The sequence below is a fragment of the Paenarthrobacter sp. YIM B13468 genome (genome assembly GCF_042788025.1).
Classification (GTDB): Bacteria; Actinomycetota; Actinomycetes; order Actinomycetales; family Micrococcaceae; genus Arthrobacter; species Arthrobacter aromaticivorans.
This window is the reverse complement of the sequence record NZ_JBHZPI010000030.1, coordinates 1-57671: the sequence shown is the minus strand read 5'-3', so window position 1 is coordinate 57671 and position 57671 is coordinate 1. Positions and strand designations below refer to the sequence as shown.

Here is a 57671-nt window from a genome sequence, read left to right as displayed (position 1 = left end):
ATTCGGCACCCGCGGCCACGTGGACATTGTGGCAGCGATCCCGAGCCCCGGCACGCTGCTGGTCCACTCCCAGCAGAACCCGGAACACCCGGACTACAACGTCTCCCGGGAAATCATCGACTTCCTGCGCACTACCCATGACGCAGCAGGCCGGGACTGGCACATCATCGAAGTTCCCGCCCCGGAAACCCTTACCGACGACGAAGGGTATGTGGACTACAGCTACATCAACCACCTCGTGGTCAACGGAGGGGTCATCGCGTGCAGTTTCAATGACCCCATGGACGAGAAAGCACTCCGCATCCTCGCCGACGCCTACCCCGGACGCCGCGTAGTCAGTGTTGACGCGCGCGAACTCTTTGCCCGGGGCGGCGGTATCCACTGCATTACGCAGCAGCAGCCTACGGCCATCTAGAAAGGGCCTTTCATGAGCCAGACAATCCGTAGCACGGCCGATGGCACCAGCCCGGCCGGCAAGTCGCACGACATAAGCGGCAAGGGACTGAAGACGGGGCAGTTGGGGCTCCTCGCCGTCGTCGTTCTTGGCATTTCAACCATCGCCCCGGCGTATACGCTTACCAGCGCGCTCGGTCCAACCGTCAACGAAGCCGGGCTGCAACTGCCCGTGATCTTCCTTATCGGGTTCATTCCAATGATCCTGGTGTCACTGGCATACCGGGAACTCAACGCCGATTCCCCGGACAGCGGCACAACCTTCACGTGGGTCACCAAAGCTTTCGGTCCTTGGGTGGGCTGGATGGGTGGCTGGGGCCTGCTCGCGGCCAACATCATCGTCCTGTCCAACCTGGCAGGCGTCGCAGTGGACTTCTTCTACCTCTTCCTGGCACAGGTTACTGGCTCCCCCGAGCTCGCGGACCTCGCCTCGGACAAGGTGCTGAACGTTGCCACCTGCTTCGTCTTCGTTGCCTTGGCCGTGTGGGTGAGCTACCGCGGCCTGCACACCACAAAGATCGTCCAGTACGGGCTGGTGGGCTTCCAACTGCTGGTCCTGGGCCTCTTCGTAGCCATGGCGTTCGCCAACTGGTCCACCTCCGAGACCGCCATTCCGTTCAGCTGGGACTGGTTCGATGTCACCAAGATCGAGACGTTCGGCCAGATCGCGGCCGGCATCTCCCTGTCGATCTTCGTTTACTGGGGTTGGGATGTGTGCCTCACGGTGAACGAGGAAACCGCCAATGGAAAGAAGACCGCCGGCCTCGCAGGCACCCTGACCGCCGTCATCGTGCTGGGCATCTACCTCCTGGTCACCATCGCCACCATGATGTTCGCAGGCGTCGGAGACACGGGAATCGGCCTGAACAACGAGGAAAACCACGCCAACGTCTTCACGGCCCTCGCTTCACCGGTCATGGGTCCATTCGCGATCCTCATGTCCCTCGCGGTCCTGTCCAGCTCGGCCGCATCGCTGCAGTCAACGTTCACCTCGCCGTCACGCAGCCTGCTGGCCATGGCGCACTACGGCGCCCTGCCTGAGCGCTTCAGCCACATGAGCAAGAAGTTCTCGACGCCGGGCTTCGCCACCATCGCGGCCGGCGTCCTGTCCGCGGGCTTCTACGCCGTGATGCACGTGATCAGTGAGAACGTGCTCAACGACACCATCCTGGCCCTTGGCTTGATGATCTGCTTCTACTACGGGCTCACGGCCATCGCCTGTGTCTGGTACTTCCGGAACAGTGTGTTCTCCAGTGCCCGGAACTTCTTCCTGCGTCTCTTCTGCCCGCTGCTGGGTGGAGTCGGCCTGTTCGTTGTCTTCCTGCAGACCGCGGTGGACAGCTGGGCCCCGGAGTTTGGAAGTGGCTCGGAAATCTTCGGAGTGGGGCTTGTGTTCGTGCTCGGCATCGGAATCCTTGCCCTGGGTGCGGTGTTCATGCTGATCATGTCCCGCGTCCGTCCCGGCTTCTTCCGCGGAGAGACCATCCGCAAGGACACCCCTGCTCTGGTGGTCCCTGAGTAGCTCCTCAACGCGACGACGCGGGAAAGCGGTCAGTTCGCCGGAAATCTCCGGACGAGCTGGCCGCTTTCCCACGTTCTCGCGGTTAGCCGGCTAAGCAATCACCAATGGTGGGCGACGTCCACCACAAGGCGCGAACCGCCGTCGGGCCCGTCCAAAGTGAAGACACGGAACGGAAGCCGGGCACGGACACCCAAACCGATGCTCGTGGTGCCTTCGAAGCTGCCCGCGTAAACCACCTGCCGGAACGTCTCATACCCGGAAACGTTGGACAACTCCGCCTTGGCTGCGGGAGCGTACGTGAGTTGGCCGTTCTGGTCGTAGGACGGAGCCGTCACCACAACCTGCAGGTCAGCATCACCGAGCACGGGGATTGGATAGCCGGTTGCATCCTGAATCACTACCGGGACGTACTGCACTGAATAGCCGGCCACCTTGCCGGTCATGTCGATCACCAAACGGTCGTAACAGGACTGCTGGCCCGTACGGACGTTGGTGACGTTGGCGGAGCTCATGTCGGGGTCGGCCTTGGCCAGCGAGCCCCACATGATCCCGCAATATGGCGATGCCGAGGCTGGTCCCGGTGCCACCAGACCGAGTCCGGCAGCTGCAAGGACTGCTGCCAAACCCGCTCCAAATTTCCTCATTTTTTGTGCCCCCTTCAGGCGAAGTTGATACTTCAACAGTAGGAGCGACTTGGGTGGTTTGGATGGGTTGTGGCCGCTTCGGCGCACAACCGTTAAAACGACTACGGGGTGGTCACGGGAGAGTCATGGAAGCGGGGTTTTACGCCTTTTCACGGACCAGATTGTGGGTGTTCGTGCACGGGTTCGTAATCGAAGATAACGACACCTGGGCGTTACAAAGAGTTGCGGACACGCAAAAGCCCCATCCGGCCATTCATTGGCCTGACGGGGCTTGAACGTTTTGCAGTACCCGGGATTAGCCCTCGCAGTCCTTGCAGAACTTAAGGCCGTTCTTTTCCAGGGCAACCTGAGACCTATGGCGGACCAGGAAGCAGGAAGAACACGTGAATTCGTCAGACTGTTCAGGTACCACCACAACGGTCAGTTCTTCACCGGAAAGATCGGCGCCCGGGAGGTCGATGCCTTCCGCTGTGTCGTTTTCGTCGATGTCGATGACTGCAGTCTGGGCACCGGTGCCGCGGGACGCCTGAAGAGCCTCAAGCGAGTCCGCGGGAGTCTCTTCTTCTGTCTTGCGGGGCGCGTCGTAATCAGTAGCCATTGGGTTCGCTTTCGTTGCTGCATAGTGCCATTTCAGGCACCTCAGTGAAGCAGTTTAGGGCATAGCATCCGCATTGGACGAAAAGTGTGCCCAAAACAACATTCAGCAGCTTTCAAGCCAACCTTTAGGGGTTACGGCGGGCCACCGGTTCCACACAATCCAGGACGTATGCGGCCTCAATCCATTGGCTGTGCTTAGTCCTGAAGTGCCTGCTGCACGACGTACTCCGCAATCGCCATCGACGACGTAGCCCCCGGCGACGGTGCATTCCGCACCAAAACCGTGTTCCGGCGTCGTGAAATCACAAAATCATCCACCAAGGAACCGTCAGCGTTCATGGCCTGTGCGCGGACGCCTCGCGTGCCAGGAAGAATAGTTGCACCCTCCAACGACGGGACAAAGCGTACGGCCTCCTGAATGAACTTCTTCCTACTGACCACGGTCTGGAATTCGCGGACAGCCGAGGGCACATTCTGACGGGCAAAATTCCAGAAGCCTGGAAACAGGGTGTAATTCAGGACGTCGCGCACATCGATGTCCTTCCAGGAATAGGCCTCGCGTCCGAACGAGATGAATGCGTTGGGGCCCAGCATCATTTCGCCGTCGATCCTTTTGGTCAGGTGCACTCCAAGGAACGGATGCTTGGGGTCGGGCACCGGATAAATCAAGCCCCTGACTTTTGCGCGGGTTTCCTTGCCGAGGAGGAAGTACTGCCCAAAGAACGGGACGATGCGCGGCGTTGCAGGTTCTCCAGTGGCTTTCGCCAACCGGTCCGATTGAAGGCCGGCGCAGGCCACCACAAGATCGTAGTGTTCGCCCCCGGCCTTCGTGTGGACCACGACGCCGCTCCCCTGCTGTTCCAGTGAGGTGACTTCCTGCCCAAGCCGGATCTGCCCGCCCGCTTGACGGACGTCGTCGGCGAGCGCATTGGTGACGGCCGTGTAGTTCACGATCGCCGTTTCCGGCGAGTGCAAGGCAGAAAGCCCGACGGCGTTCGGCTCCACCTCGCGTATTTGGTCACCCCGCAGCATGCGTGCGCCCGGCACCCCATTGGCCGTTGCCCGCGCGAAGATGTTCTCCAGTCGCTTCGATTCTTCGGGGGTCTGGGCGATCACCAACTTGCCACAGGCCTCGTACGGCAGATCTTTGGCGGCGCAGAATTCCTGAAGCAGGGCAACTCCCCGGCGGCAGAGCGTTGCCTTCAACCCGCCGGGCTCGTAGTACAGGCCAGCGTGGACTACGCCGGAGTTGTGGCCGGTCTGGTGCTTGGCGAGCTGGTCCTCCTTCTCGTAGACGGTGACCTGGACGCCGTCGAGTTTGTTGGCCAATTCCCGGGCCACAGCCACGCCGATGATCCCGCCGCCAATGACGGCGCAGCGCTTGATGCTTTTCGGTTTGGTATCACCGGTCATGGGAACTCCTCGTCGTTGGGGATTGGTCCGCATCACTCCACAGCATTCCATGGAGTGGTTCGCGGGGCACGTAAAAAGGGGCGGCACTTGGCGTGCCGCCCCTTTTACGTGGTGCGTGGATTGCTAGACAGCGCTGGGCTGGTCGAAGCGCTGGCCGGCCGGGTTGGACGGCAGGAGCGCGAGAACCAGAATTGCAAGTCCGCCAACGAACGGAATGAGGCCGAGCAAGGCGAGCCAGCCGCTGAAGTTGCCATCGTGCAGACGACGGACCAGCAACGAAATGGACGGAATGAGTACGGCCAGGTAGAACGCAAAGATCAAAATAAGCCCGACAACTGCGCCCGGGCCGGGAACTGCCGTTCCGTTTGCCGAGACCGTAGAACCTGCAGCACCGAGGATGCCAGTAAGGAGCTGCAGTACAAAGCCGATGACACCCAACGCGAGGGCCACCCACCAGTACTCGCTGCGGCTCGCACGGCCGGTGAAGGCGGTGTACTTCTTGAAGAAACGCTTTACGGCGGCGCCGATTGGTGCGCCATAGTAAGGGGCCCACAGCGGCGGTTCGCCTGTCTGTGCGCCATACGGCTGGGTGTGCTGTGGCTGTTGCTGGTAACTCAAGGTGTTCCCCCGGGGTTTGGTGTGAATAATGCAATGAGACCTAAACTCTGTGAAGAGTCGTTGCTCATCGTAGTGGTCTCCGCGGTATTTATGCAGGTCGATGGACAAAATTAACCGGGATTTAGCCCGTTGACGGATTATTTCGGCCCAATCCCTCTCTCACATACCAACCCTTTTGCGGCGACGTTCTCTCACATACGCCCCCGATTTTGAGGCATGCTCTCTCACATAAAACCCCTCGAGGTTCGACGGCGGCACTATCCAACCGTCGCCGTCGAACCTTATGTAGGAGAACGCCCGAACGGGTCAGGACGCGAACTGTTTCCTCAGCTCCGCCTTGCGGATCTTCCCGCTGGCAGTCCTTGGCATTTCCTCAACGAAAACCACGGACTTGGGGATCTTGTAGCGGGCAAGCCGGCCTTCCAAATACGAGCGCAGCTGTTCCTCTGTCAGGGAAGCACCTTCGAGCAGTGTCACGATGGCTCGCGGAACCTCCCCCCACTTGTCATCGGCCACGCCAATGACGGCAACACTCCGCACCTCCGGAAGTTCAGCGATCAGAGCTTCCACTTCGGCTGGATAGATGTTCTCTCCACCGGAAATGATCATGTCCTTGATGCGGTCCGAGACGAACAAGAAACCTTCGTCGTCCTGGAAACCCATATCGCCGGACCGGAACCAGGACGAACCCGCATAGCTGTCAGCCGTAGCCTCAGGCCTGTTCCAGTACTCCTTGATGACGTTGGGCCCCGAAATCTGGATCTCTCCCACGGCCCCAGCCGGAGCGAGCCCACCGATCGGATCCGCAATCCGCACATCGGTGAAGAAGTGCGGCAGGCCTGCGGAACCGGCCTTCTCCTGCGATCTGGAGACTGGCAGCATCGTGGCGCCGGGAGCTGTCTCGGTCATGCCGTAGCAACTCGTGAAGCCAATGCCCCGCTCTTCATAGGCGTCCAGTACCCTCTGCGGAACCGCGGAACCACCACAGGTGAGCTTGTCAAGGGAGCTGAGATCCGCCGTCGACCATTCCGGATGGTCGCAGAGCATCTGGAAGGTGGTGGGAACCCCATTGAGGGTAGTGACTTTGTGCTGCCCGATCAGCTTGAGGACGCGACCGGCGTCGAACTTGGTCTCGAGTAGCACCGTGGCGCCCTTGAGGAGCATGGGCAGCAGGCCCATGTCCAGGGAAGCTACGTGGAAGAGAGGGGAAATCATGAGCGCGACGTCGTCCCGGTTGAGGTCCATGTCCACCACGGTGTTGATGCAGTTCCACGTGATATTGCCGTGCGTCAGCAGTGCACCTTTCGGCTTGCCCGTGGTGCCCGAGGTGTAGAGAATCATGGCGCCGTCGTCCAAATTCACGGCCACATCCAGCGGCGTCGCAGCTGCCGCGTCAATCACCTCGCCATAGTGCTCGACGCCGGATGGCAGCTTAACGGCGAAACCTTCCGAACCGCCGTCGGGCGCCACCACAAAGCGGTGTGTGACGGCAGTGTCCACCACGGACGCCGCGGCCACGACTTCCAGCGGCGCTGCGCTGATCAAAAGACGCGCCCCCGAATCCTGCAGTTGGAACTGCAACTCAGGGGCGGTGAGGCGTGTGTTCAAGGGAACGAAGATCGCACCGACCAGTCCGCAGGCAAAGAAAGTCTCCACAAAGGAGGGGTGGTTCTCGCCGAGGTAGGCCACGCGGTCCCCCTTGGCCACGCCCCTGGCAACAAGAGCGTTGGCCAAGCGGTCCGTACGGTTGGCGAGGTCGGCATAGCTCAGTGCCTGGCTGCCTGAGACCAGAGCCGCTTTGGGGCCCGACTTGGCACGGCGCCGGTGCAGCCAGGATCCAACTCCGTTGTTGTCCATGGTGCAGTACTCCTAACTGACCGAAGAAAGGTCGTTGTTCTTAGACTCTCGCGTGAGCAGGATGAAGACAATCGACACCACTGACATGGCAGACAGGAATACCACCACAGGGATGATGCTCTGGCCGGAATCCTTGTAGAGGCCCGCAACGATGCCGGGCGTGAAGCCAGCGCCGATCAGGGTGGCGAGCTGGTAACCGACGGCTGCACCGGTGTAGCGGTTGGTGGTACCGAACTGCTCGGACACAAACGCAGCAAGGGGTCCATAGAGGGATGAGTGCAGGATGAGTGCCACGGTGAATGCAAGGAAGATCAATGCGATGTTGCCGGAGCTGAGCATTCCGAACATCGGGAACAGGTACAGGATGAACAGGGCCAGTCCGGTGACCATGATCGGGCGGCGTCCGAAGCGATCGGACAATCTTCCGCCCAGTAGGACGAAAAGGATGGAGATGGCCGAGGCTCCCGCGAAGGCATAGAGCACGCCCTGCTGCGGTGCGCCCTTGGAGACCGCGTAGGTCACGGAGAATGTGGGCAGTACTACTTGCAAGCCGAATCCTGCGGCGCCGGCAAACATGATCATGATCAGCGCCTTGGGACGCCGCAGCACTTCCAGCAGAGGGATTTTACGCTTGGTGCCCTGAGCGCTTTCCTTGGCGACGGCTTCGGCGAAGATCGGGCTCTCGGAAACACGCAGCCTGACAAACATGCCAACGATCAGGAGCACGAAGGACAGGAGAAACGGCACACGCCAGCCCCACGCGAGGAACGCGTCCTGAGGAAGGGCGGAGAAGATGCCCATGACGACGGTGCCGAGGACGGCCCCTGTTGGCGCTCCTGCGTTCACGAACGATGCCGCGAAGCCGCGCCGCTTGGGGTCGGAATGTTCCAGCGCCATCAACGCGGCGCCACCCCATTCGCCTCCGACCGCAATGCCCTGGCAGACGCGCAGGACCACGAGGAGCACGGCGCCCCAGGGACCGATGACGTTGGCCCCGGGAATCAAACCGATCAAGGTGGACGCAATGCCCATCATCGCCATGGAAACGATCAGCATTCCCTTGCGGCCGATGCGGTCACCGAAGTGGCCGAAGATGATGCCGCCCAGGGGCCGTGCAACGTAACCTGCAGCGAAAGTGGCGTAGGCGGCTACGACGCCCACCCATTCGTCTGTACCGGCAAAGAACACTTTGGGGAAGGCGACCGCCGCGGCGGTGGCGTACAGCAGGAAGTCGTAGAACTCGATGGTGCTGCCCAGATAACTGGACAAGATGACCGTACGCGCTTCTTTGCGCTTCGCGGCCGTGCTCGCAGTTGCGAGTGCAGTGTGTCCTGACATGGCTGTTCCTTGGGAGAGGAGGGATTTGGTGTTGTGCGTTTGCTTATTTGTAGAAGCGTGCGAGGAATTCGGCCACGACGGCGGGGCGCTCCTGGCCTTCGATTTCGATGGTGGCGCGGACCTTAATCTGGGCGCCGCCTTTGACTTCGGTGACGTCGGCGATGGTGCCGCTCATACGGACCTTGGAACCGACCTTGACCGGCGACGTGAAGCGGACTTTGTCCAGCCCGTAGTTGACCTTGGTGGTGACACCGTCGACGTCGAACAGCTCACCCCAGAATGGGATGATGAGGGACAGGGTGAGGAAGCCGTGCGCGATGGGAGCACCGAAGGGGCCGTCCTTGGCGCGTTCGGGATCGGTGTGGATCCACTGCTGGTCGTCAGTGGCGTCAGCGAACAGATTGATCTGTTGCTGGGTGATTTCGCGGTAGTCGGTGGTGCCGAGGTCCTTGCCGGACATGGTGAGCAGGGTGTCGAAATCGACGACGAGATTGGGCATCGGTTGCCTCCTGATAGTTGTGTTTTGGTTTAGCGGGTGAAGGCACTGTCGCCGGTGAGGGCGCGGCCGATGATGAGGGCGTTGATTTCGTGGGTGCCCTCGTACGAGTAGACGGCTTCGGCGTCTGCGTGGAAACGCGCGACGTCGGCGGCGAGCGTGATGCCGTTGCCGCCCACCACTTCGCGTGCCAGGGCGACGGTTTCGCGCATCATCAGGCTGGTCTGCATCTTTGCCAGCGCGGAGTCCTGGTCCCGGTAGATGCCCCAGCCCTGCTGTTCGGTCAGCCTCACCACCAGCGAGAGAGACGCGGTGATGTTGCCGAGCATCCGGGCAAGTTTCTCCTGGATTAACTGGAACGAGCCCAGCGAACGGCCGAATTGTTGGCGTTCCTTGACGTAGGCAAGCGCGGCTTCGAAAGCACCGGCTTGGATGCCCGTGGCGATCCACGCAACGTCCGAGCGCATGGCCCGGAGCATCGCTGCAACGTCTTTGAACGAGTTCACGTTATGCAGGCGCATGGCCTCCGGGACGCGGACCCCTTCCATGGTGATGTGTGCGTTCTGCATCATCCGCAAAGAAGTCTTGCCGTGGATCTTCTCAAGCCTCACGCCGGCAGCCTGCCGGTCCACGAGAAACGCTTTGACCTGCCCGTCGGCGACGTCCCGGGCGAACACGCACAGCACATCGGCCGTTGAGGCGCCCCCGATCCACCGCTTGGCGCCCTCGAGGATCCAGGTTCCACCGTCGGCCCCTGTACCGCCGGCCTCTCCTGCAACGCCTGCTTCATAGCGTGCGGTGGTGGAGAGCCCGCCGGCGATGTCCGAGCCGTGTTCCGGTTCGGTCAACGAGAACACACCCTTGAGCGAGAAATCCACAACCCGGGGCATCCACTCGCGCTGCTGTTCCTCCGAGGCGCCCACCCGGATCGCGGTCCGGAACAGCCCGGCTTGGGCGGTGTACCAGGTAGCCAGCGAAGCGTCAGTGCGGGCGAGTTCGAAGATCCGGAACCCCTGGTAGATCCCCCGTGCGGCCTCGTCGAAAGGCTCCATCAGGTCAAGATCGATGAGCGGCTGCGCCAATTGCTCGGGGAACTCGCCCCGTTCCCAGTACTCGGCCAGCAACGGCTTCGCTTCGGCGTCCAGGAAGTTCCGGAGCTGGGCCAAGACGGCGCGCTCCTCGGCGGTGAGGAGGGCTTCGGCGTCATACCAATCCGCCGCAGAATACAGCCGTTGGTCCAAGACGGTCGTGCTCATGTCAACCACCCAATCCGAGCAGCCGAACCGCATTTCCCTTGAGGACCTTCGGGCGGACCTCGTCCTTCAAAGGCAGGTCAGCAAACGCGCCCAACCATTTCTGCGGGGTGATCAGCGGGAAGTCAGTGCCGAATAAAACCTTGTCCTGCAACACGGAATTCGACGCTTTCACGAGGGACTCCGGGAAGTACTTGGGCGACCAGCCGGAGAGGTCGATGAACACGTTCGCCTTGTGGGTGGCGATTGAGTTCGCTTCATCCTGCCAGGGCACCGAGGGGTGGGCCATGATGATCTGCAAGCCCGGAAAGTCCGCGGCGACAGCGTCCAGCAGCAACGGGTTGGAGTAGGCCAGCTTGATTCCGTACCCGCCGGGAAGTCCCGCGCCCATACCGTTCTGGCCGGTGTGGAAAATGGCCGGCAGCCCCAGCTCCTGCAACGTCTCCCACAACGGGTAGAACTGCTCGTTGGACGGATCGAAACCCTGCAACGACGGATGGAACTTGAACCCGCGGGCACCGAGCTCCACGGCTTGATGCTTCGCCCCCGCGATCGCGTCTTCCCCCGTTCGCGGATCCACGGACCCGAAGGGAATCAACACATCATTGTTCCGCGCCGCCCCGTCAATCAGTTCCGGGATGCTGTTCGGCTCGTGCTTGAGCTGTGTGCGCGCGTCCACAGTGAAGACGACGGCGGCCATGTTCAGCTCGCGATACACCTCCGCGATCCTGTCCAGTGACGGCGTCCTGTCCTCGGACTTGAAATACTTCGCCGAGGCCTCCGTCAGCGCTGCCGGGAGTGAACCGTGACCGCAACTGTCCACTTCCAAATGGACGTGCATGTCGATCGCGTCCAGCGCCGAAGCATCGACGCCCAGTTCGTAACGGGCCATGATCAGCGCGCCTGTGCAGGTTCTGGCTGCAGCTCCGCCGGCAGTGGCAGGAATTCCTCACCGTAGCCCTGAAGGTTTTCGTTGCTGAAAAGGTCCTCAGCGTTCTCGCGCAGTGCGTCATAGCTCCAGCCGCCGTCGCGGTATTCGGTGGTCGCCGCCGTCGGATGCGTCCACACCTGCAGCCGGTCACCGCCAGCTCCAATGGCCTGGCCGGTAATCCCCGAGGCCGCATCAGAGGCGAGGAAGGCAATAAGCCCCGCCACATCATCGGCGGTCCCAAAACCAAGATCATGGCGGAAGAAGGACGGCATGGCCTCACCACGCTCGTCGGCCTCAACGGCCTTCTGGAAATACGGGACGGTCTTGGTCATCGCCGTCGCCGCCACCGGGATAACCGAATTGACGGTAACGCCGGCCTTCTTCATCTCCAAAGCCCACGTGCGGACCATGCCCACGATCCCGGCCTTCGCAGCCGCGTAATTGGTCTGCCCGAAGTTGCCACGCTGGCCCGTCGGCGAACCAATCGTGATGATCCGGCCCGGAACGTTGTTTTCCTTGAAGTACGCAAAGGCCTCACGGACACAGGTGAACGTTCCGCGGAGGTGGACGTTGACAACCAGGTCGAAGTCCTCATCGGTCATCTTCAACAGGCTCTTGTCCCGCAGGATTCCGGCGTTGGTCACCAGGATATCCAGCCGCCCGAATGCATCAACGGCACCGGCCACCAACGCTTTCGCAGCCTCCGTGCTGCCCACCGGAACCACCACCGCGGTGGCCCGGCCGCCGTCGGCCTCAATCTGCGCAACAGCCTGCGCCGCGGTCTCCGCGTTCACATCGTTTATAACGACGGCGGCACCCTGACGGGCCAGCTCCCTCGCGTAAGCGAGTCCAAGACCCTGTCCACTCCCGGTGACGATTGCAACCTTGCCGTTCAAACTCATGGCGTGCTCCTTCGCATGCAGTAACCAGCCGGAGCCGGTGGGGCCGATCCCACTGCCACGTGAGATCCTTGTCATGATCAATGAGATTACGGATCATTGAAAAAGTCAACGATTGTTTTTATTTACTATTGGAGTTGCCATGGGCACGCAGAGCACCAAAGCCGAAACCCCCCGCCTCGCGGCAGCGAAGATTGGCAATGACGTGGGGCTCCTTCTGGCAAAGCTGCATGCCACAGGATCGCTGCTGAACAACAAAGCCCTGGCGGATTACGGTCTTCGCGAACGCTCCTTCTCCGTGCTGACCCTCGCCTGCAGTGGCCTGGAACCCACACAGCGTGAGCTGGCGGATTTCCTGAGCCTGGATCCGAGCCAGGTAGTCAGCCTGGTGGACGACCTCGAACACCGCGGCCTGGTCAAACGAGCTCAAGGCAAGCAGGACCGCCGCGCCAAGATCATCGTCTCCACAGCTGAGGGCCGCCGGATCCACAACAAGGCGCGGGCTGCCCTCGAGGTGTGCGAACGGAGCCAGCTCGAAGCTTTGAGTGAAGAGGAGAATGCCCAACTCAGGGAACTGTTGAAGAAGGCGCTGTGGGGATAGTTACGGCCCCGGTCCGAATGCGGTCCAAGCGATAATCGGGCCCGACGCTACGTCGCCAAGGCGCCCGGTGTTGGTGAAGAGCCCGGCTGCCAGAGCCGAACGGGCTTTCGCCAGAGAACTGGACGTTTGCACCGCTTCCTGGCGAGGTGATATGCAACCGTCCATATCGCGGATGTGGGACATATGTCAGGATCAGAGTTCGCACTCGGCCACATCGCTTTGAATCCCTTTCAAGCGGCTTGTTACCCCGGAATGGACCATGAATCTGCCACTCTTTCACGACCCCCTCAAGGGCCGCGTCACCGTCGACGCGCCCGTGCGTGATCCCAGGATTGGACGCGATGGCGCGTTCCGTCGCGACGCCCGGACACGGACTTCTCCCAGAGCCGCCCGACCCTCCACACACGCAGCGAAGTCGACACGGCAGCGCGAGGTGGCCAAGGTTGCCGAAGATCTCCAGGCGTTGATCGCCAGGACCACGCCTCGGCCATAAGCACGTTCTCGCGGACTACCATCCACAGCATGAGTATCCGCATAGGTACATCTGGCTGGAGCTACGACCACTGGGAAAATGTGCTCTATCCACCGGGCCTGCCCACGGTCAAGCGCCTGGCCCACTACGTGGCCCGGTTCGACACGGTTGAGCTCAACGCGAGTTTTTACCGTTGGCCGCGGGACACCGCATTCAAGAGCTGGCATGATCGCCTGCCTGCAGGATTTGCGATGTCGGTCAAGGCGCCCCGTGGTCTCACGCATGGGAAAAAGCTGTACAGCCCTGAAGTGTGGGTGGAACGCATTACCCGCTGCTGGCACGAACTGGGTGACAAAAGAGCTGTGCTGCTTGTCCAGCTTCCTCCTGATTTTGCCCGCGATGATGCCCGCCTCGATTACTTCCTTGCAGCCTTACCCCATTGGATTCGCGTGGCGGTGGAATTCCGGCACGATAGCTGGGACCACCCTGACGTCTACGCGTTGCTTGAACGCCACGAGGCAGCTTACTGCGTCATGAGCGGCGCCAACTTGCCGTGCATCCTTCGGGCCACGGCACCGTTCGTTTACATCCGGCTTCACGGACCGGATACTGAGCACCTCTACGGCGGCTCATATTCGGACGCGGATCTTCGCTGGTGGGCGGATCGGATTCGTGAGTGGAACAGCACGGGCAAGGACGTGTACGCCTATTTCAACAACGACGGCGGTGGCAACGCCGTGCGCAACGCCGATACTTTGCGATGGCTGCTTGGGAATGGCTGACCGCTAACGGCGAGCCATCCGGCGGGTCTTAGCTCAGGCGACCCCGCACGATTTCGCTGACGGTCTTGCCATCGAACCGTCCTGCAACCTTGGCAGTTACCGGCTTCATCACGGCGCCGATTGAACGCATTGAGAGTTCCTGCCCGTCGGCTTTAAGAGCGGCGATGGCTTCGTCGACGATGGCTTCCACTTCTTCGCGGCTTAGCGGCTTGGGGAGGTATTCCTCGATGATCTCAGCCTCCGCAACTTCGGCGGCTGCCCTGTCTGCTTCCCCGGCTTCGGTGTAGATGCGTGCGGTATCCCGGCGCTTGGCAGCTTCCTTTTGAAGCAGTGACGTAACCTGCGCATCGTCCAACTCGATGGGCGTTTTGCCCGACTTCTCGCGTGTGGTGATCTCACCCAGGACGTTCCGCACGGTGGTGAGCGCTGTTTTGTTGCCCGCCTTCATGTGGCCTACGACGTCTGCCTTGAGACGATCTTTCAGTGACATTGCGCTCCTTGATTGGGGTTCCTACTTGCCATGGTAGTCAGTTGCCAAGCTCGACGAGGGCCGGAAAATTTTCCTTGCGGAGCATTTAGTAAGCATGCTTAGCTTATTGTGCCGCTGGAATTCCTTGAAGGAACCGGTTGGCTCACCGATCGCACCGAGGAGCCTTAGCGCTACATGGGAGGGACAACCATGCATCTGAACGAACGGGAGCGCAGGGTGCTGCAGCAACTCGAACGGGAACTTTTCATCCAGGATCCGGACTTGGCCCGTCAACTGGAAACAGGGATCCCCGCGCGTCGCACCTATGAACCGCAGGCCCGCCACGTTCTTGCTGTAGCAGTTGGAGTGCTGATGATGCTGTTGGCCATACCAATCAATCCGTCCCCCTTGGGATATTGTGGCTTCCTTCTGATGGCGTGGGGATTAGTGGCACATCGCGTACAGAAGGCCCGTTCCGCTTCCGACTGAGCCTATTCCTTTTCCAGGCCCGCTTCGGTTGGTGGCGCCGGACGTACTTCGGGAAGAGTCAGCCCGGAGAGCTCCTTCTCGGTTGGGCCACTGACCACCACCTGCGCGGGACTGTGCAGGAGATATCCGTTGAGCCAGGAAAATAGTGCGCGGACTTTCTGCTGGACCCCGGACAATAGGGCCAAATGGACCAAGAGCCAGGACAAGAAGGCGAAAAGGCCCTGCAACTGGATTCGTTTGCGGCCCAGTTCTGCCACGGCAGCACCCCGGCCCACCATGGCCATATAGCCCTTGTCCACGTACCGGAAGGGAGTACGGCTCCCACCAGCGAGGTCTGCAAGGATATTGGCCGCCGCCCACTTTCCGGCTTGTTGGGCTACGGAGCCAAGCTGGGGCAACTTCGCGCCAGTGGAATCGGTGATGTTCGCTGCATCGCCGATGACGTACACACCATCCACATCCGGGGCGGTCAAGTCTGGACGGACATCGACACGCCCACCTTTGCCCTGTGTCAGCCCCGAAGTGCTGATGAGGTCTCCCGCTTTCAAGCCGCCGGCCCAAACAACGATCTGCGCGGGGACAAAGCTCCCGTCAGCCAGCGCCACACCATCGGTTCGCACCTCGGTAACGCCCACTCCCATATGCAGCTGGACGCCCACCTTCTGAAGACGTTCGGTGGCGTACCGCTGGGACTTCGTGGAGAACATGTTCAACACACTCGGGACCATGTCCACCAGGTGAACGCGGCAGCGGGCAGCGAGTTCAGGAGAGAAGTACTTGCGGACCATGTATTTCACGTTTTCTGCCATGGCCCCGGCAGTCTCCACGCCGGTGGGTCCTCCTCCCACCACCACCACGTCTACCAGCCCCTCGGAGTTCCTATCGGCCTGGTCCAGCAGCCGGGTAATGGCGGTGCCCAGCCTGGTGGCGTCCGTGACGGAGTACAGCGGAAAAGCATGTTGCCCGGCGCCTGGGGTGTTGAAGAAGTTGGGAACTGCACCTACCGCAATGACCAGGATTTCCGCCCGCAAAGTCACGCCATCGGCGGTAGTGACTGACCGTTGCGCAGCATCAATAGTGGCAACACTCGCCGTCAGGACCCTGACAGTTTCATAGCGGCGGAAGACGGAGCGCAGCGGGCGCGTAATGGCGGAAACCCCGATCTGGGAAGTAGCCAGTTGATAAAGGAGCGGTTGGAACTGGTGGTAGTTGTTCGAGTCAATCAACAGGACGCGTACGCCCTTCCGGCCGAGTTTTTTGGCTGCCGCAACGCCTGCGAATCCGGCACCCACCACGATGACTTGGTATGTGTCCTCCATGCGAGCAACTTACTTCACCCTGGGTTCCGGCAACAGTACCGGCGGGTCCCCTCATGTCTTACATGCTCGACGGCGGGTGGACGGCCAGCGCTGGGACGGCAGCTCGCCGTCGTGCGTTTATTCTCTGGTCCCGTGGGTACGCAGTGGGTAGTGTTCTGCATTCGGCGAAGCGCGCGAAGGAGTTGGTTTTCTTGAACGACGACGGCCTGACAGAGGCGGTACAGGAGGCCGGGGCTGTTGAGCTGCTGCTGGTCCGGCATGGAGAAAGCGAAGGCAACGTGGCCGCAACGGAAGCCCGGCTGGCGCGGGCTGAGGTCATTGACGTCCCCGCCAGGGACCCGGACGTCAACCTCTCGGATACCGGCCAGGATCAGGCCAAGGCACTGGGAACTGCGCTGTCCCGGATTGCGGAGGAGTTCCGTCCGGACACGGTGGTCTCCTCCCCCTATGCACGCGCCCTTCAGACAGCGGAAATTGCCGTTCAAACAGCTGGGTGGTCCCTGAAAGTCCACACGGATGAGCGCCTCCGCGACCGGGAATTGGGCATTTTGGACAGACTCACCCGCTTAGGCGTGGAAACGCGTTACCCCGATGAAGCCGAACGGCGCCTCTGGCTGGGCAAGCTGTACTACCGGCCACCGGGCGGTGAATCCTGGGCTGACGTGGCGCTTCGCCTGCGATCCGTCCTGGACGAGCTCAACAATCTGGGAAGAGGACACCGCGTAATGCTCGTTTGCCATGATGCAGTGATCCTGCTGGTCCGATACGTCCTGGAGGGCATGTCCGAGCGGGAGATCCTGGACCTCGCCGCCGGAACGACAGTCCTGAACGCATCGATAACCCGGTATGTGCGCCCCTCTGGTGCTGGACCGTGGACGCTCGAGAGCTTCAATGTGGCCGACCATCTCACTGAACAGGGAGTTACGGTCACCGAGCATGCCGGGGATGCCAGTGTCCACCCACAGTGATTTCAACGGCGCCACGGGCCCCACGCAAGTGACGCCATCCCTTCTGCGCGATTGGCCGCTGCCGGCTCCTGGCGAAGACAAATACTCACGCGGCGCTGTGTTGATCATCGGCGGTGCGCGGACTACTCCGGGCGCCACCGTCCTGGCTGGCATCGCCGCCCTCCGCGCGGGGGCCGGAAAGATTACGTTGGCAGTCGCCGAGTCCGTGGCGGTGCAGGTGGGAGTAGCACTCCCGGAGTGCGGGGCGGTGGGCTTGCCGGAGACTGCCGATGGGTCCGTTACCGGTGAGGGGCTGGACCTCATTTCAAGGTATTTGGAACGGGCAGACGCCGTGTTGGTCGGGCCTGGCTTGGATGATCCGGACCTGGCAGGGGAATTGCTCACCAGGTTGTTGGAGCGGGAGGAGCTCAGAGGCGAAGATCCTGCCATTGTCCTCGACGCCTTCGCCCTCGGCGGGCTGGTGAAGCTAAAGGGGACGCTGGAACCTTGGCGGGGCAGGTTGATCCTCACTCCCAACCCGACTGAGGCGGGAGTCCTGCTGGGACGGGACGTAGACCACTTGGAAACTGACGTGGCCGTTGTCGCCGAACAGTACGGCGCAGTGGTTAGCTGCCAGGGCGTGATCGCACGTCCACCTGGAGAAGGCCCTGGGGACCCTGAGCTGTGGAAGATCACCACCGGATACGGAGGCCTGGGTACCTCAGGCAGTGGAGACGTGCTGGCCGGTGCCATCACTGGCCTCCGGGCGCGTGGAACCAGCGGCGCACAGGCCGCCTGCTGGGGAACCCACCTCCACGCCGCCGCGGCCGACCGCTTGGCCAGCAAGCTGGGCCCGCTCGGGTTCCTTGCGCGCGAACTCGCCGACGAATTGCCCGCCCTGATGCTGGAGCTGAACACCTGAAAGTTATGCAGGTTTCAGGAGTTCATGCTCCATAACAGCGCTGCGGGAGAGCGTCTTGTACCCTTCCTGCTCGAACAAGACGGTGATGACGTCGTCCTCATGCCTCATCACCAAACCCGGGCCCCATTCCTTGTGAATCACAGCGGACTGCAGCGGGAATGGATCGCTTTCGCCAGCCCGCTGTTCATCTGAGCCGCGCTCTTCCTTTGTGCTGTGAACACCATTGCCGGTTTTGGAAGCAGCGGCGCACACATCACAATTGCCGCACGGCTCCGAAAGTTCCTCACCGAAATAGCCCAGCAGGAACTGCCGGCGGCAGCTGTCCGTCTCCGCATATGCGCGCATCATCGACAGCCGGGACTGGTCAACGCGTTGCCGGGCCTCGGCCAGTTCGACGGCGCGGGCCACCAGGGCGGATAGTTTGGCTTTGGATGCCAGGCGGATGCCGCGCTTGCCTGTGGTGACAGCGCCGGCTTCCTCCAACTGGTTGACGAGCCCGGTGAGGCGACGGACGGGGAATCCGGTCAGCTCCGCGAGCGCGCTCTTCGGGGCAGGAGCGCCTGCGGCTTTCAGGATCTTCAAAACTGCCAGGAGCGAATCCGGATCCGGTGAATGCGTGCCGAAGAACTTCCGCAGGCCGAGATCCTCTTCGCGGTAATACAGTGTGGCAGCAGCCGGTTTACCGTCGCGTCCGGAACGGCCGATTTCCTGGTAGTAGGCATCCAGGGACTCCGGAATGTCGGCATGGACGACGAATCGCACATTGGGTTTGTTGATACCCATGCCGAAAGCTGTTGTGGCAACCACGACGTCCAGCTGATCGTCCAGGAACTGCTCATGGATACGCTCCCTGTCAGAATCAGATCGACCTGCGTGGTACGCCTCCGCGCGGAGTCCTTCCTTTGCCAGTTTGGCGGCGTACTTTTCCGTGTCCTTGCGGGTGGCGGCGTACAGCAGCCCCCGCTCTCCCCCCTTGGCCAGGGAGGCAACCTGCTCCAGGACTGCTTTTCGCTTGCCTTTGTCTTCTTGATGGCGGACCACGTCAAGGCTGATGTTGGGCCGGTCAAAGCCTCGGACCAGGATCAGCGGGTCCTTCATGCCGAGTCGTTCCAGAATTTCATCGCGCACCGGAGGGGAGGCTGTGGCCGTAAGGGCCGCCACTGGAGGGCTTCCCAATCGTTCGCGGACATTTCCAAGATCGAGGTAGTCGGGGCGGAAATCATGGCCCCAGGAGGAGACGCAGTGGGCCTCGTCCACCACGAACATAGTGATGTCCAGTTTGGCGATCCGGTCCACAGTCTCCTGTTTTGCCAACTGCTCCGGGGCAAGAAACAGGAAAGTGGCTTTGCCGGACTCCGCTCCCTCCCAGGCGTCCTCCACTTCCGAGTCGCTACGGGAGGAGTTAATGGCGACGGCAACGCCGTCACCCAACTGCCCGTTCAGCCCATCCAACTGGTCCTCCTGCAAAGCAATCAAGGGAGAAACCACGACGGCGGGGCGCCCGGTTTGGTTGTAGAGGTACCTGGCTGCCACTTGGTAGGTGGCTGATTTGCCGTAACCAGTGGGCATGACCGCCAGGACGTCGCGGCCGCCTGCGAGCGCGTTCATGGCTGCGAGTTGGCCGGGGCGGAGCTTGGGAAGGGAAAAGGAAGACGCCGCAAGGGCGCCCAGGTCTGGATCATCGGACATTGGAAAACGGCTCCGCACAGTGGGTGTTGCGGCCGCCTGCTTCAGCCGAGGTAACCAGACTAACGCGGGCCGGGACCCGGCGTCGTGCGCTTCTTCCCTGCTTGTGGATAACTCTGGCCCCTACCGGGAGTCCGGCGTCATGGCGTCATCGCAGGTGTGGCGGTAGCTTTGGAATACTTTTCCTTCGAAGCGGGCGAGGTACCGGAGGTACCGCTGATGCAGGGCTTGTCTACAACCTTGGTTCTGATCGCTCTACTGGCTGTGGCGGCGCCCTTGGCGGTCCGCTTCCTTGACCGGGTGGTCAAAGTGCCCCTTGTGGTGTTCGAGATCGTCCTCGGAATCCTGTTGGGACCCAGCCTGTTGGGATGGATCGAATCTACGCAGTTCACGGATACACTGGCCGATTTCGGGCTGGCGATGCTCTTCTTCGTGGCCGGCAATGAGATTGATTTCGCCGATATCCGTGGCCGTCCCGCTATCCGTGCCACAGCAGGTTGGGTGATCTCGTTGGCCGCAGGCGTTGGCGCAGGCTTTCTGCTGGCCCCTACGCCGGAGGCCGCGGTCATCATCGGGGTGGCGCTGTGCTCCACGGCGTTGGGGGCACTGCTGCCCATCCTTCGCGATTCCGGTGAATCAAGATCACCGATGGGGATCGCCGTGACGGCATTGGGAGCAGCTGGCGAGTTTGGTCCCCTGATTGCAATCTCGCTGTTCTTCAGTGGCAGGCAGCTGGGACCGGCTACGGCGGTGCTTCTCGGATTTGTCTTCCTGGCTGGCATTGCGATTTTCCTGGCCTCCAAGGCGAGGCACACGCTCTTCCACTCGCAGGTCACCCGGACCCTCCACACCAGCGGCCAGTTCGCTGTCCGCTCCATCATGTTTATCCTTACCGTGCTCGTGGTGCTGAGCATGGTCCTGGGACTGGACATGTTGCTGGGGGCATTCGCCGCAGGCGTCCTTTGGAAAGTGGCCATTGCCCGTGCACCCGAACGGGACCGGAAGGTGATCGAAACCAAACTCGACGCCGTCGCGTTCGGGTTCCTTGTGCCCATCTTCTTCATCGATACCGGCATAGATTTCGATCTGGGCGCACTCACGTCCAGCCCCTCAGCCCTGGCAATGCTCCCGCTGTTCGTGATCCTCCTGCTGATCATCCGGGGCCTGCCATCGATGCTTGCTGCCCCGCCGAGGTCCACCTTCGCCGAGAAACGGGCAATCATGCTGTTCGGGGCAACAGGCCTGCCGATCATCGTTGCCGTCACAGCCATTGGCAGGGATCAGGGGTTCATTTCAAGCGGAATCTCATCGGCACTCGTCGGAGCGGGCATGCTCTCTGTGCTCCTGTTTCCGCTGCTGGCGCTTCGACAGGGTCAGCGTGGTGGCCGGAGGGCAGCGGAGGCCCGGGTCGCGCAAGAGGAAGTCCCTTAGGACAGCTCTCACCCGTCAACTCCAACCAGGTTTCATCGTCCGGGGCCTTTCGCCCCTACGGCACGGATGGGTCACGGCTGATACTGGGCATAGGCCTCTTTTCGGACCTAATGACGGAGCCGGTTCCACCGGTCACCATGAAAGGACACAACGATGGCACGATGCGACGTTTGCGGAAACGACGCTCCGAGGACTTTCACGGTCACGAGGGGTGACCAAAAGGGCACTTTCGACAGCTTCGAATGTGCCATCCACATGATGGCGCCGGCGTGCGAACATTGTGGCTGCCGGGTGTTGGGACACGGCGTCGAGACCGACGAAGGAATCTATTGCTGCGAGCATTGCGCGCGCGAAGCGGGAGCACAGCATCGGGAAAGACCCCATGCCAATACTGACCTCGTTGCTCCGGCCAGCCCACCGTCTGAAAGCCGGGAGGAATGACAGAAAACATCACCGTATGCCCGCACTGCGCTAAGCCAAACAGGGTTCCATCCAGCGCCAGCGGCCTGCCGCGATGCGGGCACTGCCATCAGCTGTTGCCTTGGATCGTTGCCGCCAGCGACGGAGACTTCGCCGAAGTCGCCGAAGGGGCAACTCTTCCGGTAATTGTCGACTTCTGGGCGGTCTGGTGCGGCCCGTGCCGGACAGTCAGCCCGGTGCTCGATCAATTGGCGCACGAACGGGCCGGAACGGTGAAACTCGTCAAAGTCGACGTGGACAACTCGCCCCATCTTGCCAGGCGTTTCGGCATTCAAGCGGTGCCCACGCTCATGATCCTGATAGGCGGAAAGGTCCTCGCCCGCCGCGCCGGGGCCGCACCGGCAGCAGCCCTGCGCTCATGGGTTGATGGCGTCGTTTCCCAAAATCGCATGGTCGGCAAGAATAGCTGAGTCTGCAGGATCGGCTCCGCGATGGACTGGGAAAGATGCGAATCCATCCGGGACTTTGTGCCCTGTTGAGTGACCCTGGCCGCAACGTTCGGCACGGTCGGGCTGTCCCTTCCGGCCACGCCACTCGAGCGCTGCCGCAACGGGCGACCCCGGCGGCCGGGGGCCTCGGTCATCGACGAGGACATGCTGGTCTTCCGGACAGGCAGACATTCGCCCCCTAAGCGCTTTGTCCTTCACTCCCAGTCAACGCTTACAAAGGTACGCACGAGCCGCCCGGTTCGAGCGCCGGTCGGTGCGGGGCTGCTTCAAGCATTCGTTTGTGGAGATAATGCCGTCAGGCGGCCGGCACGGGTTTCCGGAGGAAAAGACCTACGACCAACGCGGTCAGGAGGCACAGACCAGCGTTCACCCATATCGCCGTCGTTACGCCGCTCAGGACGGCCGGGGCCTCGTTGTTGCCGATGGAGAGAATCTGGGCAGTGAAGATGGCACTCATGATCGGGATACCCATGGTGATGCCGATCTGCTGGCTCATGGTTACCAGTCCGGTGGCCAAGCCTTGTTTTTCATTGGACAGGCCGGAGGTTGCGGTGACCATGAATCCGACGATGACGACAAGGTTGGCGACACCACCGATGAAGGTGGCCACTAGCAGCGGACCGATGGAGGCGGGATCGGCCCTGAGCAAGACGAGGGCACCGGTAGCGATCGCCTGGACGATGAATCCGTAGATGATGCCCTTCTTGTTGCCGATCCTGCCTATGACCTTTGGCCCGAGGATGCCACCAATCACGGTGCCGAGGCCAAGGACTGCGAAGGCCAAGCCGGCCCCGAGCGGGGTGTAGCCAAGCACCTGCTGCAGGTACAGGGTCAACAGGAATACCAGGGACGTTTCGGTTGCAAAGGCTAGGATGCCGGCAATGTTTCCCCATGCAACGGTAGAGCGCTTCAGAATCTCCAGCGGTACCAGCGGCGAGGTTGCCCTGCGTTCGACGGCCATGAACGCAACGACGAGCACGACTGCTACGGCGAGCGAGCCCAACGTCAGGGGATCAGTCCAGGAGTGTTCGGCAGCATGGGTAAGACCGAAGACCAAGGCCAGTAGACCCAGGGTCACCGTGATGGCGCCCGGAACGTCCAGTTTCAACCTGGTGGTGGGCTTGCTCTCGGCGAGAACGATGGGGGCGATAACCAGTACTGCGATAGACACCGGCGCGTTGACGAAAAACGCCCACCGCCAGCTGAGCAGGTCGGTCAAAAGCCCGCCGAGGATGGCGCCATTCGTGAAGCCCGCAGCCATCAGCGAGCCATTCAGGCCCAGCGCTTTATCCCGCAGAGGGCCCTCAGGGAAGGATGCCAGCAGCAACGACAGGGCGGCGGGAACAACGATGGCCGTCGCGGTGCCTTGGCCTACGCGAGCAATGAGCAGCAAGGCCGGGTCAGTAGCCAAGCCACCAGCGAGCGATGCTGCGCCCAGCAGGGCCATGCCGAAGATGAACATTTTGCGGCGGCCGACGACGTCCGCGACACGTCCGAACAACAGTGTCAGCCCGGCGGCGCAGAGGGCAAACGCCGTCGCGATCCACTGGAGGTTTTCCAAGCTGAATCCGACGTCGGCGCCGATGGCCGGGAGTGCGACACCGAGGATTGAGAAGTCAACGGCCAGGGTAAAGCTCGCCGCGAGCAGGACAATGAGTGCCAGCCGCTGTCGGCCTGTCATCCGTCCCGCCTGTGCAGTTGTCGGTTTCGCTTCGGTTGAAAGTGGGACACCTTGGCCCGTGGTGACATCCGGTTGAGTGGTCATGACGGCGATCCTTCTCTGGAGGGGGTAGCCGCCCGTTGGCGGCATCTTCACAACTCCACCGTCACGGAATGTCCCGGGAACAACCACACCCCCTCGTGCCTACCCCTGGCAGTGACAGGACAGGACCGGTGAACACCGGCAGAATGAGGCTCATGAGTAGTCACAGTGAACTTGGGGAGTTCCTTCGCGTTCGAAGAGCTGCCCTACAGCCTGAGGACGTTGGCCTTCTGAATTACGGTATCCGCCGCGTACCTGGCCTCCGCCGGGAGGAACTCGCCATGCTCGCCGGCGTTAGCAACACGTACTACACCCGACTGGAGCAGGGCCTGAGCAACAACGCCTCCGAGGCCGTCATCGAGTCCATCGCGCGCGCCCTCGACCTCAGCGCAGACGAGCGTGCGCACCTGTTCAATCTTGCCCGGTCCGGGACCACCAAGCGGCGCACCGTGACCAAGCCGGACAAGGTAAGACCTGGCATTCTGAGACTCATCCAGTCAATGTCCGACATACCCGCGGTCGTCCTTGGACGCCGGAGTGAAGTGCTGGCATGGAATGGGATGGGTCATCGGCTTGTGGCTGGTCATTTGGACTTCGCAGCGCCCAGGACGCCTTCAACGAGGCCCAACATGACGCGAATGTTGTTCCTCGACCGTCACACCCGTGAGCTTTACACACGCTGGCAAGAAGAAGCCACCCGCGCTGTAGCATCGCTGCGGCTGGTTGCCGGCCGCTCAGCTGATGATCAGGAACTGGCTTCGCTGGTAGGCGAGTTGACCGTGAACAGCGATGAGTTCGCCAATTTGTGGTCACGGCATCCTGTTGAGAACTGCATGTCCGGCCTCAAGCACATGCACCACCCCGAAGTAGGCCACCTGGAACTCAATTTCGAGGTCCTCACCCCGCCTGATGAATCCGGCCACCGCATCCTGATGTACACCGCCGATCCCGGGACCCCCGCGGCCGAAGCACTGCAACTGTTGCCTTCCAGCGACACTGGTTTGGGCGGGGAAGCAAGGTACGCAAGGGCCACGCAGACGTTCCAAGCAACGCTATGACTTCCCGGAAACAAAAGCCCCTCCAATCCGGGCAAAATCGCCGGAATGGAGGGGTTGGTGGAGCCCCCTGTCGGATTCGAACCGACGACCCCCGCTTTACAAGAGCGGTGCTCTGGCCAACTGAGCTAAGGAGGCATGCGCCGAAAACGACGCTAGATAAGGTTAGCCCAGACCCTCCCCCGCACGGAAATCACGAAGGTGGCCAGCCACCCCAGGTTGAACGCAAGGCCCAAACCCAGGGTGACCAGCCGCCGTCGAAAGTTCCTAAAACCTAGCCCTTGGCGTCAACTGCGGTCTGGATCTCAGCGTTCAGGTCCGTGGATCCGTCCCACTGCTTGCCGTCGATAAACACGGTGGGGGTTCCTGTGATGCCGATGGCTGCCGCCTCTTGCGTGGCAACCTTCACATACGGCCGGTACTGCTTGCTATCCACACAGGAGTCGATGTTCGCTGCGCCTACCTCCTTGGCCATGGCCTTGAGGTCGTTGTCCGAGATGCCGGCGCTGCCTTCGGCAGGCTGGCGTTCGAAGAGCAGGTTGAAGAAGTCGGCGTACTTCTCAGGGGAAGCGTTCACCACGCACGCTGCCGCATTTGCTGCGCGTGAGGAGTAGTTGGTGGTGGACTGCTGGTCCAGGAAGCCAAGGGGGCGGTACTCGAGGGAAATCTTGCCTTCATTGCGGAGTTTGGTGAGCGAATCACCATAGGTTGTCTCAAACCGCTTGCAGACCGGGCAGATGAAGTCGATGTAGGCGATCACCTTGACGGGCTTGCCGGCCTCGGGCTCCCCACCGGGAACAGTGACGGTTGCGGGCTTGGTTGCCGGAGCCGAAGGGACGTCTGCCACGTTCACGGAAGAGGCATCGGACTTTACGACGTCGGAGTTGGCCAGCAATGTTACGCCGCCGTGCACGTTGCCATTCGCGGGAGTAGGACCCTGGTCGGCGATCGGTGCGCTTTGCTGAATGCTGGTGGTCACTACCAGTGCGATAACGGCAAGGATCGCCACCACCGCCACCACGATGCCCCACCCGATCAGGAGCTTGTTGCGCTTTTCCTTTTTCAGCTGTGCTTCGCGGATTTCTCGCGCTTTCTCCCGTGCCTGGGCGGTGCGTTCAGCCTTGGAGAGGCGGGGTTCGTTTGCGGGGCTCATCAGTTCCTCGGATTACTCGACGTCGTAGTGCATAGCTAGGGCAACGGGGCCAGTTTACGGGAGCAAACTTGAAGATTCGGCGCACGCGCAAAGACCCGGTTGTTGAACGATCAACTGCCGCACATGATTCCGCCGGTAGGCTGGGAGGTGAGTCACAGCAACCCCAGGGAGCAGTAATGCAGGATTTGGCAAGCGAAAAACTCAAGACGGAAGACGGCGTTAGGGCCTCTCCCACCAGGAAGCCAACGGCGAGCAAGTTCGACTTCATGGTGGTATCCAACCGCCTGCCCGTTGACCGCTGCAGCACCGATGGCAACGGCGATGGTGGCGGAGGCTGGCGGCGCTCCCCGGGCGGCCTGGTTACCGCGCTTGCACCGATGATGACAAAGTCCGACGGCGCGTGGGTGGGCTGGCACGGAGCTCCGGATGAAACCGTGCGTCCTTTCAGCCACGAAGCGATGGATCTTGTCCCGGTCCAGCTAAGCAGCCACGACGTCGAGCTGTATTACGAGGGCTTCTCCAATGCGACCATCTGGCCGCTGTATCACGATGTCATCGCCCCACCGGAGTTCCACCGCACGTGGTGGGATTCGTACCGCCAGGTCAACAAGAAGTTCGCAGACGCCGTCATCCGCCATGCCGCGGACGGCGCAACTGTGTGGGTCCAGGACTACCAGCTCCAGCTGGTTCCGCGCATGCTCCGTGAGGCACGGCCGGATCTGAAAATCGGCTTCTTCAACCACATTCCTTTCCCGCCGCCGGAGATCTTCGCCCAGCTGCCTTGGCGCCGCGAGATCATTGATGGCCTGCTGGGTGCGGACCTGCTGGGCTTCCAGCGTCCCAGCGACGCCGGCAACTTCATGCGTTCTGCCCGCCGCTTCCTGGGCGCCAGCGTCAAGCAGCAACAAGTGCACGTAAAGGGCCCGGACGGCGAGGTCACCCACATTGCCCGGGCACAGGCCTTCCCTATTTCCATCGATGTCGACCAGATCCGGGAGTTGGCAGGGAGGCCGGACATCATCGAGAGGGCCAAGCAGATCCGCAAGGACCTGGGCAATCCGAAGACCATCCTTCTTGGCGTGGACCGCCTTGACTACACCAAGGGCATCGGCCACCGCCTGAAGGCCTTCGAGGAACTCCTGCGCGAAGGCAGCATCAAGGTGGAGGACGCCACCCTGATCCAGGTAGCGAGCCCCAGCCGGGAACGCGTGGAGCAGTACCGGCTTCTGCGTGAAGAAATCGAAGGCACCGTTGGCCATATCAATGGCACCTACGACACCATCCAGAACACTGCCGTCCGCTACCTGCACCACAGCTACCCCGTTGAGGAAATGGTGGCGCTGTACCTCGCCGCGGACGTCATGCTGGTCACGGCGCTGCGCGACGGCATGAACCTGGTGGCCAAGGAGTATGTGACGGCCCGTTCCGAGGACGACGGCGCGCTGGTCCTGAGTGAGTTCGCCGGCGCTGCCGACCAATTGAAGCAGGCGCTCCTGATCAACCCGCATGACATCGATGGCCTTAAGTCCGCCATTCTCCAGGCGGTTAACCTCTCCCCCAAGGAAGCCCGCCGCCGCATGAAGCTGATGCGCAAGCAGATCCTTGACCACGACGTCGATCATTGGTCAGCGGAGTTCCTGGCCGCCCTCGAGGAGAAGGTAGTGCGCGATGACAGCTGAGCAAACGCCCCTGTCTTTGTCCCCGGAACTGTTGGACGCCATTCGGCGTATCGCCGGCACGGAGCAACTCCTGGTGGCCTTGGATTTCGACGGCACCCTCTCCCCAATCGTGGACCATGCCGATGACGCCCGGCCCCTTCCGCGTTCGGCTGCGGCTTTGGAAGCCCTTGCTGAACTGCCGCGCACGACGACGGCACTTATCTCGGGACGCGCCTTGGACAGTTTGCGCCTGGTCGCCTCGCCTCCTGTGAACACGTTGCTGATTGGCAGCCACGGCGCGGAGGTATGGCTGGGCGAAGGGTCACTGGGCTTGGAGTTGGATGATGAACAACGTGCACGCCTCGCTTCAGTACGTGACTTCCTGGCCGGCATCGTCAACATCGCGCCGGGGACGTTGCTCGAGGACAAGCCCGCCGGAGTCGTCCTTCACACTCGGCTTGCCGACGACGACGTTGCCGAAGACGCGGTAGAGGCCGCCATGCGGGTTCTGCGTGAGCATCCCGGAGTGTACGTAAAGACCGGCAAACGCGTGCTGGAGACCTCCGTTGTCCATGCCTCCAAGGGCGAGGCAGTGGAGTTCCTCCGTCAAGCAACGGGCGCCACGGCCATTCTGTTCGCCGGCGATGACGTGACGGATGAGGACGCCCTGGGCAGGCTGATGGGCGAGGACGTCGGCATCAAAGTCGGCCTGGATTTCACGCAGGCAGAGTACCGGGTGGAAGCCCCGGTGCACGTTGCGGAACTGTTGGAAACGCTCCTGCGGGAGCGCCGCCGAGTCACGGCGGAAGCATAAGCCCCGTCACCGCGGAAGCATGGAGCGGGATCAACATCACATGTGACGTTCGTAACATTTAGGTAGTAAGTCCAAAAGTCTGACATACTCTTGGACGTGATGTGACGCACAGTACCGTGCGACGTCACACGATCCTCCCCGGCCAATGGCCGGGGAGTTCAACTGAAGAAAATGAACCATTCACAACGGATCGTCCGGCACGTACCTGCCGGTGAAGGGATTGATAACTGTGGCTACAGTTACTTTTGATAACGCTACGCGTCTGTACCCGGGCACAGATAAGCCCGCCGTCGATAAGCTCAACATCGACATCGCCGATGGCGAATTCCTGGTCCTCGTTGGACCTTCCGGTTGCGGTAAGTCCACCTCCCTGCGCATGCTCGCAGGACTTGAGGATGTGAACGCCGGCCGTATTCTGATCGGTGACCGCGACGTCACGGATGTTCCGCCGAAGGACCGCGACATCGCAATGGTCTTCCAGAACTACGCTCTTTACCCGCACATGACTGTTGCGGACAACATGGGCTTCGCGCTTAAGATCGCAGGCGTCTCCAAGGAAGAGCGCGCCGAGCGTGTTCGCGAAGCCGCCAAGCTTCTCGACCTCGAGCAGTACCTGGACCGCAAGCCGAAGGCACTCTCCGGCGGTCAGCGCCAGCGTGTTGCCATGGGCCGCGCAATCGTCCGTAACCCCCAGGTCTTCCTCATGGACGAGCCGCTGTCCAACCTTGACGCCAAGCTCCGTGTCCAGACCCGTACGCAGATCGCATCCCTGACCCGCCGCCTCGGCGTCACCACGGTTTACGTGACGCACGACCAGGTTGAGGCCATGACCATGGGTGACCGGGTCGCAGTCCTCAAGGACGGCCTGCTCCAGCAGGTTGACACCCCGCGCAACCTCTACGACCGCCCGCAGAACGTCTTCGTTGCCGGCTTCATTGGCTCCCCCGCCATGAACCTGCTGGAACTGCCGGTCGTCGACGGCGGCGTCCAGTTCGGTGGCACTGTTTACCCGGTCAAGCGCGACGTCCTCGAAGAAGCACACGGACAGACGGTCACCGTTGGTTCACGTCCGGAAGACCTCGAGACGGTCGGCCACGGCGAAGGCCTGCAGGTTGAGGTTGACGTCGTCGAAGAACTCGGCGCCGATGCCTACGTCTACGGCCACACCATCCTGGATGGCAAGAGCCACGACATCGTTGCCCGTGTTGACGGCCGCCGCCCCCCGATGAAGGGCGAGTCCATCTTCGTTCGTCCGCAGTCCGGCCACGTGCACCTGTTCGACACCAAGACGGGCCTGCGCCTGGGCGACTAATCCCCACCGGCACCTGAATCCGCATCGTGACAGCGGCCCGACCCTTCCCGGGTCGGGCCGCTCTCGCGTTAACCATTCTGCAGAAAGAACGGCATGAACACGACGGATAACCTGATCCCCCGGCCCGTACACGTCGCGCCATCGGACGGTCAGGCCTTCACGCTTGCGCCTACGGCACGGATCGCGGCAAGCCAGGCAGCTGTCCCGGTCGCGGAGCAGCTGGCGGTGCTGCTTCGCCGCGGCACAGGTTTCACTCTTCCCATCATCGAGACGGCCAATGCCGGCGACATCACCTTGGAGTTCGTTGAAACGCTCGACGGCGGTCCGGAAGCCTACCGGTTGACTGTCACCAATGCCGGTGCCCGCCTCGCGGCAACAACACCCGGGGGCCTCTTCAACGCAGTCCAAACACTCCGCCAGTTGCTCCCGCCTGCCGTTGAACACTCCCTCACAGGCGCGGACGATTCGAACACCATCAATTCGAACACCAGCACCGACGGCACCTGGGTGATTCCCGCCGTCGAGATCAATGACGCGCCCAGGTTCTCCTATCGCGGGCTCATGCTCGATGTCGCCCGGAACTTTTTCACGGTCGAAGAGGTGAAGCAGCAGATAGATGTCATGAGCCAGTTCAAGCTCAATGCCCTGCACCTGCACCTTACGGATGACCAGGGTTGGCGCATCGAGATCCAGGCGCCCGCGGAGAATCCGTCGGGCTTGGACTATGGGAACCTCACCGCTATTGGGGGCGCCGTGAACCACCCCGGTATCGGTCTCACTCCCGGGCACTCAGGTTTCTACACGCAGCAGGACTTCAGGGAGATCCAAGAATACGCCGCTGCGCGGAACATACTGATAGTGCCGGAGATCGACCTTCCCGGACACGTCAATGCGGCCTTGGCAGCGATCCCGCAGCTCAACCCGGACGGTATGGCCAAGCCCATGAATGCGACCGGCGAGGTCGGCTACTCCACCTTGGACGCAGCACTGCCTGCCACCTACGAGTTCGTTCGTGAAGTGCTGGGCCAACTCGCTGCCATGACGGATGGTCCGTACCTCCACATCGGTGGCGATGAAGCCCACGTCACCGGCCACGACAACTACGTCACCATGGTCCGGGAGTTTGCCCGGATCGGAGCGGAAACCGGCAAGACCGTGGTGGGTTGGAACGAATACGCCGGCGTCGAACTCCCGCAGGGGTCCGTGGTGCAGTACTGGTTCGGTGATTTCTCCCCGGTTGTCCAGCAGGCCGAAAGCGGCAGCTCCAAGGTCATCATGTCCCCGGCCGCGAACACCTATCTGGACCAAAAGTACGATTCCAGCAGCCCCATCGGCCTTGAGTGGGTGGACGGCGGGCCGTTCACGTGGTCCGAGTACTACCACTGGAATCCCGCCCAAGGCGGCCTGCAAGATGACAAGGTCCTTGGCGTCGAAGGCCCGCTGTGGACGGAGACCGTCCGCAACAACCAGCAGGCCTATTGGCTCCTGTACCCCAGGGCCGTTTCCTTGGCGGAAGTGGGCTGGTCGCCCCAGGACGCGCGGGACGTGGGTGACTTCCGACGTCGGCTTGGTGCCTTGGGTGAGCGCCTCGCAAGGCAGGGCGTCTCCTTCCAGGCAGCACCGGACATCCAGTGGTCCGCGATGCCCGAATATCCCTTTACCGCAGCAATGAACGCCAACACCGGCGAGTACGGAACAATTGAGGCATGAGCGAGCAAAACGGAGCCCAGTGGCACGACGAACCGACCGACTACGGGCAGATCGGCAAGCTCCCCAGGACTGAGGCGGCCAGCGCGCAGGACACAGCACCACCGGCCAGCGTCATCGGTTCCCTTAATATCACCGCCGCAGCAGCGGATCCGGAGCTGTTGGACCTGCCGTGGCACATTGCGCTTGAGGACTGGCCGGCCGAGAACCTCGCCGCCCTCCCCCGCGGTATCTCCCGGCACATCGTGCGTTTCGCGCACTTGGGTGGATCGGTCATTGCCATCAAGGAAACGTCCGAGCACGTTGCCCGCCACGAATACCACATGCTCCGCAAGCTTGCCCGGCTGGATGTTCCGTGCGTTGAGCCTGTGGCCGTCATCACCGGCCGGACCACGGCCGACGGCAAACCCCTGAACCCGGTGTTGGTCACCCGGCATTTGAAGTTCTCCATGCCCTACCGGGCACTTTTCTCGCAGATGCTGCGCAAGGACACCTTGACGCGCCTCATCGACGCGCAGGCGTTGCTGCTAGTCCGCTTGCACCTCATTGGCTTCTACTGGGGCGACGTCTCGCTTTCCAACACGCTGTTCCGTCGGGACGCCGGCGCGTTCGCTGCGTACCTTGTGGATGCCGAAACCGGCGAGCTTTACCCGGACCTGTCCATGGGCCAGCGCGAGTATGACCTGGAGATCGCCCGCGTCAACATCGCTGGTGAACTGATGGACCTCCTGGATGGCGGGCTCATCGAGGAAAAGGTCGATCCCGTGGCTACCAGTGAGCTCATCATGGACAGTTACCGCAGGCTATGGGCTGAGCTGACGGAAAAGGAATCCTTCGAACTCGGCGAGCGCTGGCGCGTGGGCGCCCGCATCCGCCGGCTCAACGAGCTCGGCTTCGACGTCGAGGAATATGCCATCAAGACCACGGCGGATGGTTCAACCATCCAGCTGCAGCCAAAAGTCGTCGACGCCGGCCACCACCAACGGCGCTTGCTGCGCCTCACCGGATTGGACGCCCAGGAGAACCAGGCACGCAGGCTCCTGAACGATATGGACCAGTTCAGGGCGGACAACAACCCTGACCTGGACGAGGAAATAAGCGCCCACGCATGGGTCAGCCAGATCTTCGAACCGATCGTGCGGTCTATTCCCCGGCACCTTGCCGGCAAGTTGGAACCAGCCGAAGTAGTGCACGAGGTCCTGGAGCACCGCTGGTACATGAGCCAGAAACAGGATCGCTACATCCCGCTGGCCGAGACTGTGCAGTCCTACCTGGACACTGTGCTGCAGCACCGCAGGGACGAGGCTGCCATCATGTTGAACCCTGACACCGAGCTGCTCAAGATCCTTGAAGTTGAGGTGGAGGAGTCAGGCCGGTACGACGAAGTGGACGAGTACCCGGACGCGGACGACTAACTCAGGGTTCCAGGGTCTCCGCGAGGCCTGCCAGCACGGGTTCCCGGCCGAGCTCAATGTGCGTGTACGCCAGCGAGTAGGCCAGGTCCGGCCGGCCTTTCAGGATGGCGTTGCACAGCTCTTTGTGTTCGTCCCGTTGGAGCTCGTTGCTGCGGTTGTGTGCCAATCCGAAGATCCATCGCATGCGGCCAAACAGCGGCTTCACGGACTCGATGAGCAGCCTGTTGCCGGAGAGACGTACGATTTCGGCGTGGAGCTCGGCACTGATCAGCGCGACGTCGTCTGCGCGGTCCTCGTCGATGGCGGCATTGGAAGCTTCCATCAGTTCCTCGAGCCGGCCACTGGAATGGCCTTCGGCAACGCGGGTGGCAGCCATCCTCGCGGCGAACGTTTCCAGGCAAAGGCGGACGTCGAAGAGCTCGTTCACGTCGGTGAGCGTGAGTTGCCGGACCACGGCGCCGCGGCGCGGGAAGGTTGCCACGAAACCGTCCTTCTCCAGGCGTTGGATGGCTTCGCGGACCGGGATCCGGGAGACGCCGTACATCTCGGACAGTTCCCGTTCGCGCAAACGCCCACCCTGTGCGAAGGTGCCCGTGACGATTCCCTCCAACACCAGTTGGTAGACGTGCTCCGCGCGGGCCTCGTCATCGCGGCCATTTCCGGTTTCCGGCATCGCCTCAGCCACTGTCAAACTTCCCTTCATGCCAGCGTCCGCTCCATTCGCCGGCCGGCGCCGGTCAGCGTTCCAACCGAGCATACACGGGTGGAAACAGCTCGTCGGAGGGGCGGTTCAGGCCATCCCTGAGTGCGTAGGCCTCACGCATCCTGGCGAAGAGTTCCTGGGCCTTTCCGCGCCAGTAGTCCAGGTCCACTCCCTCTATGAGGCCGTCGGCCATGATGGTCCGGCCGGCCACCACTGAAAGCACTGCCTGGCGTGCTGTTCCGTTGAGCGTGAGGGTCCTTAGTGGGTCCTCGTGAACGCCGTCGCGAATGTCTCCCAGGGAGAAGGCCACCATGTCTGCCTGCGCCCCGGGCTCCAACCGGCCGAGATCGATTCGTCGCAGTGCCCGGGCTCCTCCGAGCGTGGCGGCGTCGAAGTATCCGGCGAGGTCGCCGGCGTCGTTGCTGCCTGCCAGGATCTTGCCCAGCTGCACGCCTGCATCGATGCCCCGGACCAGGTCCGGCGGGAAGGAGTCGGTGCCCAGGGAGATGTTGATGCCGGCTGCTTTGTATGCGTTAAAGGAATCCAAGATGCTGCCATAGCGCATGGATGTCAGCGGGCAGTGGATGATGCTGGCGCCGCTGTCTGCCAGCCGGGCAAGGTCGCCGCGATCCTCTCCGAAAACGGCGGGGTTGCGGTCCGTGTAGGTAGCATGCGGGATCAGCAAGCGTTCGTTGAGCATCCCCACTTGGTCAAGGAGCTCCAGGGGCGTGACGCCATGCCGGTCCAGGATGAGTTCCCGTTCCACGAGGCCTTGGAGGGAGTGCAGGCGAACCAGGACGTCGTGCTCTTCTGAAGCCGCCGCCGTTGCTTTGAGCAGTTCGATGTCCAGGGTCTCGATGCGGCATGGGAGCAGGACACCGGTAATTAGCGGGTCGTTCAGCTCTGTCGCATGGTCAATGAAGCGCAATGCGTCCGCCAGCCCCTCACGGCCACGGCCGGCGTCGAACCTGACCGAGCGTTCGCCGTTCTTCAACACCACATTCACGCCCGAGCGGTATGCGGGCCCAAGGTAGCCACGCAAGCCGAGCCGTCGACTGGTCTCCGCCATCCCCACGAGTTCCTCAAAGGGCTCCGCCCACTCGGAATGGACCTCCGATGCAATGGGCATGTAGGTGGTGATGCCGTGCAGGATCAGTTGGATGAGTGCGTATTCGCGGATCTGTTGGCGTTCCTCAGCGGTAAAGACGTCCGCGCGGCGGTTGCGGAAATAGTCCTCGGACCATTGGTGCCCCTTTGCCTGCTCCGGCCCGGCCCAGCTGTCCAGGATGAGGTGGTCGATGTCGGTGAGGGCATCGAGGTCGATCAGCCCTGGCATCAGGAGTGCGTCACCCAGGTGATGTTCTTCCGTCACCGGCCCCGTGTAGTCATGGCCGACGTACTCAATGGTGTCGCCGCTGTAGACCACGCAGGCATCCTCCAGCAGCACGTGCTGCCCTTTGTTGTGCCCCAGGACGTAGCGGGCAGTTGCCTTTGTGGGCACGTGAACTCCTTTGTTCGAGCAAAATAGCTATCTGGTATTCCAAACAGTACATTATTTGTGATTTACATCGCATCGATCCTGATCTAGTCTAGTTTGGTATACAAGAATCGCGGAGTCAGCTCCCTGGATCATGAAACGAGCACAAGCGTTGACCCAGCTACAGTCCATCGAACCGAATACCGGCAGTCCGCCGCCCACTCCGGCAACCTCGCCTGAGGGCAAAGCAGCCGCACCCGCCGAGGCACGCTCCCTGCTCGCCACGGCGTGGATGAGGATCCGGCGGAGCAAGATCGCACTCCTGAGCCTGTGCGTCGTGGTGGCCATCATGCTGTTCGCCATCCTTGCCCCCGTACTCAGCGCGATGTCTGGCAATGACCCCTTCACGTCCAACACCAGCCCCGAGGTACTGGACGACTTCCAGACGCCTGGCCTGCCGCTTCCCGGCTATATGTATCCGTCCGCCGAACACTGGTTGGGCGTTGAGCCCGGCTTGGGTCGCGACCTTTTCGCCCGGCTCGCCTACGGTGGCCAGGTTTCCCTCACCATCGCCCTGTTGTCCACTGCCGTTTCCGTAGTTCTGGGAACAGTACTCGGTGCGGCTGCCGGCTACTTCGGTGGCAAGACCGACGCCGTCATCAGCCGCATCATGGACCTGTTCCTCGCATTCCCGCACCTTCTCCTGGTGCTCTCCCTGACGCCCATCCTGCAATCCCGGCTCCGGGATACACCGCTGGGCGCAGGCAGCTTCCTGCCCATGGCCTCCCTGGTGATCATCCTCGGATTCTTCGGGTGGGCCTACCTGGCCAGGATTGTCCGCGGCCAGGTCCTGAGCCTCCGGGAACGCGAGTTTGTGGAAGCGGCCCGCTCCTTCGGCGCCTCCCACTTGAGCGTCTTGTTCCGCCAGATCATCCCCAACGTCATGGGCGTAGTCCTGGTGTACGCCACCATGTTGATCCCCACCAACATTTCTGCTGAAGCAGCCCTTTCCTTCCTGGGCGTCGGCGTCAAGGACCCCACACCGTCGTGGGGCCAAATGCTGAACGCGGCGCAATCCGGCAACTGGTACCTCAGCGATCCGTGGTTCCTGGCTGTTCCGGGCGTCATGCTCATTGTCACCGTCCTGGCGTTCAACCTCCTGGGCGACGCCGTCCGGGACGCGCTGGACCCCAAGGCTTCCCGCCACTAACTTCCAACATCTCCCTCCACCCAACCCCTTCAAGAGGAGCATCATGAAAACCCCCACGAGAGCACTGGCGCTTTCCGTGCTGATTGCCATGGCCGCAACAGGCTGCGCCGCCGGCCAGAACCAGCCCGGCAACACCAAGTCCGCAGAATCGGTCACGGAGCTGGCACCCAACGTGGTCAAGACCGGCTTCAACACCAAGGGCGGCAACCTCAACGTCCTGATGTCCTCGGACTTCCAGACCCTGGATCCCGGCAACAGCAACTACGTCCAGACCGCCAATGTGGGCCAGCTGTACTACCGGACCCTGACCATGGCCAAGGAAACCGCAGGGCAACCCCCAACAGTGGTCCCTGACCTCGCAACGGACACCGGCAAAGTTTCCGACGATGGCCTCAGCTGGACGTTCACGCTCAAGGAAGGCGTGAAGTTTGAGGACGGAACACCCATCACCTCCGCCGATATCAAGTACGGCGTGGAACGCACCTTCGCGCAGGATGTCTTCACCCAGGCGCCGCAAGAGTTGAATTCAGCGCTCGACGCCGGCGGGTACAAGGGGCCGTACAAGGATCCTTCGGCGTCGCTTCAGGCGGTTGAAACGCCGGATGACCGAACGATCGTCTTCCATCTGAAAAAGCCGTTCGCAGAGTTCCCTGCACTGGCGTCCCGCTCCAACACGGCGCCTGTACCCAAGGCCAAGGACACCAAGCTGGACTACACCAACCATCCTGTGTCTTCGGGGCCATACATGGTGGAGTCCTACAACCGGGGCAAGTCGCTCAAACTGGTCCGCAACCCGCACTGGGACGCCGCCACGGACCCCAACCGCACCGCCCTTCCGGACACCTTCAGTTTCTCCCTCTCCACCTCGCAGGCAACCATCAGCCAGCAGCTGTTGGCTGACTCGGATCCAAATGCCATTACGCTCGATTCCAACGGCGCTCTGCAGACCTCGGATTCCGCCAAGCTGGCCGATGCCAAGGTCAAGGATCGCGTCGCCTCCGGCCTTCTGGGCTGCAACGATGTCCTCAGCCTGAACACGGAAAAGATCAAGGACCCGGACGTCCGCAAGGCAATCGCCCTGGCTTTGGACCGCCAATCAATCCTGGTGCAGTACGGCGGACGACGCTTTGGCGAGATCACGCAGAGCCCGCTCAACTCCAAGATGCGTGGTTACGTCGAGACGGAGCTGGAGCTGGATCCTGCGGGCAAGCCCAAGCTGGAGGAAGCCAAGAAGCTCCTTGAAGGCAAGGACTACCCCAAGACCCTCACGTACGGCTACGCCAACAATCGCGACGCCTTCAAGAACACCGGCACCGTAGTCCAGCAAAACCTCAAGGCCCTGGGCATCGATGTTGAGCTGGTGGCCATTCCGGCGCCGAACTACTACTCGGTCCTGGCCAGTGAACAGCTTCCGGACATGGGCCGCTCGGGCTGGTGCGGTGGCGCCGATCCGGCCTCCGTCCGTACTTCAGCAGACCCCTTGCTGGGACCAAACAACGAAGGCACCAGCTACGGCTTCTCCAACACGTCCCGCTACTTCGATCCCGTAGTTTCCAAGACGATGTTTGATCTGCGCAACACGGACGGCACTTCTGAAGAGCTTGGCAAGAAGTGGTCCGTGGCGTTCGGCACTGCCCTGAAGACGTATCCCATCGTCCCGCTCATCCGCAGCCACACCAACAGCGTGGTGGGATCCAACGTCCGCAACGCCCAGGTGGGCTACTTCTTCGGCGGCATCGACCTCTCGATCGTCGGCGTCGAGCACTAACCGGACTTCGACAACACATCGGCATAGTCCAGAAGGAGAAGCGGGCCGCCTGCTCCCAGCGGGCGGCCCGCAACCACCACCATGATGACTTTCATTCTTCGCAGGACCGGATCGTTGGTCCTGCTGCTCGCCGCAGTCAGTTTCATCACTTTCACGCTCTTCCAGCTTGGCCCCTCGGACCCCGCGGCCGCCGCCTGCGGACAGGAATGCACTCCTGAACGCGTGGCCGAGGCCCGCGTTGCCCTGGGCATGGACCAGCCCTTCTTTGTCCAGTACATCGACTACATGCGTGGCCTTTTCTCGCCCCGGATGATAGGTGCGCCCGGAGCCCAAACGCTGTGTGAATGGCCATGCTTGGGCAAGTCTTTCCAGACCAATGAGAGCGTTGCGGACATCATCGCCCGATCGCTCCCCTACACGTTCTCCATGGCCATTGGGGCACTCATCCTGTGGACCATCACCGGCGTCGGCTTGGGCCTTCTCGCCGCGCTGCGCAAGGGCTCGCCAGTGGACAAGTTCATCGTGGGCGCAGCGTCGGTGGGCGTATCGCTGCCCATCCCGGTTACGGGCCTGTTCCTGCTGCTTCTCTTCGTCAACCAGCTACACCTTCTGCCGTTCACAACCAACGAGATCAATAGCCCCTTTGGTCCACAGGGACCGGGCGCATGGGTGGCGAACTACCTGCTGCCATGGATCGCGTTGGCCGTGCTGTTCAGCGCCTCCTACATCCGTGTCACCCGGACCAACATGATCGAGACATTCGGCGAGGACTTCATCCGCACTGCCCGCGCCAAGGGCCTGGCACCACGGACCGTGACGTTCAAGCACGGCGTCCGCGCCGGGATCACACCTGTTGTCACCATGCTTGGCATGGACATCGGCTTGCTCCTGGGAGGCGCCGTCCTCACCGAGCAGATCTTCTCCGTCCCCGGCCTGGGCTTCACCGCCGTGCACGCCGCAATTTCGGGTGACCTGCCCGTCACCATGGCCATCACGATGCTGGCCGCGTTCTTCGTCATCGTAGCCAATGTTGTGGTGGACCTCGCCTATGCCGCCATCGATCCCCGAGTGAGGCTCCAATGACCCACACACCACTCACCCAACCGCTCTCCCGGCCTGCGCCGGATCACGGAGCGAGTGCCTTCCTGGACGTCCGCAACCTCTCCGTGAAGTTCCCCACGGACGACGGTCTGGTCTCTGCCGTAAACGGGATGGACTTCACCCTGGAGCGGGGCCAGACCCTTGGCATCGTCGGCGAGTCCGGCTCAGGAAAGTCCGTCACCAGCCAGGCCCTCATGGGCCTCCTGAAGGGCACCTCGGCCCAGGTCACCGGCCGGGCGATGTTCCAGGGCAAGGACCTGGTCACCCTCCCGGAATCTGCCATGCGCCAACTCCGCGGCCGCAACATCGGCATGATCTTCCAGGATCCGCTCTCGGCGCTGCACCCGTTCTACACTGTTGGGCACCAGATCGCGGAGGCTTATCTGGTCCACAACAAGGCCAGCAAAAAGCAGGCCCGGACAGCCGCCGTCGACATGCTCGGAAGGGTGGGTATCCCCAGTCCTGAGCAGCGCTTCGACGAATACCCGCACCACTTCTCCGGCGGAATGCGCCAAAGGGCCATGATCGCCATGGCACTGATCTGTGAACCGGAGCTGCTGATCGCCGACGAACCCACCACCGCGTTGGACGTAACAGTGCAAGCCCAGATTCTGGACCTCATGTCAGAGCTGCAGGAAGAAACCAATTCCGCGCTCATCCTCATCACGCACGATCTCGGCGTCGTGGCCGAAGTATGCGACGACGTCCTGGTGATGTACGGCGGACAGTGTGTCGAATCAGGTCCCGTGGATGAAATCTTCTACGACACCCAGCACCCCTACACTTTGGGCTTGCTCAATTCGATGCCCACCCTGAACGGCTCCGCGAGCCAGCTGAACCCCATACCCGGCCAGCCGCCGTCGCTCCTTGACCTGCCCAAGGGCTGCATCTTCAGCGCCCGTTGCCAGTACGCCGAACTGGTGGGCGACGGCGTCTGCGCCAAGCAGCGGCCTGAGTTAACGGTGGACGACGGGCATGGCAAGCGCTGCCATCTGAGCGGGCCGCAGATCATCACCATCCGGAATTCGCGTTAGGACCCGCCATGGAACATCACCCAATTCTCCAGGTAGAGAACCTCCAGAAGCACTTTCCGCTCAAGGGCGGCCTCCTGCCAGGGGCTCCAAAGCGATCGGTCAAAGCGGTCGACGGCGTCTCCTTCAGTCTCGCTCGAGGCCAGACTTTGGGACTCGTAGGTGAGTCCGGTTGCGGCAAATCGACCACTGGACGCATGCTCGCGCGGCTTATGGACCCGACCGGCGGGCGGATCATGGTGGATGGCGTCGACATCAGCCAGCTTCGCGGGCGGGACCTTTACAACTTCCGACGCAAAGTCCAAATGATCTTCCAAGACCCGTTCGCCTCCCTGAACCCGAGGCAGACAGTGGGTACAGCGATTGCAGCTCCCATGGTGGCGCAGAAGATCAATCCCCAGGGCGGCCTGAAGAACCGGGTCAAGGAACTCCTGGACCAAGTGGGGCTCAAACCTGAGCACTACAACCGGTTCCCGCACGAGTTCTCCGGTGGGCAGCGGCAACGCGTCGGAATTGCCCGGGCCATATCCCTGAACCCATCGGTAATTGTTTGTGACGAGCCCGTATCCGCCTTGGACGTCTCCGTTCAAGCCCAAGTGGTGAACCTGCTGCAGCAGATCCAGCGCGACACCGGAGTGTCCTACATCTTCATTGCCCACGACCTCTCCGTGGTCCGGCACATTTCCCATGAAGTCGCCGTGATGTACCTGGGCAAAATCGTGGAACAAGGACCCCGGGATGAGCTCTTCCGGAACCCTTTACACCCGTACACCAAGGCCTTGCTCTCTGCAGTGCCCCTGCCCGATCCCCGCGCAGCACGCGAGCAAGTGAAGATCCGGCTCCGGGGAGACCTCCCATCACCGGCCAATCCGCCCAGCGGCTGCGTCTTCCGGACCCGCTGCCCGCTTATCGGCACTCTTCCCGAGGAACAGCGCCAACGCTGCATCGACCAGATTCCCACACCTGCCCAGCCTGCTGCGCCCGCCTGCCACCACACAGGTGTGGCAGCAACGGTCCTGGCCGGCGTGCAATAGATGCAGGCAACAGATTCACTAGCAAAGGAGCATCCATTGATTACCATGATCCGCGCCGTCCGTCCTTGGGGGAACGCGCTCAGCGACGTCACTCTTGTCGCGGGAGAAGCAGGCGGCAAGATCACCGCCGTCGAACCGCATGAACCTGACCGCGTCGTTCCCGATGGTGTGACCGTTGTGGAAGGCCGCGGACGCTTACTGCTGCCGTCGTTCTCCGATGTCCACGTGCACCTGGATTCCACCCGGATCGGCCTGCCATTCCGCGAACACACCGGCGGTCCAGGTGTGTGGACCATGATGATGAACGACCGTCAAAACTGGCGCAGCGCCGAGGTCCCGCTGCAGGATCGCGTCAACAACACCCTCAGCCGGATGATCGCCCGTGGTACTACGCGTGTTCGCTCTTATGCGCAGGTGGATGTGGACTGCAGGCTGGAGCGTTTCGAAGCCGTTGCTGCTGCCAAGGAGAAGTTCGCCGGTCAGGCTTGGGTGGATATCATCGCGTTCCCGCAGGCTGGCTTGCTCCTTGAAGACGGGACGGTGGAGCTCATGGAGGAGGCGCTGAAGGCCGGCGCCAACGTCATGGGCGGGATTGACCCCTGCACTTTGGACAGGGATCCGGCGAAACACCTGGACATCGTGTTTGGCCTGGCTGAGAAGTACCAGGTGCCAATCGACATCCACCTCCACGAGCCCGGCGAACTGGGCGTCTTCAGCACCGACCTCGTTCTGGAACGCACGAGGGCGCTCGGCATGCAGGGCAAAGTCACGATGTCCCACGCCTACCAACTGGGCAGCGTCAACGAGGCCACTACACGCAGGCTCATTGATGCCTTCGCGGAACTTGACGTATCCATGGCTTCGGTTGCCCCCGCGGCCGCAGGCCAGCTGCCCATCCCGCTCCTCACCGAGGCAGGGGTGCGGTATGGATTGGGCGAGGACGGCCAGCGCGACTACTGGTCCCCCTACGGCAACACGGACATGCTGGACCGCACCTGGCAGCTGGCATTCACCCATGGCTTCCGCAAGGACGAGTTAATCGAGCACTGCCTGGCCATCGCCACTATTGGCGGGGCGGGCATCCTTGACCCCAGCGCTACCCGGCTGAAGGACACCGCCCACCGTCCCGGCGTCGACGTCGGAGATCCGGCCGAACTCCTCCTGGTGGACGGCGAGACTGTAGCCTCCACGGTCATGGACCGGGGCAAGGACCGCACCGTGATCCACGCCGGCAAGGTGGTGGCCGACCAACTGGAACTGCTCTAACTGCTGCGAAACCCGCTCTTGTCCGCGCTTCTGGCCGTACAACGGTCTGAGTGACGGACAAGAGCGGGTTTCGGCGTTAAGCGCTACTCGCCCCTGGCTGTCGGCGCATCGTCCAGCGGCGTCCACCAGGTCACAGGAGGCGTCACCTTGAAACGACGCCCGGACACGTCCGATGGAACAATGCGGATGAACTGGTCCTTTTGCCCTGCTTCCCAAGGAAACAGGAGCAGGCCGATGGTATCCAGCACGTCCTGCGTCAGCTTCACGGCGGAAGCTTGCCCCTTGACCACCACGCTCCAGGCCACTCCGGTTTGCGCATCGACACCGTCAGCCTCGATCGCAACAGGAGCGTCACCAAGGGCTGCATGAAGCTTGGTGCCCTCCCCGGTGCGGAAGACCATGGTCCCGTGGTCCACTTTGTAATTCACTGGAAAGATGTCCGGGTGATTGTCCACCCAGACGGCAAGCCGGCCCACGGAAACTCCACGGAGGAGTTCCCAGCATTCGTTGGTCTCCAGGACTTCAGTGGCGGGAGTGTTGTCGCCAGACGTTGAGTTGGTCATATCGCAGAGGATACGCCGGAGCATAGCCCGCCGACAGTCCTCGGCGACCCTCTCGCGCAGCCGGACTTTAGAGCCCGACGACGGCTGGCCGGGTTTCGTCGTCAGCGTTCCTTCGCTGCGGCTCGGGCAACAGCCCCACCGGCTCAACATTCACCACGGGTCCACGTATGGCCAGGAAGCCCGCACCAGCCAGAATCACCGCTTCGGCCGCGAGCGTCCAGAACGTCACTTCCCAGCCTCCGGTCCACGTATGGAGTAGTCCAGCCACCAGTGGACCGAGCGAGGCAAGCGCGAACCCCAGCCCTTGGCTCATGGCCGAGAGCTTTCCCGCTGTCTGCGGGCCGGAGGAGCGGATCACTACCAAAGCCATCGCGAGGCCAAACCCTGCGCTCTGGACGATTCCCAGGATCCCCACCAGGACGAACTGCAGGCCGGCGGGCGCTGCGAGAACTCCCAAAAGTGCGAGGGCCACCGCGAGCCCGAGGCCGGGTGCCATGATCCGCAGAATGGCTGGACGACCGGCCAGCACGGGAGCCAGCAGGCTCGCGGGGAGCCCCGCCAGGCTGAACCACGCCAACAACGCAGCTGCGTCCGCCGATGACAGCCCCTTGGAGACGAGGTAAACGGCCAGCCAGGACGTGATCGCGAAGTAGAGCATGGCCTGGAGCCCAAAGAACGCGGTCACAGCCCAAGCAGTGCGCTGCTTAGGCAGGGGTGTGACTTGCAGCGGCGACGAAACGACGTCGGCCGCTGACCCGGCTTTGCCAGCGGAGGTACCTGCCGCCGTCGGCCGTCTTCCGGAGCGTTGGATGAGGCACGCTCCCAACAGTGCCGGGACGGCCCACACCGCCAGTGCCCAGGCGAGGCTCCCACCGAAAGCCTCGGCAAGGGGCTGGACCAGCCCTGCACCGAGCGCAGCTCCGAGTCCAAAGCCCATGGTGCAAAGTCCGGTCCACCAACCAGAGCCGTGGTTGGCCTTGACGATCTGGGGAACCAGGACGCTGGCCGTCATGATTGCCATGCCGGCAAGGAACGTGCCGGGAAGGAGGAGCGCCGGCACAAGGACCCTGACGATCAACGCGGCAGCAAGTACCAACAGTGCAAGCGCCACGGCGGGCCCCGTTCCGAGCCGCCGGGCCAGCCACGGCCCGATTGGCCCTGAAACCCCGAAGGCCAGCACCGGCAACGTACCCAAAACGGGTAGCAGAACCGGATCCAAGTGAAACGCTCCCGGGACCTGGTTCATAACACCGGCAATGGTGGTGATGGCAGGCCGAAGATTGACGGAAACCAGCACCAAAGCCAACAACACCAGGACGCGGAACGCCCGCCCAGAATTTCCGGAGCCCTCACGGCGCTGTTCTTCCACGTCATTCTCCTCATAGTAACTCTGGTATACCAAACAAGACTACGAGGAGCCCGACACAAAGTAAACCCACCAAACATGCCGCGTCTTATGCGACCTGAAATGAGTAAGCGACTATTTGGAATACCATCCCGGACGGAGAGTGAGGGCCATGAAAGGGCCGCAGGGCCGGAACGCGGCAGCGCGGACGAGGGGACGAACGCAAGGGCCGCAGGGCCGAAACGCGGCAGCGCGCGTCTAAGGGAGGAACGACCGAGCGCGCAGAGCGTTTCGGTCCTGCGGCCCGCCCCAGCCCAGCTGCCTTAGATAGCCTTCCCCGGATTCAGAATCCCCGCAGGATCGAACAACTCCTTGATCCGCCGCTGCAATTCCCGCACGGGCTCAGGCTGCTCCAGTCCCAGCCATCGGAGCTTGTACTGCCCCACGCCGTGCTCGCCGGTTATCGTGCCACCCATTTCGAGGCCTACCCGGATGGATTCATCCAGTGCGGCGTTGAGGCGCACCAGGGCGTCGGCGTCTGTGGCGGGGTCTACCCGGTCCATCCAGAACGTGGGGTGGAGGTTTCCGTCTCCGGCGTGGGCCACCACTTTGAGGCGGACTTGGAAGCGGTCAGCCATGGCTTCGAGTTCTGCCACGAAGTCCACCAGCCGGGAGCGTGGAACAGCGATGTCCTCGCCCACCCTGAATTCGTCGTCCATTTCTACGCCGCGGCTGTTGCGGCGTAATTCGACGAGCATTTCGGCTTCTTCACTTGCTTCGGTGGTGACGGTGGCTCCGCCTTCGGCGAGTACTTGCCGGACGACGTCGGCCTCGGCGGCTGCTCCAAAACCGTCTGTTTGGATCAACAGCAGCGATTTGCCGCGGGTTTGCAGGTCTGAGCCGTTCATCTCATCGAGCTGTGTGAGTGTCCCGTTGTCCAGGAGTTCCATGATGGCTGGCTGGACCCGGGCTTTTCCTACTGCCAACACGCCTGCGGCGGCGCTGCGGAAGTCTTGGTAGAACGCGGCGATGGTGTGGACTTCGCGTGGAAGGTACTTCAGGCGGACCGTCACGCCCACAACGATTGCGAGTGTCCCTTCGGAGCCCACCAGCAGCGCAGTGAGGTCGTATCCGGCAACGCCTTTGAACGTTTGGTGCCCGGTGTGGAGCAGTGAACCGTCGGCCAGCACAACGTCCAGCGCAAGTACGGAATCCCGTGTCACACCGTATTTTGCGCAGCGCAGCCCACCGGCGTTTGTGGCTACGTTGCCACCGATGGTGGACATCTTGTAGCTGGCTGGATCGGGCGCATACATGAGCCCATGTTCGGCAGCTGCGGCATTCAGTTCGGCGTTGATGACGCCAGGTTCGACGACGGCGGTCTCGTCGTCGGGGTTGAGGTCCAGGATGCGGTTCATTCGTTCCAGGCTGAGCACGATGCATCCTTGGGTGGCGTGCGCGCCTCCCGAGACACCGGTTCCGGCACCACGCGCGACGATTGGCACTTGGTGGGCGGCGCAACTTCGAACGATGTTTTGAACGTCTTCCACGGATTCGGCCCAGACGACCGCGAGCGGCAGGTGCCGCTCCAGCAGCGGTCCTTGATCTACGGAATAGGCCGTGCGGGTGGATTCATCTTCGGCGATCTGGCCGGGCCGAAGGCCGCCTGCCAGGCTCGCCAAGAACGCGCGCTGTCTGTCACTGTGGCCGGCGACCGTTTGCTGTCCGGCTTCCTGGTGACCGACAGTGCGTTCTTTGATGCTTTCCTCTGTTGTTCCGGCCATGGCCGTTTCGTCCGACAAGGTGGTCCCTTCACATGAGCTCCGCGGACACGCCAAATCGGCAGTCTTCGCAGAGTTTTCAGTGCTCCCAGTCTAATCAGCGCCGCCCACCACCGTGGGAACGCAGGTTCCGGGAATGGACCAGATACCAGCTGAAATTCCGTCGGCACATAGCAGCACATCTCCGTCAATCCGCCGGCTCGTCGAGATGTTCCCAAAGCTGTGCAGGGGTGCCGCGGACAGCGAATCGAGTTGCACCATGGAAAGGACGGCGTTATCCACGCAGACCCGGGCAGAGTCGCGGGCGGCCATGACCAGGACTGCGGAATCAGTGGTCTCACGCACGAATACCACGGCGTCCCCCTCGGCGTGGATCCAGCGCAGGCCGCCTTCGGTCAGTGCTGGCAGCCCACTCCTGAGCCTCCCCAGAGCCGAGTAGAAGGAACGCAGATCCTTGACGGGGTGGCGGCTGGATTTTCCTTCCTGCCAGCCCCACGGCATGGGCGTCCTGGAGTCCTCGCCGTTGAAGCCTTCAAGGCCGAACTCGTCTCCCGCGAACAGCACCGGAACACCTGGCAGGGTGAAGGTGAGCACAGCGCCAAGTTCCTGGCCGCCGTCGAGCATCACTGTCGCGGCGCGTGCGGTGTCATGCGTGTTGAGCGCATTCATGGTGTTATTTCGCACACCCCAGCTAAATCCCGCAGCGAGGTCCTGATGCGTGGCCAGGAAGGTTTCAGCCTCGATCTTGTTGGGTCCTGCCTGGGGCGAGCCGAAGAAGTTTACGTGCGGTGCATCCCCCGCAAGCCAGGACCACAGTGGCCGGGTGAGGTTGGAGTACGTCATGGCACCGTGCCAGTGCTCACCCGTGAAGTCCGGCGCGGCATCGGAGGTGGACTCGGCCAACAAAGCTGCGTCCGGGTTGATCTCACGAACCCGCTCGGCGATGAGCCGCGCAACCTCGTGATTCAGGTCCACGGCGCCAAGGCGTCCGGTCATATTGCCGACGTCTATCCTCCAGCCGTCCAGGTTGAAGGGCGGTTTGAGCCACCGGGCAACCACCGAATCGTCGTCAGTCACGAAACGCCGCCGGAGGGCGTCCGAAGACCAATTAAGTTTCGGCAGTGACGGCACACCCCACCACGACTCGTACGTCGAATGGTCCTCGCTGAAGTAGTAGTAGCCCGCTTCCTCTGAGCCCGGATCGGCGAGAGCCTTCACGAACCAGTCGTGACCATCGCCAGTGTGATTGGCGGTGAGGTCACCCATCACACGAATGCCCCGGGAATGCGCCGCCTCCACCAGCTCTACCAGTGCTTGGTTCCCGCCGAGGATCGGGTCCACGGAGTCGAAGGTGGAGGCGTCGTAGCGGTGGTTGGACCGGGCCGGGAAGAATGGCGTCAGGTAGAGAACGTCGATTCCCAGTTCCTGGAGATGGTCCAGCTTCCCCGTGATTCCAGGAAGGTCGCCACCGTAAAACTGAATGGGTGTTTCCCGCCCTGTAGCCACCACTGGTTCATCCCACGAGCTGCCCACAGCCCAGTCCGGGAGGGGGTGCGCATCCGCCTGGGCAGAGCGGGCGAAGCGATCCGGAAACACCTGGTACATGGTGGCCTGATGCAGCCACTGCGGTGCGGGAGCAAACGTGGTGAGGCGGAAGTCCGCTGCATCAGCAACGTCCCGGTTGAAAAGCCCTTGCGCGTTGAGGTTCCAGTAATGCCGCCCATGTGCGCTGCTGGTCTCGATTTCCAGCATGAACCGGTATTTTGTCACGGGATTGGCCACGAGCATCGCCGTCTCCCACCAGTCCCAGCCATCGATGCTGCCGAGCCGGATCGCGGCGTCGTACCGCGGCTCGCCGTCCTGCACGGAACGGACCCAAACCCGGGACGCGGAACCCCACTCCTGCGGAACCCGTAGACGAAGCCGAACAACCTCGCCCAGTGAAATCCGTCCGGGAGCATGACCCGAAACATAAAGGGCGGATCCGTCGTGATGTGGAACGGCAAGCGACATAGTCATCCTTTCACTGAGCCGGCCGTAAGGCCGCTGACGATGTACTTCTGCAGGAAGAGGAACAGAGCCATGACCGGGATAGCCGCGATGACGGCGCCAGCGGCGAAGACGCCCCAATTCTCGGAACGCTGCTGTGCCACATAGGAATAGAGCCCGACGGCGAGTGTCTGGCTATCAGGATCGGTGAGGACAACGCTGGCGATCACGAATTCACTGGAGATACCGATGAATGCCAGCAGTCCAACAACGGCCAGGATGGGAGTGACCAGGCGCAGGATGATGCCGAAGAAGATCTGGACATGGCTGGCACCATCGATCTTTGCAGCTTCGTCCAGGGACTGCGGGACCGTGTTGAAAAAGCCGTACATGAGGTACGTGTTCACGCCCAGCGCACCGCCGAGGTACACCATGATGAGCCCCAGTTGGCTACCAAGGCCCAGGGCCGGGATCACCTGCGAGATACCGCTGAGGAGGAGGAAGATCGCGACGACGGCCAGCAGCTGCGGGAACATCTGCAGCAGGAGCAGGGTCAACAGTCCCACCCGTCGGCCTTTGAAGCGCATGCGGGAGAATGCGTACGCGGCCATCGCCCCCAGGAAGACTGTGGCGGCGGAGGTCACCAGGCCCACCACCAGGGTATTGAGGAACCAGCGACCGAAGGGACGGCTCGGATCGCTGAAGAGCGCAGTGAAGTTGCCGGTATCGAACCTGGAGAACAGACCGTTGGAGCCGACCAAGGTGCCGTTGGAGTCCAGCGCCGCCGACAAAACGTAGAGCAGCGGGAACACGGCGAAGATGGTGGTGACGATGCCGACGGCGTGCCGCCAGCCTTTGTCTTTGAACCAAACCCCAAAGGGACGCCGCTTTGGCACCCACGGTGCGGGACCGCCGTCGTGCTCCTGTTCAATGCTGGGGAGGGTGCGTACCTGTGCCTCGCTCATTAGTTCACGTCCTCGAGTGCTTTGGTGTGCTTGAAGCTAATGGCCGAAATCGTGGCCACGATGATGAAGATGATGATGGCGAGCGCGCTGGCCAATCCGTAGTCGCGCCCGGTGCCTTGGCCGAACGCCACCTTGTAGACCAGCGTGATCAAGATGTCCGTGGCTCCGATATCGCGATCGGTGTCTGCAAAGCGCGGGCCGCCGCCGGTCAACATGTAAATGACGTTGAAGTTGTTGAAGTTGAACGCAAAGGAGGAGATCAGCAGCGGTGCCACCGAGACCAGGAGCAGCGGCAGCTTGATGGAGCGGAACACTCGCCAAGGGGATGCTCCATCCATGCGGGCAGCCTCGTCAATTTCTGTTGGCAAGGATTGGAGTGCCCCGGTGCATACCAGGAACATGTACGGGAATCCGAGCCACACGTTGACCACCAGCACGCTGATTTTGGCCAGGACAGGGTCCGTGAGCCAGCCAATATGCGCCCCGCCCAGCAGTGTCTGGTTCAGCCACCCGAACTCGGGGTTGAGGATGCCCGACCACACCAATCCAGACAGGAATGCCGGGAAGGCGTAGGGCAAGATCATCAGGATCCGGTAAACCTTTTTGCCGCGGAGATCCTCACGGTTGAAGGTGATGGCCAGCAACAGCCCCAGGGCGAACGTCAAGGCAACGGAGGCTACGGAGAAAGTGAACGTCCAAAGAATGACGCCCAGCAGTGGACCGCGGAGGCTCGGATCGGTGAAGGCCCGGGCGAAGTTCTCCATGCCGACGTCGATCTTCCAGCCGGTGGCCAACGTCTCTCCGTTAGCGTCCGCGAAGGCGCCCTTGCCGTTGTCGCGGTAGGCCGTGCCGGTCTCGCTGTCAGTGAAGGTATCGGTGGCGGCGTCGTAACTCAGTGCCGGCTTGAACTGGTAGGCCGTGCTGCCATCGGCGGTGCGCAGGGTTCCATCAGCGGGGTTCTCTGAGACGGGAACGGTAATCTTCAGAATTTCCTGCTGGTTGGCCACGATCTCCTGGAACTTCAGTGTTTCGTAGCCAGGAAGGGAGTTGGCCTTGCCAGTGGAATCCTTTCCCGCCCCTGATACCTCAGTGAGTGGCTCATCGGTGCTGCCTATTTGGGCTTTGCCGGAGGGGTCCGTAAACAACAGGTAGAACGTATCGCCCTTGGTCAGCACGGCCGCCTTGTATGCAGGCGAATCCGGGACGCGCTTCTGGGCGGTCAGCTGGATGGCCGCGATGGCGTCTTCCTTGGTGCTGTTATGCCCGTCGCCATAGTTGGTGAAGGCGATATAGCCGCTGAAGAACACCACCAGGACCTGGAATACCAGCAGGAACAGCACACCCGGAGCCAGATACTTCGCCGGAAGCCCGCCCCTGCGCAAATAGATCCAGTTAATCGCCAGCACCACCAGCGAGGAGACGGCGAGCGCGGCCCATGATTGGCTCAGGAACAGCATCATCAGCACGTACACGGCAAAGGCATCCACCAAGCCCAACAGGACGATCTTGAGGATGGTGCCCTTGATGGAGTCGGGGCCCCGGCGGCCGTTCCGGATAGTCCGGTGGGCCGCGTCCTGGTGGGCAGCCTTCGGGTGGGCAGCACCGCGAGGCGGCTGCACCGGCGTCGTACTGGCTGCGCTCGCTGGCGGTTCGTGGAGATCTGGCTTTGGCATTTTGGATCCTTGGAGTAAAGCAGTTTGCGACTGGCACGGCCGGACGGTGGGCCCGGGGTCGGGCGGCGGGCACCGTCCGGCCCCGGGCAGACCGGTGGAATCACCGGTTTAGGCGTCAGCCGCCGATCTTGGACTTGATGCTCGCGGCCATCTTGGCCCACGCTTCAGCGGGATCGCCCTGGCCCTTGATGATGGCCAGTTCCGTGGCGCCCCAGTCAGCCCAGACGGCGCTCATCTCGGGGATAGCCGGCATGGGCACGCCGGTGGCTCCGATCTTGCCGAAGGCCTCCACTACGGGATCGCTGGCTGCCTTCTCAAAGGATGCCTTGAGTGCCGGAGGGCGACCGCCTGCCGTGTACATGGAGTCCTGGGCGGACTCGGAGGTGAGGTAGTTGGTGACGAATTCGTTGGTGGCCAGGGCGTTGGCGCTCTTAGCGCTGATGAAGAAGCCGTTGACGCCGATGAATGGCTGCGCAGCCTCGCCACCGGCCGTGGGCAGCTCATCAACTGCGAACTTGATGCCCTTCTTCTGAACATCCGGCACGTTCCACGGGCCCGTCAGGAAGTACGGCGATTCTCCGGCAAGGAACTTCTCCTTGGCGATGTCGCCCGTGATGTTGGAGTTGATGATTTTCTCGCCGGCATCGCCCCAGGCGGCCAGCTTCTTGGCGAATTCCACGCCGGCAGCGTCACCAATGAGCAACTGCTTGGCATCGTAACCGCCGTCGGCGTTCTTACCGAAAACCTGCGAACCCATGGATGACTGCAGCGGGTACAGGTGGTACGGATCGCCCTGTTTGGGATCCATGCCCACCAGGAACGGGAAGGTGGCTTTGCCCTCTGCAACGGCCTTCTTGCCGTTGGCCACTACCTCATCCAGAGTGCTCGCCTTGCTGTCCACGATGCTGGTGTTGCGCAGCAGGGCAATATTCTCGATCGCGTACGGTACGCCATAGACGGCGCCGTTGTAGGTCATGGCCTTGATGGAGGAATCCTGGAACTGGCTGGCTTTGTCGCCTAGTTCCACCGGTGCGATCACACCGTTTTGAACAAACTTTCCAATCCAGTCGTGCGGTCCAACGATCAGATCGGGGCCTTGGCCGGTTGGAACCTGCGTGATGAAGTCATCGCGGACGGCAGCGAAGTCCTTCACTACGAGCTTGACTTCGATGCCGGTGTCGGACTTGAACTTTTCGGTGATGTCCTTCAACGCGGGCGATCGTTCGGCGTCTACCCACATGGTGATGGTGCCGGCGCCGGCTGCCTTGAGGTCCTGCTTGGCGGCTTCCGAACTGGGAGCGGTGGAGGCGCTGCCGCCACAGGCGCTCAGGGCCAGGGCTGCGACCACGGAGATCGCGCCGGTAGCGAAAACGCGGCGGGTGGTCTGAGTCGCGAGGGTGTTGTGCACCTTCATTGGTGTCCCTTTCCTTATGTGCTTCGACGGCGGGGCTCTATGCCCAGAGGCAACGTCGGTGATGTGGCTCACAACTGCAAGCGCTTCCAAACAGTACATGCTGAAACGATGATTGGTAAACCCCGATACTCCACAGAGCTGTCATGGAAGGGTCATTTTGACTGAAAGCGTTTCCAATCTGATGCCTGGTCTTCTACGATGTGTTCATGTCTGTTGATTCATTGCTCCCAGTTGAGGCGTCCGCGCCCGCTGCAGCTTTCGCTAGATTGACGCCCATCCACGAGGCCTCCGCAGCTCACGGATGGTGGCGCTCCGCAGTCATTTACCAGATTTATCCGCGGTCCTTCCGGGACCTCAACGGCGACGGAATCGGCGACCTCGCCGGTATCACCCACGAACTCGCCCACCTCGCCGAACTGGGCGTGGATGCCGTCTGGCTCTCGCCGTTCTATCGCTCACCGCAGCGGGACGCAGGCTATGACGTGAGCGACTACTGCGATGTCGATCCGCTGTTCGGAAGCCTCGCGGACTTCGACGCCCTGATCTACGAAGCCAACCGCCTGCACCTGCGGGTCATTGCAGATCTTGTTCCCAACCACTGCTCCGACCAACACGCCGCCTTCCAAGCGGCACTCGCGGCTCCGGCCAACAGCCGCGAGCGGGACATGTTTATCTTCCGGGACGGCCAAGGACCTGACGGAAACGAACCTCCCAACAACTGGCAGTCCCACTTTGGCGGCCCGGCCTGGACCCGCATCATGGAACCGAATGGCCAGCCCGGACAGTGGTACCTGCACCTCTTTGATTCCTCTCAGCCTGATTTCAACTGGGACAACCGTGCCGTACACGCCGAGTTTGAGCGGGTCCTCCGCTTCTGGCTGGATCGCGGAATTTCCGGTTTCAGGGTTGACGTGGCCCACGCGCTCGTTAAGGCCGCCGGCCTGCCCAACTGGGGCGGACGCGCGGATGGCAACAGTTCCGATGGCTACCCCGGCCATGAGGCCCCTATGTTCGGCCAGCCCGCTTTGCACGATATCTACCGGCGCTGGCGCTCCATCCTGGAGGAATATGGCCCCGATCGGATCCTCTGCGCCGAAGCCAACGTCGATCCCCTTCCACGGTTGGCACAGTGGGTCCGGCCCGACGAGATGCATCAGGCCTTCAATTTCCCGTACCTGCACGCCGGCCTGGACGTGAACCGACTGCGCCACATCATCACCGACTCGCTGGTCTCCCTGGACTCGGTTGGCGCTCCCAGCACGTGGGTGCTGTCCAACCACGACGTCGTCCGGCACGCCTCACGCTTCGGTTACGAGGGACCAGGTCCCCGCGATGGCGACGGCATCGGTCCCGACGACGTACAACCCAATGAAGAACTCGGACGACGTCGGGCTGCCGCGGCCACCATGTTCATGCTTGGCCTCCCCGGTGGTGCCTACCTGTACCAAGGGGAAGAGCTTGGGCTGCCTGACTCCACAAGCATTCCCGGGAGCATGCGCCAGGACCCCACCTTCGCCCGGACCGGCGGAGAAAGAATAGGCCGCGACGGTTGCCGCGTGCCGCTGCCATGGCGTTCTTCGGAGTTGCATGCCGGTTTCGGCGATGGCCAGGATCCCTGGCTGCCACAACCCGAGTCCTGGGCCGCCTTGGCGAGGGACAAGCAGCAGGCGGATCCGGCGTCGCACCTTAATCTTTACCGTGAGATGCTTGCCCAACGCGCCGAGCGTCGGCTGGGCCAGGGCTCCCTGGCGTGGGTGGAGGACTACTGCACCGAATCCTCGCTCGCCTACCTCAACGGCGACACCTTGGTCATCATGAATGTGGGTGACCAGCCCCTGCCGCTTCCCGACGGCAAGGTCATCCTTCGCAGTTCGGCGGCAGGCGGCGCCCATCCCATGGACTCCGATCTGCAGGGCACGGATCTACTAAGCTCGGGGGAGAGCATCTGGCTCACAACCAGCTAACTTTCCCACCGAGGAGCAGCATGACCGGCATCAAGGACGTAGCCGAGCGATCGGGACTCTCCGTTGCCACTGTTTCACGCGCGCTCAGTGGCAAAGGCAACGTCTCCCCCGCCAGCCGGGAACGGGCACGTGCCGCCGCAGCCGAGCTTGGCTTCGTGCTCTCCTATCACGCCTCGAGTCTGGCGTCCGGCCGTACGCACAACGTTGGCCTGGTGGTGCCCTCGGTGCACCGCTGGTTCTATTCAGCGGTGATCGAGGGTGCCTCCGCTGCGCTCCTGAGTGCCGGATACGACCTCACGCTCTACAACATCGGCGAAGACCCGCAACACCGGCACAGCGTGTTCAACGACTTCCTGCTGCGCAAGCGCGTGGACGCGGTCATTGCAGTCTCCTTGGAGCTCAGCGAGGACGAGATGCAGCAGCTCCTTGCAGTCCATCGGCCCATCGTCGGCATCGGCGGCCCCCTTCCGGGGGCGTCGACCATCCGGATCGATGATTCCGCGATCGCACAGCAAGCCACAAACCACCTGATCGGCCTGGGTCATACCAAGATCGCCCACATGACCGGCGAAGAAGCATACGATCAGGACTTCCAGCTTCCCGGGACACGTCGCGGTGGTTTCGAGAAAGCAATGAACGACGCCGACTGCCAGGTTCGGCCCGAATGGATCGCTTCCGCTGACTTCACTATCGAAGGCGCTTACGCCGCTGCCCGACAGTTGCTGGGAGGCGCACCAGAGCGACCAACGGCAGTCTTTGCTGCATCAGATGAGATGGCCATCGGCACCATTCTTGCTGCGCGTGACTTCGGCCTGCGAATTCCAGAGGACCTCTCGGTCATCGGCATCGACGGACACGACCTCGGGAAGGTCATGGGCCTCACCACCATCGACCAGGACGCAAAGGGGCAAGGAGCACTGGCCGTGCGCACTTTGCTGGGCGCCATCAACAATGGCCTGGACCTTGTACCTGCCGATACTGAACACCCCACCAAGCTCGTGGTTCGTTCGAGCACGGCCGTGCCCAGGAGCGACGCCGCCTAGGCCGGCGCCCGCCCCGGCTACCGCCTAAAACTTCGGCTGCTGCTTCAAGACCTTTTCCATGACCAGTTCCTGCTTGGACGTGTCCTGGGGATACGGTCGGCTGTCCCCTGTGGTGCTGAAACCGTGCCGCCGGTAGAAAGCCAACGCCCTCGTATTGTCCTCGTGGACGCCCAACTCCAAGAGCTCGGCACCCAGATCGATCCGGGCAGCCTCGCAGGCCTGGTGAAGGAGCTCATCCGCCAATCCCAAACCTCGATGTTCGGGGGCAACATAGACACTTATCAGCATGGCTTGAAGTGGCTTCTTCAGGTCTTGAGGATGCTTCAGGACAACCCTCATCAGCCCACAGAACGGGCTTCCATCCACGCCACCGTCAGCCACCAACGTCACGCTGGAATCGCCGGCCATAGCCGCAGTCCGTTCCTGCCATTGCGGGTCCGTTTGCCGCCGCGCCGCCTCCAGGCTTTCGACATAAGCCATAGGCGTATCCGTTAGCATTTCCAGCCGGACTTTCCTCAGGAGAGACCAATCTTCAGCACGAAGTCTCCTGACTCTAGGCAACGGTCCCGCCCATGAACCGTACATAGCGTTCCAGGACGCGAGGCCAACCTTCCGCATACGATTCCCGGCTGGCAGCAGGATCCTCAGCACCTTCCCAACCGTCGTGAACCAACCGTACCTCCGTGCCACCCTCCACCGCCCTGAACGAGACCCTCAATTCCGTGGACCAGAGGGGCGTGCTCGCCGGATACCAGCTTGCATGGAAGGACAGCGGCGGCTGCCAGTCATCGATGGTTCCCCACACCGAAGTGCGTCCGTCCTCGGCCGTCTCCAGGATCAGGTTCTCCTCGAATTCCACGTGTGATGCCGCGCCGAACACACTCTCCTCTTCGAGGGGCCACCACAGATGAGGATGGTCCGTAAAGCCCAAAAAGGCATGTGAAACGCTGGTTGGCACCACCACTGTTACCACCAGGGGTTCAAGATCGTTGGTGTCCTGTGACGAGGGCTCAGGCTCCGGCTCGGGATGACTGAAAATACTGTCCATGACCACCAACTCTACCGGTGCCTAAACACGCAATTCCCCCATCAACCATGTCCACACCGCGTGCTGGAGGATGGCTTGGTTGCACAGCCCGTAAGCGCGGTGTTAGAGTCCCGTTGATCGTGATCTATCAACAGGAGGTGAGACCCATGAACGCAGTATCCGAAATGGGTGCTCCCCCGCAGGACACGATCTCGCGACTCAGCTAGTCGCCAACGGGAGCGCCACAGAGGCAATTCGCGAAAGGCGACTCCCATGAACACAACACCTCTTTCTGCCCAGGAAAATCCCGCCACGGTTCCGAAACAAACATCCGGAAAAGCGCTTGTGCTTGGTGGCGGTGGATCCACGGGCAATGCATGGCTGATCGGCGTCATCGCCGGAATGTTCGATGCTGGCATGGATGTGACCACAGCCGACCTGACTGTCGGCACATCGGCTGGCTCCACCGCCGCGGCACAGATAGCTGGCGCGAGCCCTTCAGAACTGTACGCAGCTATCCTTGCGGCACCACCCCAGCCACAACGACAACGGTCGCCGGAAGCCACTGCAACGCGCTCCGGTCCAGCGCAGCACGTGGTGGACCATTTGGAAAGAACACGAAAAATCATTGAGGCCTCTACGGATCCTGCCGATATGCGCCGAAGGATGGGCGCTGCAGCGCTTGAGTTCGCTGCCAGTGCGGACGAATCAAGGCAAAGCCAGTGGCGTGCAACCGTCGCCGCCCGACTCCCAACTTTGCAGTGGCCGCAACGAACCGTACTCATCACTGCAGTGGATGCCAGGACGGGTCAGCCCGTCCAGTTCGACAGTCACAGCGGCTTAGAACTGGCGGATGCCGTAGCGGCCAGCTGCTCCAGTGGGTTCGCCTACAGCATCGGTGACGGCCGATACATTGACGGCGGGTATCGAGACAACGCCGAGAATGCGGATCTTGCAGCGGGATACGCCCGCGTGCTGGTGCTCTCACCCTTTGGGGGCAGAACACGGACTCCGCTGGAGTGGGGCATGGACCTCGCCACGCAGGTCGACGAATTACGCGCCGGCGGCAGCCGGGTCGAAACGATCTTCCCGGAGAGCAGGGCCGAGCACATGTTCGGGGCCAATGCGATGGATGCGTCGATGCGTCCGGCGGCTGCCCAGGCCGGTTACGAGCAAGGCCGCGCCCTTGCGGAGCAACTCGATGGGTTCTGGAACAGCTAAATGCGCGTTAAATGAGGCGAGCCCCGGCTGTGGTGGTCGGGGCTTGCTTTGTGTTGGCTAGAATTGTGTCGTTTGAATGTGGGAGACCCCCCGACCCGGTGTGGGTTGGGGGGTCTCGACCTAATGTGTGTCCGGCGGTGTCCTACTCTCCC

51 protein-coding genes and 1 tRNA gene (1 of these 52 running past the window's edge) are annotated in these 57671 nt (G+C 62.1%); 25 read left to right on the top strand and 27 right to left on the bottom strand.

Features of this window, described 5'->3' with window-relative positions:
• On the top strand, positions 1-415 hold the 3' end of the coding sequence (locus ACFX4T_RS22915) for an agmatine/peptidylarginine deiminase (protein ID WP_377654402.1). It extends 611 nt beyond the left edge of the window; 415 of the gene's 1026 nt are visible here — the last part of the coding sequence; its start codon lies beyond the left edge, outside the window; the stop codon is at positions 413-415.
• Positions 416-427: 12 nt separating this feature from the next.
• Positions 428-1975: an APC family permease gene (locus ACFX4T_RS22910; protein ID WP_377654400.1), complete on the top strand. Its 1548-nt coding sequence runs from the start codon at positions 428-430 to the stop codon at positions 1973-1975.
• Positions 1976-2073: 98 nt separating this feature from the next.
• Here ACFX4T_RS22910 and ACFX4T_RS22905 read toward each other — a convergent pair whose 3' ends face one another.
• The 10 genes from ACFX4T_RS22905 to ACFX4T_RS22860 form a co-directional block, all read right to left on the bottom strand.
• Positions 2074-2619, bottom strand: a complete 546-nt coding sequence (locus ACFX4T_RS22905) for a hypothetical protein (protein WP_216926977.1) — start codon at positions 2617-2619, stop codon at positions 2074-2076.
• 295 nt (positions 2620-2914) lie between these two features.
• The gene (locus ACFX4T_RS22900; protein ID WP_223948048.1) at positions 2915-3217 is read right to left on the bottom strand and encodes a DUF4193 domain-containing protein; all 303 of its coding nucleotides are present in this window, start codon (positions 3215-3217) and stop codon (positions 2915-2917) included.
• A gap of 194 nt (positions 3218-3411) precedes the next feature.
• Complete coding sequence (lhgO, locus tag ACFX4T_RS22895) at positions 3412-4629, bottom strand: L-2-hydroxyglutarate oxidase (RefSeq protein ID WP_377654397.1); 1218 nt, start codon at positions 4627-4629, stop codon at positions 3412-3414.
• 123 nt (positions 4630-4752) lie between these two features.
• A complete protein-coding gene (locus ACFX4T_RS22890) occupies positions 4753-5247 on the bottom strand; it encodes a DUF805 domain-containing protein (RefSeq protein WP_216926975.1) in 495 nt (164 codons plus the stop codon).
• Between the two features lie 306 nt (positions 5248-5553).
• Positions 5554-7104 carry an o-succinylbenzoate--CoA ligase gene (gene menE, locus ACFX4T_RS22885; RefSeq protein WP_377654395.1) on the bottom strand — a complete coding sequence of 517 codons (1551 nt, stop codon included), beginning with the start codon at positions 7102-7104 and terminating at the stop codon, positions 5554-5556.
• Positions 7105-7116: 12 nt separating this feature from the next.
• A complete protein-coding gene (locus tag ACFX4T_RS22880; RefSeq protein WP_223948044.1) occupies positions 7117-8442 on the bottom strand; it encodes an MFS transporter in 1326 nt (441 codons plus the stop codon).
• Between the two features lie 43 nt (positions 8443-8485).
• Positions 8486-8941 carry a MaoC family dehydratase gene (locus ACFX4T_RS22875; protein ID WP_377654393.1) on the bottom strand — a complete coding sequence of 152 codons (456 nt, stop codon included), beginning with the start codon at positions 8939-8941 and terminating at the stop codon, positions 8486-8488.
• 29 nt (positions 8942-8970) lie between these two features.
• Positions 8971-10194, bottom strand: a complete 1224-nt coding sequence (locus tag ACFX4T_RS22870) for an acyl-CoA dehydrogenase family protein (RefSeq protein ID WP_377654391.1) — start codon at positions 10192-10194, stop codon at positions 8971-8973.
• A 1-nt stretch (position 10195) separates the two neighbouring features.
• Positions 10196-11086, bottom strand: coding sequence for an amidohydrolase family protein (locus ACFX4T_RS22865; RefSeq protein WP_308169460.1), 891 nt, complete (start codon positions 11084-11086; stop codon positions 10196-10198).
• Entirely contained in the window at positions 11086-12024 is a 939-nt protein-coding gene (locus tag ACFX4T_RS22860; protein WP_223948041.1) for an SDR family NAD(P)-dependent oxidoreductase, read from the bottom strand. The genes ACFX4T_RS22865 and ACFX4T_RS22860 overlap by 1 nt, the downstream gene beginning before the upstream one ends.
• Before the next feature lie 139 nt (positions 12025-12163).
• On the opposite strand from ACFX4T_RS22860, the gene ACFX4T_RS22855 reads away from it, so the two are divergent.
• The 3 genes from ACFX4T_RS22855 (at position 12164) to ACFX4T_RS22845 (ending at position 13876) form a co-directional block, all read left to right on the top strand.
• Complete coding sequence (locus ACFX4T_RS22855) at positions 12164-12622, top strand: MarR family winged helix-turn-helix transcriptional regulator (RefSeq protein ID WP_223948040.1); 459 nt, start codon at positions 12164-12166, stop codon at positions 12620-12622.
• 259 nt (positions 12623-12881) lie between these two features.
• Positions 12882-13115: a hypothetical protein gene (locus ACFX4T_RS22850; protein WP_377654388.1), complete on the top strand. Its 234-nt coding sequence runs from the start codon at positions 12882-12884 to the stop codon at positions 13113-13115.
• A gap of 29 nt (positions 13116-13144) precedes the next feature.
• The gene (locus tag ACFX4T_RS22845; RefSeq protein ID WP_377654386.1) at positions 13145-13876 is read left to right on the top strand and encodes a DUF72 domain-containing protein; all 732 of its coding nucleotides are present in this window, start codon (positions 13145-13147) and stop codon (positions 13874-13876) included.
• Positions 13877-13904: 28 nt separating this feature from the next.
• Here ACFX4T_RS22845 and ACFX4T_RS22840 read toward each other — a convergent pair whose 3' ends face one another.
• Positions 13905-14366, bottom strand: coding sequence for a GatB/YqeY domain-containing protein (locus ACFX4T_RS22840; protein WP_216926965.1), 462 nt, complete (start codon positions 14364-14366; stop codon positions 13905-13907).
• Positions 14367-14555: 189 nt separating this feature from the next.
• On the opposite strand from ACFX4T_RS22840, the gene ACFX4T_RS22835 reads away from it, so the two are divergent.
• A complete protein-coding gene (locus ACFX4T_RS22835; RefSeq protein WP_216926964.1) occupies positions 14556-14834 on the top strand; it encodes a DUF3040 domain-containing protein in 279 nt (92 codons plus the stop codon).
• 2 nt (positions 14835-14836) lie between these two features.
• Here ACFX4T_RS22835 and ACFX4T_RS22830 read toward each other — a convergent pair whose 3' ends face one another.
• A complete protein-coding gene (locus ACFX4T_RS22830) occupies positions 14837-16153 on the bottom strand; it encodes an NAD(P)/FAD-dependent oxidoreductase (RefSeq protein WP_216926963.1) in 1317 nt (438 codons plus the stop codon).
• A 182-nt stretch (positions 16154-16335) separates the two neighbouring features.
• On the opposite strand from ACFX4T_RS22830, the gene ACFX4T_RS22825 reads away from it, so the two are divergent.
• Together ACFX4T_RS22825 and ACFX4T_RS22820 are read left to right on the top strand one after the other, a co-directional pair.
• The gene (locus tag ACFX4T_RS22825) at positions 16336-17121 is read left to right on the top strand and encodes a histidine phosphatase family protein (protein ID WP_377654430.1); all 786 of its coding nucleotides are present in this window, start codon (positions 16336-16338) and stop codon (positions 17119-17121) included.
• On the top strand, positions 17099-18022 hold the full coding sequence (locus ACFX4T_RS22820) for an NAD(P)H-hydrate dehydratase (RefSeq protein ID WP_377654383.1): 924 nt from the start codon (positions 17099-17101) through the stop codon (positions 18020-18022). The genes ACFX4T_RS22825 and ACFX4T_RS22820 overlap by 23 nt, the downstream gene beginning before the upstream one ends.
• Positions 18023-18025: 3 nt before the next feature.
• On the opposite strand, the gene ACFX4T_RS22815 is transcribed toward ACFX4T_RS22820, so the two are convergent.
• On the bottom strand, positions 18026-19711 hold the full coding sequence (locus ACFX4T_RS22815) for a RecQ family ATP-dependent DNA helicase (RefSeq protein ID WP_377654381.1): 1686 nt from the start codon (positions 19709-19711) through the stop codon (positions 18026-18028).
• 168 nt (positions 19712-19879) lie between these two features.
• Between ACFX4T_RS22815 and ACFX4T_RS22810 the strand changes: the two genes are divergently transcribed.
• Together ACFX4T_RS22810 and trxA are read left to right on the top strand one after the other, a co-directional pair.
• Positions 19880-21139, top strand: a complete 1260-nt coding sequence (locus ACFX4T_RS22810) for a cation:proton antiporter (protein ID WP_223948030.1) — start codon at positions 19880-19882, stop codon at positions 21137-21139.
• Positions 21140-21576: 437 nt separating this feature from the next.
• On the top strand, positions 21577-22029 hold the full coding sequence (gene trxA / locus ACFX4T_RS22805) for a thioredoxin (RefSeq protein WP_377654379.1): 453 nt from the start codon (positions 21577-21579) through the stop codon (positions 22027-22029).
• Positions 22030-22363: 334 nt separating this feature from the next.
• Here the strand turns inward: trxA and ACFX4T_RS22800 are convergent, their stop codons facing one another.
• The gene (locus ACFX4T_RS22800; protein WP_377654428.1) at positions 22364-23749 is read right to left on the bottom strand and encodes an MFS transporter; all 1386 of its coding nucleotides are present in this window, start codon (positions 23747-23749) and stop codon (positions 22364-22366) included.
• A 236-nt stretch (positions 23750-23985) separates the two neighbouring features.
• Here ACFX4T_RS22800 and ACFX4T_RS22795 point away from each other — a divergent pair, with 236 nt between their 5' ends.
• Positions 23986-24888, top strand: coding sequence for a helix-turn-helix transcriptional regulator (locus tag ACFX4T_RS22795; RefSeq protein ID WP_377654377.1), 903 nt, complete (start codon positions 23986-23988; stop codon positions 24886-24888).
• A 58-nt stretch (positions 24889-24946) separates the two neighbouring features.
• On the opposite strand, the gene ACFX4T_RS22790 is transcribed toward ACFX4T_RS22795, so the two are convergent.
• A tRNA-Thr gene (locus ACFX4T_RS22790) sits at positions 24947-25023 on the bottom strand.
• 136 nt (positions 25024-25159) lie between these two features.
• A complete protein-coding gene (locus ACFX4T_RS22785) occupies positions 25160-26038 on the bottom strand; it encodes a DsbA family protein (protein WP_377654375.1) in 879 nt (292 codons plus the stop codon).
• Between the two features lie 176 nt (positions 26039-26214).
• Here ACFX4T_RS22785 and ACFX4T_RS22780 point away from each other — a divergent pair, with 176 nt between their 5' ends.
• The 5 genes from ACFX4T_RS22780 to ACFX4T_RS22760 all read left to right on the top strand — a co-directional run bounded on the left by ACFX4T_RS22780 (position 26215) and on the right by ACFX4T_RS22760 (position 32944).
• Positions 26215-27717 carry a trehalose-6-phosphate synthase gene (locus tag ACFX4T_RS22780; RefSeq protein WP_377654373.1) on the top strand — a complete coding sequence of 501 codons (1503 nt, stop codon included), beginning with the start codon at positions 26215-26217 and terminating at the stop codon, positions 27715-27717.
• Positions 27707-28510 (top strand): trehalose-phosphatase, encoded by an 804-nt coding sequence (otsB, locus tag ACFX4T_RS22775; RefSeq protein WP_377654371.1) that lies wholly within the window; start codon positions 27707-27709, stop codon positions 28508-28510. The genes ACFX4T_RS22780 and otsB overlap by 11 nt, the downstream gene beginning before the upstream one ends.
• Positions 28511-28739: 229 nt before the next feature.
• Positions 28740-29822, top strand: coding sequence for an ABC transporter ATP-binding protein (locus ACFX4T_RS22770; RefSeq protein ID WP_216926955.1), 1083 nt, complete (start codon positions 28740-28742; stop codon positions 29820-29822).
• A 93-nt stretch (positions 29823-29915) separates the two neighbouring features.
• Entirely contained in the window at positions 29916-31532 is a 1617-nt protein-coding gene (locus ACFX4T_RS22765; protein ID WP_377654368.1) for a beta-N-acetylhexosaminidase, read from the top strand.
• Positions 31529-32944, top strand: a complete 1416-nt coding sequence (locus tag ACFX4T_RS22760; protein WP_216926953.1) for a DUF4032 domain-containing protein — start codon at positions 31529-31531, stop codon at positions 32942-32944. Before ACFX4T_RS22765 ends, ACFX4T_RS22760 begins: the two co-directional genes overlap by 4 nt.
• Position 32945: 1 nt before the next feature.
• On the opposite strand, the gene ACFX4T_RS22755 is transcribed toward ACFX4T_RS22760, so the two are convergent.
• Positions 32946-33647 (bottom strand): GntR family transcriptional regulator, encoded by a 702-nt coding sequence (locus tag ACFX4T_RS22755; protein WP_223948025.1) that lies wholly within the window; start codon positions 33645-33647, stop codon positions 32946-32948.
• 34 nt (positions 33648-33681) lie between these two features.
• Positions 33682-35148, bottom strand: a complete 1467-nt coding sequence (locus ACFX4T_RS22750) for a chlorohydrolase family protein (protein ID WP_377654364.1) — start codon at positions 35146-35148, stop codon at positions 33682-33684.
• A 130-nt stretch (positions 35149-35278) separates the two neighbouring features.
• Here ACFX4T_RS22750 and ACFX4T_RS22745 point away from each other — a divergent pair, with 130 nt between their 5' ends.
• The 6 genes from ACFX4T_RS22745 to ACFX4T_RS22720 all read left to right on the top strand — a co-directional run bounded on the left by ACFX4T_RS22745 (position 35279) and on the right by ACFX4T_RS22720 (position 42534).
• Positions 35279-36334 carry an ABC transporter permease gene (locus tag ACFX4T_RS22745; RefSeq protein ID WP_377654362.1) on the top strand — a complete coding sequence of 352 codons (1056 nt, stop codon included), beginning with the start codon at positions 35279-35281 and terminating at the stop codon, positions 36332-36334.
• Between the two features lie 43 nt (positions 36335-36377).
• Positions 36378-38102, top strand: a complete 1725-nt coding sequence (locus tag ACFX4T_RS22740; RefSeq protein WP_377654360.1) for an ABC transporter substrate-binding protein — start codon at positions 36378-36380, stop codon at positions 38100-38102.
• Positions 38103-38183: 81 nt separating this feature from the next.
• Entirely contained in the window at positions 38184-39185 is a 1002-nt protein-coding gene (locus tag ACFX4T_RS22735; RefSeq protein WP_216926949.1) for an ABC transporter permease, read from the top strand.
• On the top strand, positions 39182-40237 hold the full coding sequence (locus tag ACFX4T_RS22730) for an ABC transporter ATP-binding protein (protein ID WP_377654357.1): 1056 nt from the start codon (positions 39182-39184) through the stop codon (positions 40235-40237). The genes ACFX4T_RS22735 and ACFX4T_RS22730 overlap by 4 nt, the downstream gene beginning before the upstream one ends.
• 8 nt (positions 40238-40245) lie before the next feature.
• The gene (locus ACFX4T_RS22725; RefSeq protein ID WP_377654355.1) at positions 40246-41268 is read left to right on the top strand and encodes an ABC transporter ATP-binding protein; all 1023 of its coding nucleotides are present in this window, start codon (positions 40246-40248) and stop codon (positions 41266-41268) included.
• Between the two features lie 36 nt (positions 41269-41304).
• On the top strand, positions 41305-42534 hold the full coding sequence (locus ACFX4T_RS22720; protein WP_377654353.1) for an amidohydrolase family protein: 1230 nt from the start codon (positions 41305-41307) through the stop codon (positions 42532-42534).
• Between the two features lie 83 nt (positions 42535-42617).
• Here the strand turns inward: ACFX4T_RS22720 and ACFX4T_RS22715 are convergent, their stop codons facing one another.
• The 7 genes from ACFX4T_RS22715 to ACFX4T_RS22685 all read right to left on the bottom strand — a co-directional run bounded on the left by ACFX4T_RS22715 (position 42618) and on the right by ACFX4T_RS22685 (position 52264).
• Positions 42618-43121 (bottom strand): pyridoxamine 5'-phosphate oxidase family protein, encoded by a 504-nt coding sequence (locus ACFX4T_RS22715; protein ID WP_377654351.1) that lies wholly within the window; start codon positions 43119-43121, stop codon positions 42618-42620.
• 43 nt (positions 43122-43164) lie between these two features.
• Entirely contained in the window at positions 43165-44466 is a 1302-nt protein-coding gene (locus tag ACFX4T_RS22710; RefSeq protein WP_377654349.1) for an MFS transporter, read from the bottom strand.
• A gap of 299 nt (positions 44467-44765) precedes the next feature.
• Positions 44766-46226, bottom strand: a complete 1461-nt coding sequence (locus ACFX4T_RS22705; RefSeq protein WP_377654426.1) for an FAD-binding oxidoreductase — start codon at positions 46224-46226, stop codon at positions 44766-44768.
• A gap of 90 nt (positions 46227-46316) precedes the next feature.
• Positions 46317-48236 (bottom strand): glycoside hydrolase family 13 protein, encoded by a 1920-nt coding sequence (locus tag ACFX4T_RS22700; protein ID WP_377654347.1) that lies wholly within the window; start codon positions 48234-48236, stop codon positions 46317-46319.
• Positions 48237-48238: 2 nt separating this feature from the next.
• Positions 48239-49177, bottom strand: coding sequence for a sugar ABC transporter permease (locus ACFX4T_RS22695; RefSeq protein ID WP_377654345.1), 939 nt, complete (start codon positions 49175-49177; stop codon positions 48239-48241).
• Positions 49177-50850 carry an ABC transporter permease subunit gene (locus tag ACFX4T_RS22690; protein WP_377654343.1) on the bottom strand — a complete coding sequence of 558 codons (1674 nt, stop codon included), beginning with the start codon at positions 50848-50850 and terminating at the stop codon, positions 49177-49179. Before ACFX4T_RS22690 ends, ACFX4T_RS22695 begins: the two co-directional genes overlap by 1 nt.
• 115 nt (positions 50851-50965) lie before the next feature.
• A complete protein-coding gene (locus ACFX4T_RS22685; RefSeq protein ID WP_377654341.1) occupies positions 50966-52264 on the bottom strand; it encodes an extracellular solute-binding protein in 1299 nt (432 codons plus the stop codon).
• 206 nt (positions 52265-52470) lie between these two features.
• Between ACFX4T_RS22685 and ACFX4T_RS22680 the strand changes: the two genes are divergently transcribed.
• Complete coding sequence (locus tag ACFX4T_RS22680; protein WP_377654339.1) at positions 52471-54228, top strand: glycoside hydrolase family 13 protein; 1758 nt, start codon at positions 52471-52473, stop codon at positions 54226-54228.
• A gap of 20 nt (positions 54229-54248) precedes the next feature.
• Positions 54249-55271, top strand: coding sequence for a LacI family DNA-binding transcriptional regulator (locus tag ACFX4T_RS22675; protein WP_223948009.1), 1023 nt, complete (start codon positions 54249-54251; stop codon positions 55269-55271).
• 24 nt (positions 55272-55295) lie between these two features.
• On the opposite strand, the gene ACFX4T_RS22670 is transcribed toward ACFX4T_RS22675, so the two are convergent.
• Together ACFX4T_RS22670 and ACFX4T_RS22665 are read right to left on the bottom strand one after the other, a co-directional pair.
• Positions 55296-55856: a GNAT family N-acetyltransferase gene (locus tag ACFX4T_RS22670; RefSeq protein ID WP_377654336.1), complete on the bottom strand. Its 561-nt coding sequence runs from the start codon at positions 55854-55856 to the stop codon at positions 55296-55298.
• Positions 55825-56319, bottom strand: coding sequence for an SRPBCC domain-containing protein (locus ACFX4T_RS22665; RefSeq protein ID WP_377654334.1), 495 nt, complete (start codon positions 56317-56319; stop codon positions 55825-55827). The genes ACFX4T_RS22670 and ACFX4T_RS22665 overlap by 32 nt, the downstream gene beginning before the upstream one ends.
• A gap of 252 nt (positions 56320-56571) precedes the next feature.
• On the opposite strand from ACFX4T_RS22665, the gene ACFX4T_RS22660 reads away from it, so the two are divergent.
• Entirely contained in the window at positions 56572-57519 is a 948-nt protein-coding gene (locus ACFX4T_RS22660) for a patatin-like phospholipase family protein (protein ID WP_377654332.1), read from the top strand.
• Positions 57520-57671: the final 152 nt, after the last annotated feature.

Coding starts and splice junctions, on each gene's coding strand:
- ACFX4T_RS22910 (WP_377654400.1), top strand. CDS start 428: ATGAGCCAGACAATCCGTAGCACGGCCGATGGCACCAGCCCGGCCGGC.
- ACFX4T_RS22905 (WP_216926977.1), bottom strand. CDS start 2,619: ATGAGGAAATTTGGAGCGGGTTTGGCAGCAGTCCTTGCAGCTGCCGGA.
- ACFX4T_RS22900 (WP_223948048.1), bottom strand. CDS start 3,217: ATGGCTACTGATTACGACGCGCCCCGCAAGACAGAAGAAGAGACTCCC.
- lhgO (WP_377654397.1), bottom strand. CDS start 4,629: ATGACCGGTGATACCAAACCGAAAAGCATCAAGCGCTGCGCCGTCATT.
- menE (WP_377654395.1), bottom strand. CDS start 7,104: ATGGACAACAACGGAGTTGGATCCTGGCTGCACCGGCGCCGTGCCAAG.
- ACFX4T_RS22880 (WP_223948044.1), bottom strand. CDS start 8,442: ATGTCAGGACACACTGCACTCGCAACTGCGAGCACGGCCGCGAAGCGC.
- ACFX4T_RS22875 (WP_377654393.1), bottom strand. CDS start 8,941: ATGCCCAATCTCGTCGTCGATTTCGACACCCTGCTCACCATGTCCGGC.
- ACFX4T_RS22870 (WP_377654391.1), bottom strand. CDS start 10,194: ATGAGCACGACCGTCTTGGACCAACGGCTGTATTCTGCGGCGGATTGG.
- ACFX4T_RS22860 (WP_223948041.1), bottom strand. CDS start 12,024: ATGAGTTTGAACGGCAAGGTTGCAATCGTCACCGGGAGTGGACAGGGT.
- ACFX4T_RS22855 (WP_223948040.1), top strand. CDS start 12,164: ATGGGCACGCAGAGCACCAAAGCCGAAACCCCCCGCCTCGCGGCAGCG.
- ACFX4T_RS22850 (WP_377654388.1), top strand. CDS start 12,882: ATGAATCTGCCACTCTTTCACGACCCCCTCAAGGGCCGCGTCACCGTC.
- ACFX4T_RS22845 (WP_377654386.1), top strand. CDS start 13,145: ATGAGTATCCGCATAGGTACATCTGGCTGGAGCTACGACCACTGGGAA.
- ACFX4T_RS22840 (WP_216926965.1), bottom strand. CDS start 14,366: ATGTCACTGAAAGATCGTCTCAAGGCAGACGTCGTAGGCCACATGAAG.
- ACFX4T_RS22835 (WP_216926964.1), top strand. CDS start 14,556: ATGCATCTGAACGAACGGGAGCGCAGGGTGCTGCAGCAACTCGAACGG.
- ACFX4T_RS22830 (WP_216926963.1), bottom strand. CDS start 16,153: ATGGAGGACACATACCAAGTCATCGTGGTGGGTGCCGGATTCGCAGGC.
- ACFX4T_RS22820 (WP_377654383.1), top strand. CDS start 17,099: ATGCCAGTGTCCACCCACAGTGATTTCAACGGCGCCACGGGCCCCACG.
- ACFX4T_RS22815 (WP_377654381.1), bottom strand. CDS start 19,711: ATGTCCGATGATCCAGACCTGGGCGCCCTTGCGGCGTCTTCCTTTTCC.
- trxA (WP_377654379.1), top strand. CDS start 21,577: ATGACAGAAAACATCACCGTATGCCCGCACTGCGCTAAGCCAAACAGG.
- ACFX4T_RS22800 (WP_377654428.1), bottom strand. CDS start 23,749: ATGACAGGCCGACAGCGGCTGGCACTCATTGTCCTGCTCGCGGCGAGC.
- ACFX4T_RS22795 (WP_377654377.1), top strand. CDS start 23,986: ATGAGTAGTCACAGTGAACTTGGGGAGTTCCTTCGCGTTCGAAGAGCT.
- ACFX4T_RS22785 (WP_377654375.1), bottom strand. CDS start 26,038: ATGAGCCCCGCAAACGAACCCCGCCTCTCCAAGGCTGAACGCACCGCC.
- ACFX4T_RS22780 (WP_377654373.1), top strand. CDS start 26,215: ATGCAGGATTTGGCAAGCGAAAAACTCAAGACGGAAGACGGCGTTAGG.
- otsB (WP_377654371.1), top strand. CDS start 27,707: ATGACAGCTGAGCAAACGCCCCTGTCTTTGTCCCCGGAACTGTTGGAC.
- ACFX4T_RS22765 (WP_377654368.1), top strand. CDS start 29,916: ATGAACACGACGGATAACCTGATCCCCCGGCCCGTACACGTCGCGCCA.
- ACFX4T_RS22760 (WP_216926953.1), top strand. CDS start 31,529: ATGAGCGAGCAAAACGGAGCCCAGTGGCACGACGAACCGACCGACTAC.
- ACFX4T_RS22755 (WP_223948025.1), bottom strand. CDS start 33,647: ATGAAGGGAAGTTTGACAGTGGCTGAGGCGATGCCGGAAACCGGAAAT.
- ACFX4T_RS22745 (WP_377654362.1), top strand. CDS start 35,279: ATGAAACGAGCACAAGCGTTGACCCAGCTACAGTCCATCGAACCGAAT.
- ACFX4T_RS22740 (WP_377654360.1), top strand. CDS start 36,378: ATGAAAACCCCCACGAGAGCACTGGCGCTTTCCGTGCTGATTGCCATG.
- ACFX4T_RS22735 (WP_216926949.1), top strand. CDS start 38,184: ATGATGACTTTCATTCTTCGCAGGACCGGATCGTTGGTCCTGCTGCTC.
- ACFX4T_RS22730 (WP_377654357.1), top strand. CDS start 39,182: ATGACCCACACACCACTCACCCAACCGCTCTCCCGGCCTGCGCCGGAT.
- ACFX4T_RS22725 (WP_377654355.1), top strand. CDS start 40,246: ATGGAACATCACCCAATTCTCCAGGTAGAGAACCTCCAGAAGCACTTT.
- ACFX4T_RS22715 (WP_377654351.1), bottom strand. CDS start 43,121: ATGCTCCGGCGTATCCTCTGCGATATGACCAACTCAACGTCTGGCGAC.
- ACFX4T_RS22705 (WP_377654426.1), bottom strand. CDS start 46,226: ATGGCCGGAACAACAGAGGAAAGCATCAAAGAACGCACTGTCGGTCAC.
- ACFX4T_RS22700 (WP_377654347.1), bottom strand. CDS start 48,236: ATGTCGCTTGCCGTTCCACATCACGACGGATCCGCCCTTTATGTTTCG.
- ACFX4T_RS22695 (WP_377654345.1), bottom strand. CDS start 49,177: ATGAGCGAGGCACAGGTACGCACCCTCCCCAGCATTGAACAGGAGCAC.
- ACFX4T_RS22690 (WP_377654343.1), bottom strand. CDS start 50,850: ATGCCAAAGCCAGATCTCCACGAACCGCCAGCGAGCGCAGCCAGTACG.
- ACFX4T_RS22685 (WP_377654341.1), bottom strand. CDS start 52,264: ATGAAGGTGCACAACACCCTCGCGACTCAGACCACCCGCCGCGTTTTC.
- ACFX4T_RS22680 (WP_377654339.1), top strand. CDS start 52,471: ATGTCTGTTGATTCATTGCTCCCAGTTGAGGCGTCCGCGCCCGCTGCA.
- ACFX4T_RS22675 (WP_223948009.1), top strand. CDS start 54,249: ATGACCGGCATCAAGGACGTAGCCGAGCGATCGGGACTCTCCGTTGCC.
- ACFX4T_RS22670 (WP_377654336.1), bottom strand. CDS start 55,856: ATGTACGGTTCATGGGCGGGACCGTTGCCTAGAGTCAGGAGACTTCGT.
- ACFX4T_RS22665 (WP_377654334.1), bottom strand. CDS start 56,319: ATGGACAGTATTTTCAGTCATCCCGAGCCGGAGCCTGAGCCCTCGTCA.
- ACFX4T_RS22660 (WP_377654332.1), top strand. CDS start 56,572: ATGAACACAACACCTCTTTCTGCCCAGGAAAATCCCGCCACGGTTCCG.